Below are 44616 nucleotides of genomic sequence, written 5' to 3' on the forward strand. Positions count from 1 at the left end.
CGATTTCGACAAGGCCATCGACGGCGACGTCCGCCACCGGATCGGCTATGGCCTGGCCTGGCAGCGGCGCAAAGTGGATTTCAGCTCGATCGACACCCGCTGGCGGGCCGACGGCGGCGTGGCGAGTGTCGAGATCGACCCCTCGCAGGTGCCGGAAACCACCGTGGGTTCGTGGAATCTCTATCTGCGCGACCGCATGCGCCTCGCCGATGGCCGCTTCGGCCTGACGCTCGGCGCCCGCTACGACCGCTACGATTACACGCCGAAGACCTCGCCCACCTTCACCGACCCGTTGGGCGCGATGGTGCCGGTGCGCTTCGCCGCCCCCAGTTGGCAGACCGGGCTGGATTGGCGCATCACCGGAAACCAGACGCTGTGGCTACAGGCCGGCAGCGGTTTCCGCGCCCCGACCGTCGCCAACATGTATTCGCCGATCAGCTACAGCAACGCCACCGTGGTCGCCACCGGCGAAACCGTGCGCTACTGGACCAATGCCCCCAACCCCGACCTGAAAGCCGAAACCAGCCTGAATCTTGAACTGGGCTGGCGCTGGCAAGGCGAGATGGCGCGCTGGGGCGTGTCGGTATTCCGCGACCGTTACAGCGATTTCATCGAAGCCGTGGAAACGGTGCGCAATGCCGGCACTCAATACCAAATCTGCGATTTCCGCGGCTGCCGCGTCACCGACGGCAACCGCTATTACCGGCCCGAGAATTTCGGCCAAGTCACGGTCAAGGGCTACGAACTGGATAGCCAGGTGCGGTTCGGCACATCGTGGTCGCTGCGCATGGCCTGGTCGCAGACCCGCGGCGAACAGCGCAACGGCACGCCACTGGACAGCATCAACCCGGCGCGCGGGGTCATCGGCCTGCGCTGGAACAGCGCCGACGCGCGTTGGAGCATCGGCGGCCACCTGACCCATGCATTGGCCAAGAAACGCCGCGACACCACCGTGCGCACCGACCCATTCACCGGCAAAGCGATGGAGCGCTTCGTAAGCCCGGCATGGACGGTGGTGGACCTGATCGCCAGTTTCCAGCCCAGCCCGCAGTGGCGGATCAATGCCGGCGTCTACAACCTGTTCGACCGCGAATACGCCACCTGGCCGCGCATCCGCATGGTCGGCCGCGGTAACTTCGCCCTGTACGGCTACGCCACCGACGAAGGCTTTGGCCGCCTGACCCAACCCGGCCGCAATGCACGGCTGAGCGTGGCCTACACGTTCTGAAACAAACGCCGGAAAACGGAACGGACGCCGAGGCGTCCGTTCCACTTGCCATCGATTGACCTGCCTAAAAGCGGGATCAGCGACCGCCGAGCGCGGTCTTGAGTTGGCCCATCAACGCGGTGGCGGCATCGCCGGTTTCCGGCAGGCCGCGCGGGTCGACCGCCGACACCTGGACGCCCTCGCCGCTCTGGGTCGCACGCACCAGGAAATTGACGCCCTGATAGGCCACGTCGTAGCTGCCGAGCAGTTGGGCGCGGCTGGTGATGGCCAGGCCGGGAACGGCGCCCAACGCCTCGCCGAGGCGGTTGTAGACGGCATCGCGATCGCCGGCAACGTTGAAACTGGAACCGGCCGGCACCGCGGCGGCGGCGCGCGGTGCCGCCTGCGAGGCCATCACGCCCCCCGCCTGCCCGGGCAGCGCCATCGCACCGCTGGTGTCGGGACGATCCATTTCCGGCGGCAATTCCAGCGGGCGGGCTTCGCCACTCAACTTGTAGGCTTCGTTGTCCTTGCGGAACCGGCTGCACCCGGTGGTGAGCACCACGACGACGGCGAGACTGGCAAGGATGGCGGCGCGGCCGGGGGAAGCGATACGCATGGGATTCTCCAGGTGGGATTCGTCAGGCCGCGCGGCGGCATTCGTGTTCGAGGGCAAGGATAGCCGCCGCCGCCGGTTCCAGCCGGCCGGCATTGGCCTCCGAAAGCGGGGTCAACGGCAGGCGCAATCCTTCGCCGATGCCGAAGCGGCGCAGCAACGCCTTCACCGGGATCGGGTTCGGCTCGCAGCTCATGAAGTCGTACAGGGGGCGCAGGGTGGCATCGTGGGCAGTGGCCGCCTCGGCCTCGCCGGCGCGGGCGAGATCGCAAAGCCGGCGAAAGGACGCGGGCAGCACGTTGGAGGCCACCGAGATCACGCCATCGGCGCCGGACAGCAGGGCGCGACAGGCGGTGGGATCGTCGCCGGACAGCACCGCGAAGCCCGGCCCCTTGAGCCGCAACAAAGCCGCCATCCGCTCGGGCGCGGCGACCGCTTCCTTGATGCCGATGATGGCCGCATGGCCGGCCAGTCGCGCCACGGTCTCCGGCCGCATGTCGCTGCCGGTGCGGCCGGGGACGTTGTAGAGCAGCACCGGCAGGCCGCCCTGGTCGGCGACCGCGAGATAATGGGCGAGCAGTCCGGCCTGGGTCGGGCGCACGTAGGGCGGCGTCACCACCAACGCGGCATCGGCGCCAAGCGCGGCGGCGCGGCGGGTCAGGGCGATGGTCTTGGCGGTGTTAGACAGCCCGGTGCCGGCCAGTACCGGCACGCGCCCGCCCACCCGCGCCACGGCTCGCCGCAGCAGTTCTTCGTATTCGGCATCGTCGAGCGCGGCGGCCTCGCCGGTGGAACCGGCCACCACCAGCGCCTCGGTGCCGCCGTCGAGCTGGGTGTCGACCAGCCGCGACCAGGCATCGAAATCGACCTCGCCCCGGGCGTCGAACGGCGTGGCGAGCGCGGTGATGCTGCCGGTGATGCGCGGTGCGGAATCAGCCAAGATCGGAGCCTGCGAATGGGAAACGGCGCGCATGGCGCCAACGAAATGCCCCCGCATGTTACTTGCGGGCTGAAATCACCGGCAAGTATCCTGCACCGAGGCGCCGGCCTTCCGCCGGCCTCTGTTCAGGCCCACCGGCCTTGGAAGCTGTCTTGAACGATCAATCCCCGCGCCCCGCGCAGAACGAAAACCACCTCTTCATCAGCGCCTACAGCACCCACCCGCAGTCGCCGCTGCTCGCCATCACCCGCCGCATCGCCGATTCGGGCTGCAACCTGGTCGATGCCCGTCTCACCACCGTCGGCCGCGACGTCTCGGTCGCGGCGCTGGCCTCCGGCCCCTGGGACGCCGTGGCCAAGCTCGAATCCGCGCTGGAGCGGCTCGCGCGGGACGAATCCTTCCGCATCGTCCATTACCGCACCGGGCCAAAGCCGCTGCAATCCAACCTGATCCCCTACATCGTCGAGGTGGTGGCGGCCGACAAGGCCGGCATCCTCTACCAGTTGGCCGAGTTCTTCAACCAGCAGGGCATCACCGTCGAGACCCTGCACAGTTCGCGCTACAAGGCGATGCAAACCGGCGCCGAGATGTTCACCGCCCAAGTGACCATCGGCGTGCCGGCGGACATGCACATCGCCGCGCTGCGCGACGACTTCCTCGATTTCTGCGACCACCTCAACCTCGACGCCATCATGGACCCGATGAAGTTCTGACCATGACCCAGCAAACCAAGCCCATCGATCGATCCACGCTGCAACTGCCACTCGCGCTCGGCAGCGGTGAAACCACTACGTTGGCCGACCACGCCGGCCATTGGCTGGTGCTGTATTTCTATCCGAAGGACAACACGCCGGGCTGCACCACCGAGGGCCGCGACTTCAACGCCCTGCTGCCAGCGTTCGAGAAACTCGATGCCAGGGTGCTGGGCGTATCGAAGGATTCCGTGCGTACCCATGCCAACTTCGCGACCAAGCAGGGCTTCGGCTTCGACCTGGTCAGCGACCGCGAGGAAACACTCTGCCGCGCCTTCGGCGTGATCCAGATGAAGAAAAACTACGGCCGCGAATACGAAGGCATCGTCCGCAGCACGTTTCTCATCGATCCGCAAAGCCGCATCGCCCAGAGCTGGCAGCCGGTCAAGGTGCCGGGCCATGCCGAGGCGGTGCTCGCGGCGTTGAAGGCGGCCCAATCGAAGTGATCCCCGCGACCGCGCGCCGCCAACGCCGCCACCCGGCCCCGCCGGCGGGCGGCGTTTTCGTTTCCACCCTCGAAAGGAAAACCGCCGCATGACCCACGGCAAGCGCCTGTACGTGCTCGACACCAACGTGCTGATGCACGACCCGACCGCCCTGTTCAAATTCGAGGAACACGACATCTTCCTGCCGATGCAGGTGATCGAGGAACTGGACAACGGCAAGAAAGGCGCCAGCGAGGCCGCCCGCAACGCGCGCCAGGTCAGCCGCTTCATCAACGAACTGATCGAAGACGAGGGCACCGACAAGATCGCCACCGGCCTGACCCTGCGCCCGCCCGGCGGCCTGCAACTGCGCAGTGAAGCCGCGCGCGGCGTACTGCGCTTCCAGACCGCCGGCTTCGGCGGCGGCGAGGCGCTGGGCGCGGCGATGCCTGACAACCACATCCTGGCCGCGATCCTGGCGCTGAAAGCGAACAGCGCGCACGAGGTGGTGTTGGTCTCCAAGGACATCAACCTGCGGATCAAGGCGGCGATCGCCGGCATCGCCAGCGAGGACTACGAGAACGACCGCGCGCTGGACGATTTCAGCCTGCTCTACACCGGCGCGCTGGCCCTGCCGGAGGATTTCTGGCAGCGCTCGGGCAAGGAGCTGAAGTCGTGGACCGACAAGGGCCGCACCTATTACGAGGTGAAGGCGGAAGCCGGCAACGACTGGCATCCCAACCAGTTTCTCTACCTGCCCGGCGACGAGCAAAGCGAGTTCCGCGTGGTCTCGGTCGACGGCGACAAGGCGGTATTGCAGATCGTCGACGACTACCGCGGCCAGCAACACGCGGTCTGGGGCATCACCGCGAAGAACCGCGAACAGAACTTCGCGCTCAACGCGCTGATGGACCCGGAGATCGATTTCGTCACCCTGCTCGGCACCGCCGGCACCGGCAAGACCCTGCTGACGCTGGCCGCCGGCCTCGCCCAGACCATGGACGCGCAGCGCTACCGCGAGATCATCATGACCCGCGCCACGGTGAGCGTGGGCGAGGATATCGGCTTCCTGCCCGGCACCGAGGAAGAGAAGATGACCCCGTGGATGGGCGCGCTGACCGACAACCTGGAAGTACTGATGCCCAATACCAACAAGGGCGCGGCCAGTTGGGAACGGGCGGCGACCAACGACCTCATGGCCAGCCGCATCAAGATCCGCTCGATGAACTTCATGCGCGGGCGCACCTTCCTTTCCCGTTACGTGATCCTCGACGAAGCGCAGAACCTGACGCCCAAGCAGATGAAGACGCTGGTGACGCGCGCCGGCCCCGGTACCAAAATCGTCTGCCTGGGCAACGTCGAGCAGATCGATACGCCGTATCTCACCGAAACCACTTCGGGCCTCACCTACGTGGTCGACCGCTTCAAGGGTTGGGCGCATTCGGCGCACGTCACCCTGCGTCGCGGCGAACGCTCGCGGCTGGCCGATCACGCTTCGGAAGTGCTGTGATGGCCGCGCGCGCCACCACCGCCGATAAAGCATTCCTCGGGCTTTTCATCCTCTTCGCCGTGATCCGCGGCGCCGAATTCTTCACTGGCGGACACCCCCTCCACGCCGCGCTCGGCGCACTTGGCTTCGGCCTGATGGCCTTCGGCACCTGGAACCGCGCCTTCGCGCCACTGACCGAGGCCAACCTGCCGACGCGACGGCGGCATGCGCAGATCGGCACCTACGGCGGCATGGCGATGGTGCTGGCCTCGCTGGCGATGAAGTGGATGGGATGAGCGCAAGGGTGCCATGAAGCAACGCGCCGGCCTGCCCGCCTGGGTCATCCTCGGCGCCTGCGCGCTGGCCTGCATCGCCGGCATGGTCAACGTGACCGGCTACATGGGCTTCGAGCACCAGGGCATCACCCACCTCACCGGGACCACCACGCTGCTCGGCGAAGCGCTCTCGGGCGGAAACTGGCACGCCAGCCTGCAACTGCTGGCGATGATCCTGGCCTTCGTACTTGGCGCGGTGGTCAGCGGAGCGATCATCCAGGACGTGCAACTGCGCCTGCGCCGCCGCTACGGCGTGGCGCTGGCGCTGGAATCGGCGCTGCTGTTCGCCGCCGCCGCGCTGTTCAAGGACGGCAGCCTGGCCGGGCCGCTGCTGGCGGCGGCGGCCTGCGGCCTGCAAAACGCCATCGCCACCACCTACAGCGGCGCACTGGTGCGCACCACGCACCTGTCCGGGCTGTTCACCGATCTCGGCATCGCCATCGGCCACGCCCTACGCGGGCGGCCGTGGGAATTCTCCCGCATCCAGCTCTCGATACTGACCATCGGTGCATTCGCCTTCGGCTGCATCGTCGGCGCCCTCCTGTTCCGCCGTTTCTCCTACGATGCGCTCTACGTCCCGGCCACCTGGACCGGCGTGGTCGGCATCGGCTACGCGCTCTACCACCACCATCGTTTCAGCCGCCATGAATCCCGATCCCAGCGCCGATAAACGCCCCGTTTCCGCCATGACCATCGCCGGCTCCGATTCCGGCGGCGGCGCCGGCATCCAGGCCGACCTGCGCACGTTCGCCGCGCACGGCGTGCACGGGCTCTGCGTGCTGGCGGCGCTGACGGCGCAGAACACGCAAGGCGTGAGCGCCGTGCACGTACCGCCGGCCACCTTCCTGCGCGCCCAGATCGACGCCTGCTTCGCCGATTTCAACGTCGCCGCGGTCAAGCTGGGCATGCTGGCGAACGCGGAAACGGTGGCGGCCGTCGCCGACGCGCTGGAAACGCACCGCCCACGCTTCGTGGTGCTGGACCCGGTGATGGTCGCCACCTCGGGCGCGAAACTACTCGACGACGACGCCCATCGCCTCCTGCGCGAACGCCTGTTGCCGCTGGCGACCGTGCTGACGCCCAACATCCCCGAAGCCGGATGGCTGCTGGGGCGGGAAATCGTCGATGCCGCTTCGGCCCGATCCGCGCTGACCGACCTGCGCGCGCTCGGGCCGCGCGTGGTACTGCTGAAGGGCGGCCACCTCGACGAAGGCGCGCTGGTACGCGACCGCTGGCTGGACGACGCGGGCGAAACCGAATTCGTCCATGCACGGCTCCACCTCGAATCGCACGGCACCGGCTGCACGCTGGCCTCGGCGATCGCCGCCCACCTCGCTCTCGGCCTGCTGCCACGCGAAGCCGCGCGCGCGGCCAGCGACTACATCGCCCGCGCCCTGGCGCTGGGCTACCCGCCCGGCCTTGGTGGCCTGCACGTGCTCGATCACTTCGGCGCGGCGCAGCGGCCTTGAACATCGACACGCGCGAAACCCCACTCGACAGCGCCGATGGCCACCGTTGGATACTGCGCGCGCGCATTCCGCCAGCCCCTCGCGCGGCGCTCCTCTGGTCGCCCGCGCTCGGGGTCGCCGCCCGCCACTACCCCCCCTTCGCCGACGCGCTGGCCGCACGCGGCATCGCCACGTTCCTGCACGAATGGCGCGGCCACGGCAGCAGTTCCGTGCGCGCCGGCCACGATATGGACTGGGCCTACCGCGAACTGCTGGAACAAGACCTGCCGGTGAGCCAGGCATCCGTGCGCGCGACCCTGCCCGGGCTGCCGCTGATCCTTGGCGGCCACAGCCTGGGCGGCCAGATCTCGGCCTGCCGGCTGGCACTGGCGCCGGACAGCGCCAGCCGCCTCTGGCTGATCGGCAGCGGCGCACCGTTTCCGGCCGCCTTCGGCTTGCGGCTGCGCCTGCTGCTGCCGCTGGCCTTCCGCCTCACCCCCTGGCTGGCCAAGCGCTTCGGCGCCCTGCCGGGAAGACGGATCGGCTTCGGCGGCCGCGAGGCCCACGGCGTGATGCGCGACTGGGCCGGCACCGGCCGCGCCAGCGCTTATCGCATCGCAAGCCTCGGCCGCGATCTCACCCCCGTGATGCCGCGCGTGCAAGCGCCAATCGACGCCGTGGTGCTGGAACACGACTGGTACGCGCCGGAAAACTCTCTGCGCGCCCTCACCGGCCACCTCGGCGGCCGGCTGCGCGTTCACCACCTGGGCGATGCCGAACTGCCCGGCCATGCCGACCATTTCCGCTGGATGCGGACCCCGGAGGCCGTCGCGAAAGCGCTGGCCGAGAGCTTGCCGTATTGATGCCGGCCCTCGCCCACGCATGCGATAATCGGCCGGCTTGCCCCCGTAGCTCAGCTGGATAGAGCGTCCCCCTCCTAAGGGGAAGGTCGTGCGTTCGAATCGCGCCGGGGGCGCCATCTCTTTCGTATCCCCCCAGGAGCCCCCGCATGACGCACCCCGTCCTCGATCAGCTTGGTCTTTCCGCCATTGAATCCGGCACCTATCTCGGCAACGGCGAATGGTCGAAAACCACCAGCGCGGGCGTGCTGGAGCCGATCAACCCGACCACTGGCGAGGTACTGGGCCAGGTGCATGCCACCGCGAAGGCCGATTACGACATCCTGATGGAACGCGCCGCGGCCGCGTTCAAAATCTGGCGCAAGACCCCGGCGCCCAAGCGCGGCGAGGCGATCCGCCTATGCGCCGACGCGCTGCGCACGCACAAGGACGCGCTCGGTTCGCTGGTGGCCCTGGAGATGGGTAAGTCCAAACCGGAAGGCGACGGCGAAGTGCAGGAAATGATCGACATCGGCGAGTTCGCCGTCGGTCTGTCACGCCAGCTCTACGGCCTGACCATGCACAGCGAACGCCCCGGCCACCGCATGTACGAGCAGTGGCACCCGATCGGCGTCGTCGGCGTGATCTCCGCCTTCAACTTCCCGGTCGCGGTCTGGGCGTGGAACAGCTTCATCGCCGCCATCTGCGGCGACATCACCGTGTGGAAACCCTCACCGAAGACCCCGCTTTCGGCCATCGCCAGCATGAAGATCTGCAACGAAGCACTGCGCGCCGGCGGTTTCCCCGACATCTTCTTCCTGTTCAACGATGCCGGCACCGACCTGGCGCAGGCATTCGTCGACGACAGACGCGTGGCGCTGGTCAGCTTCACCGGCAGCACCAAGGTGGGCCGCGCGGTGGGCGAGCGCGTGGCGCGGCGCATGGGCCGCTCGCTGCTGGAACTGGGCGGCAACAACGCGATCATCGTGGATGAAACCGCCGACCTGAAGCTGGCCATCCCCGCCATCGTGTTCGGCGCGGTGGGCACCTGCGGCCAGCGCTGCACCACCACCCGCCGCCTGATCGTCCATGAATCGCGCTACGACGAAGTACTGGCCGCGCTGGTCAAGGCCTACGGCCAGGTCGAAGGCAAGATCGGCGACCCGACCGACGCGAAGAACCTGGTCGGCCCGCTGAATTCCTCCGATGCGGTCGATGCCTTCCTCGCCGCCATCGCCAAGGCCAAGGCCAGCGGCGGCAAGATAGAGATTGGCGGCGAAAAGCTGGATGGCCAGGGGTTCTTCGTCAAGCCGGCGATCGTCACCGGCCTGACCAACGAGGCCGAAGTGGTGCAGCACGAAACCTTCGCGCCGATCCTCTACGTGATGAAGTACTCGGACATCGACGAAGCCATCGAGATGCAGAACGCGGTGCCGCAGGGACTGTCCTCGGCCATCTTCACCACCGACCTCAAGCGCGCCGAAGCCTTCCTGGCCGCCAGCGGCTCGGATTGCGGCATCGCCAACATCAACATCGGCACCTCGGGCGCCGAAATCGGTGGCGCCTTCGGCGGCGAGAAGGAGACCGGCGGCGGCCGCGAATCCGGCTCGGACGCCTGGAAAGCCTACATGCGCCGCCAGACCAACACCATCAACTATTCCGACGCGCTGCCGCTAGCCCAGGGCATCAAGTTCGACCTCTGACGGAAGCGCGATGAACGCAGCCCCCCCGCAATCGCCCACGCCGATCCGCCAGAACAACCCGCTGGCCATCGTCAGTCTGGTCAGCGGCATCCTGGCCTGGGTGCTATTGCCGTTCATCGGCTCCATCGTCGCAGTGGTGACGGGTTACATGGCGCGCAAGGAAATCCGCCTGGCGCCGGAACGTTACGACGGCGATGCGATGGCCTTGATCGGGCTGCTGCTGGGCTGGCTGCAAATCGTGCTGACGGTCATCGGCGTCCTGTTCGTGATCGTGATCGTGCTGTTCTTCGGCGGGCTGGCCTGGTTCGCCGCCGGCGGCAGTTGAGTCGAGCCGGCATGTACACCACACTGCGCCCCTTGTTGTTCAACATGGAGGCCGAGCGCTCGCATGCGCTCGCCCTGCGCCTGGGCGGCGTGGCCGCCGCCAGCGGCATCGGCCGGTGGCTGCTACCCAAACCGCCCACGCCTCTCCCAACCCGCGTGCTCGGGCTCGATTTCCCCAATCCGGTCGGGCTGGCCGCCGGCCTCGACAAGAACGGCGAACACATCGAGGCGCTATTCGCGCTCGGTTTCGGCTTCATTGAAATCGGCACGGTCACACCCCGGCCGCAGAAGGGCAACCCGCGACCACGGCTGTTCCGGCTGCCGGAGCACCGCGCCATCATCAACCGGATGGGCTTCAACAACGCGGGCGTCGATGCGCTCGTACACAACGTGGCCTCGTTGAAGGAGCGCCCGGGCATCCTCGGCATCAACATCGGCAAGAACAAGGACACCCCCAACGAGAACGCCGTGGACGACTACCTGCACTGCCTGGAGCGCGTCTATCCACTGGCCGACTACGTCACCGTCAATATTTCCTCGCCCAACACCGCCGGCCTGCGCGAGTTGCAGGAAGAGCAGCATCTGCGCGTGCTGATCGGCCGTCTGCGCGAGGCGCAGGAACGGCTGGCCGCCTGGCATGGCCGGCGCGTGCCGCTGGTGGTGAAAGTCTCACCCGACCTCACCGACGAGGACGTCGATGCCGCTGGCCGCGTACTGGGCAACCTGGAGGTGGATGGCGTGATCGCTACCAACACCACGGTTTCGCGGATCGCCGTGCGGCACCACCCGCTGGCGCAGCAGGCCGGCGGGCTCTCGGGCGAACCGTTGCTTGGGCGCTCGACCGCCACGCTGCGCCGCTTGCGCACGCGCTTGCCGGATTCCATGCCGCTGGTCGGCGTCGGCGGCATCCTTTCCGGCGCCGACGCGGTGGCCAAGACCGCCGCCGGCGCGCAACTGGTGCAGCTCTACAGCGGCCTGATCTATCGCGGCCCGAAACTGGTCGGTGAATGCGTCGAAGCCATCCGCCGCCGCAAGGAAGCTCCCAGCAGTGGACTTCACGTCAAACGATGAGCCACGCTCCGTTGCGCGAATCCCGCGACGCGCCGCTCGTCAACACCTTCGGCATCGCCGCGCGGGCGCGCCGGCTCATGGAAGTGGACGATGCCGATGCCCTGCCCGATGCCCTGCGCGCCGCCGGCCGCGACGCACTGATCCTCGGCGCCGGCAGCAATCTGCTGCCCGTGGCCGAGGAGATCGATTGCGTGGTACGGGTGCGCGATGCGCGCATCGAGGTGGTCGATGACGATGGCGAACACCTGCGGGTACGCGCCGCCGCCGGAAGCCGCTGGCACGATTTCGTCATGCATACCCTGGTCGCGGGCTGGAACGGGCTGGAAAACCTCGCCTTGATTCCCGGCACCGTCGGCGCCTCGCCGATCCAGAACATCGGCGCCTATGGCATGGAGGTGATGGATCGCATCGCCGCGGTCGAAGTACACGACCGCGCCAGCGGCGAAACCCGCTGGCGGCGGCACCAGGATTGCGGCTTCTCCTACCGCGACAGCGCTTTCAAGGCCGACCCGCAACGTTACGCGGTGCTGCGGGTCGATTATCGGCTCGCGCGCACGCCGCGCCTCGCGCTGGGCTATGCCGGCATCGGCGAGGAACTGGCGACGATGGGCATCGAAGCGCCCGCCCCGCGCGACGTCGCCGAGGCGGTGATCCGCATCCGCCGCCGCAAGCTGCCCGACCCGGCGATCATCGGCAACGCCGGCAGCTTCTTCAAGAACCCGATCATCGGGGCCGACATCGCGCGGGTGCTGGCCGAGACGCACCCCGACCTACCCATGTTCCGTGGCCCCGACGACACTACCCGCAAGCTGTCCGCGGCCTGGCTGATCGACCAGTGCGGCTGGAAAGGCGCGCGCGAAGGCGATGCCGGCGTCTCGCCCGGGCACGCGCTGGTACTGGTCAACCACGGTCAGGCGCGCGGCGAGGAACTGCTGGCGCTGGCACGGCGTATCGCGGCCTCGGTGCACGGGCGTTTCGGCATCGACATCGAGCCGGAGCCACGCTTGATCGGAGCCCGCTGGTGAACCAAGCACTGCGCGCGGCCCTGCTGATGCTGGCCAGCACGCTCAGCTTCGGCCTGATGGCGCTGACCATCCGCCTGGCCTCGAAAACCCTGCCGACCTGGGAAATCGCCTTCTTCCGCAACGCCTTCGGTCTGCTCTTCCTGCTGCCGATGCTGTTCGGTCCGGCGCTTAGCTCGACCAGGCCCGGGCGCGAGATCGCCGCCACGGTGCGCACCGCGCAATTGCCGCGCTATTTCATCCGCTGCCTGATCGGCCTGCTCGGCATGTTCTGCATGTTCTGGTCGCTGGCCCACCTGCCGCTCGGGCAGGCGATCTCGCTGTCGTATTCCTCGCCGATCTTCGTCACCCTGTTCGCGGTATGGATGCTGGGCGAGCAAGTGCGTATCCGCCGCTGGCTGGCGGTGGCGGCGGGTTTCATCGGCGTGCTGGTGATCGTCAGGCCGTGGTCGGACGCGTTCTCGCCAGCCCTGCTGGTGGCCGTCGGCGGCGCGGTGGGCAGCGCGCTGGTAGCGATCCAGATCAAACAACTGGCGAAGATCGACGGTGCCAACACCATCGTGTTCTGGACTTACATGTTCTGGGTGCCGATGTCGCTGCTGCCGGCGCTGCTGGTATGGCGGATGCCCGAAGGCGAAGCCTGGAGGTGGCTGCTGCTGACCGGGCTGTTCGGCACGCTCGGCCAAGTGTTGTGGACGCGCGCGCTGAAGATCGGCGATGTCTCGGCGTTGACCCCGATCAGCTTCGTGCAACTGCCCTTCGTCAGCATCGCCGGCTGGCTGCTGTTCGACGAGCGCATCGACCGCTGGACGATGATCGGCGCCGCGGTGATCCTGGCCGCCACCGGCTACATCGCCCACCGCGAGGCCAGACTGGCCCGCCGCCACGCCAGCAACGCACCTTCGGAAGGGGTGGAACCGGGCAGTTGACCGGCACCGCGCCGGCGCATGCGTTCAACCGCGCCAGGGCCGCGCGCCACCACGGAAGATCACCGCGTAGACACCCGCCGTCCAGGCCAAGGCCGCGCTCCAGCCGGCCAGGATATCGCTCGGGTAATGCACGCCCAGGTAAACCCGCGAGGCCCCGACCAACGGGACGAAAACCGTCACCGCCGCCAGCATCGGCCAGCGCCAGCGCGTGCGCCAGGCCAGCATCAGTAACACCGCCGCCAGCGTCATCGAACCCATCGCATGGCCACTGGGAAAGCTCAGCGTGGTTTCCGGCGCGACCGATTCCCACAGGCTGGGACGCGCCCGGCCAAAGTAGTTTTTCGCCGCCATGTTGAGCAGACCGGAGCCGGCCAGCGCCACCCCGGCGAACAGGCCCTCGCGCATCCGCCGCCCGAACGCCAGCACCAAGACCAGCAGCACGTCGAGCGGCACCACGCCCCATTCGTAGCCCAGCTTCGAAACCAGAACGAAGAAAGCATCGCGCACCGGCGAGGACCAGGTCCTCGCCCATTCCAACAGTGGGCGGTCGAAGAAGAATACCTCGCCTTCGCGCACGTCCTCGGCCAATTCGCCGAAGCCCCACAACGGCAGCAGGATCAACGCGAACAGCAACCCCATGCGCGGGCCGTGCCGGCGCAGGGCTTGCAGTCCGTAACGCGCCTCGTCGCGCAGCAGGCCGCGCAAATCAATCCCGATGCGACAAGGTGTAGCGCCGCTCGACATAATCGTCGATCAACGCGATGAACTCGCTGGCGATGTGCTCGCCGCGCAGGGTGACGGTCTTCTCGCCATCGACGAACACCGGCGCCGCCGGCGTTTCGCCCGTGCCCGGCAGCGAAATACCGATATCGGCATGACGCGATTCGCCAGGCCCGTTCACGATGCATCCCATCACCGCCAGGGTCAGGTTCTCGGCGCCGGGATGCTTGATCTTCCATTCCGGCATCCTTTCACGGACGTGCTTCTGCACCACGCCGGCCAATTCCTGGAAGAACTCGCTGGTGGTGCGGCCGCAGCCGGGGCAGGCCGTCACCATCGGCGTGAAGGCGCGCAGGCCGAGGGTCTGCAACAGCTCCTGCGCCACCACCACTTCCTGCGTGCGCGAGGTGCCCGGCTCGGGCGTGAGCGAGACGCGGATGGTGTCGCCGATCCCCTCCTGCAACAACACCGCCAGCGCCGCACTGGACGCCACCACCCCTTTGCTGCCGATACCCGCTTCGGTCAGGCCCAGATGCAGGGCGAAATCGCTGCGCCGGGCCAGGTCGCGATAGACCGCGATCAGCTCCTGCACACCGCTGACCTTGGCGCTCAGGATGATCTTCTCGGCCGGCAAGCCCAATTCGACCGCGCGATGCGCCGAATCCAGCGCCGAACGGATCAGCGCCTCGCGCAGCACGCGCCCGGCATCCCACGGCTCGGCGCGACCGGCGTTCTCGTCCATCAAGGTGGCCGCCAGCGATTGATCGAGCGAGCCCCAGTTGGCGCCGATCCGCACCGGCTTGTCGTGGCGGATGGCGAACTCGATCAACTGGGCGAACTGGCTGTCCTTCTTCTTGCCAAAGCCGACGTTGCCGGGATTGACACGGTATTTCGCCAGCGCCTCGGCACAGGCCGGTTCGTTTGCCAGCAGGGTATGGCCGTTGTAGTGGAAGTCGCCGATGATCGGCACCTCGATCCCCATCATCGCCAGCTTCTCGACGATACGCGGCACCGCCGCCGCCGATTCGGCATTGTTCACCGTCAACCGCACCAGCTCGGAACCGGCACGCCAAAGCTCGCCGACCTGCTTCACCGTCGAAGCGACATCCGCGGTGTCGGTATTGGTCATCGATTGCACCGCCACCGGCGCGTCGCCGCCCACCCTCACTTTGCCGATGGCGACGGCGCGGGTGCGATGGCGGGCCTGCGGTCCGAAGCCGTGCGGTTCAGGAAGCGGGAATTCGGCATTCATGGCGGAATTGTAACGAGCGCAAGTTTGCGTGGTGTTTTCAAGCGACATCGGGAGCGCCGCGCACCAGGCCACGCCGACGGATGCGCGGTGGCATTGAGGCCATCACCTTGCACCATCGCGCCGCCCCCCAGATGCGAGCAGTACGCCACGCCCAGGCCACCCATCCCGTCACCCATCCCGTCACCCATCCCGTCACCCATCCATCCACCCATCCACCCATCCACCCATCCACCCATCCACCCATCCACCCATCCACCCATCCATCCAGCCATCCAGCCATCCAGCCATCCAGCCATCCAGCCAGCCATCCAGCCAGCCAGCCACCCAGCCACCTAGCCAGCCACCCAGCCCGTCACCCAACCCGTCGCACAGCCCGTCACGATTTCGGCAGCGATGCCGCCGTCGATCCCCAGCCGGCATGCCGGCCACCGTTCGTTCACACCGCGATTCGCGGATGACAGCGCGCCCGGCATGCGCAACCGCCTGCCCCGACCGGCGGCCGCCCCCGTCATCTTCGCGCGGCCGGTGGCGCGGGTATCCTTTCCCGATGCCGCACAAAGCCCCCGCCGACGACATCTTCAGCCCCAGCCAGCTCAACACGCTGGCACGCAACCTGCTAGAGGACACCTTCCCGCTGATCTGGGTGGAGGGCGAGCTGGGCAATGTCGCGCGGCCCGCCTCCGGCCACCTCTACCTCACGCTGAAGGACGCGCGCGCGCAGGTGCGCGCGGCGATGTTCAAGCCCAAATCGACTTGGCTGAAGTTCGCCCCGCGCGAGGGGCTGCGCGTGCTGGCCCGGGGCCGGGTGACGCTGTACGAGGCGCGCGGCGAGTACCAACTGGTACTCGACCACATGGAGGAAGCCGGGGAAGGCGCGCTGCGCCGGGCCTTCGAGGCGCTGAAAGCGAAGTTGCAGGCCGAGGGCCTGTTCGACACCAGCCGCAAGCGGCCGCTGCCGCCGTTCGCGCGCCGCATCGGCGTGCTCACCTCGCCCACCGGCGCCGCCGTGCGCGACGTGCTCTCGGTACTGGCGCGGCGCTTCCCCCTGCTGGAAGTGGAAGTACTGCCGGTGCCGGTGCAGGGCGAAACGGCGGCGGCGCAGATTCGCGGCATGCTTTCGCGCGCCATCGCCAGCGAACGTTACGACGTGCTGCTGCTAGCCCGCGGCGGTGGTTCGCTGGAGGACCTCTGGGCCTTCAACGATGAACAACTGGCGCGCGCCATCGCCGCCTCGCCAGTGCCGGTGGTCAGCGCAATCGGCCACGAAACCGATTTCAGCCTGAGCGATTTCGCCGCCGACCTGCGCGCGCCGACGCCCTCGGTCGCCGCCGAACTCATCGCCCCCGACCGCTTCGCGCTGGCGCAACGGCTGCAACGGCTCGGCCAGCGCGCGCAAACCGACCGGCAGCACCGCCTGCGCGCGGCAATGCAGCGGCTCGACCGCGCCAGGCTGCGGCTCGACACCCAACGCCCACAGGCTCGCCTCGCCCTCTACGCCGCCCGCGAGCGCGAAGCCCGGCGCCGGCTGGACGCCGCCCTCTCCCGCCACCTGCAACACGCCCTCACGCGCACGCGCCAGGCGGGCGGCGGCCTGCGCGCGCAAGCACCGGGACGCCGCCTTGACCAACTGGCACGGCGCCTGGACAGCCTACGCGCCCGCCCTGGCGCGGCCTTGCGGGCGCGGCTGCAACTCGACCGGCAACGGCTGCTTGGGCTTGCCCGCGCCCTGGCCGCCGTCAGCCCACTGGCCACGGTGGCGCGCGGCTACGCCATCCTCCACCACGAGGACGGCCATCTCGTGCGTGGCGTCGGCGACGCCCGGGCCGGCGACGCCATCCGCGCCCAACTGGCCGATGGCGAACTGCGGATGCGGGTGGAGGATGGCGCCGGGTGAATACCTTCGCCCCCAGCCAACCCGCACCGCGCTAGGCTGGCCGCCGATCACCACGAGCGCGCACGATGAAACTGAAATCCGCCTATCCGCTCTATCTCGCCAACCACGCGCAAAAAGCCGCACAAGCGATCGACGTGTTCGACAAATACAGCGGCGAGCGCGCCACCCAGGTGGCTTTCGGCGACCACGCGCTGGTCGAACGGGCGATCGCCGCCGGCCACGCCGCCCGTGCCGAGATGGCGGCCTTTCCGCCCGATGCCCGCCGCGACGTGCTGATGCATTGCGTCGCGCGTTTCGGCCAGCGCCACGAAGAGCTGGCCGCCGCCCTGTGCATCGAGGCCGGCAAGCCGATCCGCGATGCCCGCGGCGAAGTCACCCGCCTCATCGACACCTTCCGCATCGCCGCCGAGGAAGCCACGCGCATCCACGGCGAAACTCTCGAACTGGCGATCTCACCGCGCACCCGTGGCTATCGCGGCATTACCCGGCGCGTCCCGGTCGGGCTGTGCAGCTTCATCACCCCGTTCAACTTCCCGCTCAACCTGGTGGCGCACAAGGTCGCGCCGGCGATCGCCGCGGGCTGCCCTTTCGTGCTGAAGCCAGCGGCGAAAACCCCGGTCGGCGCGCTCATCATCGGCGAGGTGCTGGCCGAGACCGACCTGCCCGAAGGCGCGTTCTCGATCATCCCGTGCTCGAACGAGGACGCCGCGCCGCTGGTCGAAGACCCGCGCATCGCGCTGTTCTCCTTCACCGGCGGCCTCACCGGCTGGGCACTGAAGGCGCGGGCCGGCAGGAAGAAGGTGACGCTGGAGCTGGGCGGCAACGCCGCCTGCATCGTCGATGCCGACCCGGGCGCGCCGCTCGATCACATCGTCGATCGGCTGGTATTCGGCGCCTACTACCAAAGCGGCCAGAGCTGCATCAGCGTGCAGCGGATCATCGTCCACCGCGACCTTCACGAAACGCTGGCAAAGAAACTGAAGACAAAAGTGGAATCGCTGCCGGCAGGCGACCCGCGCGATGAATCCACCTTCATCGGCCCGCTGGTCGACCAAGCCGCCGCCGAACGCATCGAAGGCTGGATCGCCGAGGCGCTCAAACGCGGCGCCCGGCGCCTGGCCGGCGGCGAGCGCGCGGGCAACCGGCTGCCCGCGCAATTGCTGGAGAACGTACCGCGCGAGTGCGACCTGTACCGCAAGGAAGTCTTCGGGCCAGTGGCGATCATCGAGACCGTGGACGATTTCGACCAAGCGCTCGCCCGCGCCAACGACAGCGATTTCGGCCTGCAAGCCGGCGTCTTCACCGCCCGCCTCGATCACGCGATGCGGGCCTGGGACAGCCTGGAGGTGGGCGGGGTGATCGTCGGCGACGTGCCCAGTCTGCGCGTGGACAACATGCCCTACGGCGGCATCAAAGATTCCGGCTGCGGCCGCGAGGGGGTGCGCTGGGCGATGGCCGACATGAGCGAGGAGCGCCTGCTGGTACTGCGTGCCTGAACGTCACCCCGGCCATGCAACCCCGGTGGCGGGCAGCACGCGTTATCGACCAGCGTGAACGCCCGACCCGCCACGTCCCACTTTTCCCGTCACACGGCAACACGTAGTCTGCACGGCATGGAGCAGCCCCGCGCCCACGGTAGCGACGAACCCAGCGACGAATCGCTGATGCTGGCCTATGCCGCCGGCCAGGAAGCCGCCTTTGCCGAACTGTATGCGCGCCACCGCACGCCGCTCTACCGCTTCATGCTGCGCCATTTGAAAAACGCCGCCCTGACCGACGAATGCTTCCAGGACGTCTGGCAGCGGGTGATCGCCGCACGCATGCAATGGAAGCCCGAAGCCGCCTTCGGCGCCTGGCTGTATCGTATCGCCCACAACCGCCTCAACGACCACTGGCGCGCGCAGAAACACCGGCCGATGGCGCCGGCCGACGCCGACGAACGCATCGCCCGCATCTCCGACCACGCCACCCCGGAGCGCGCCCTGTCGGAATTCGAACAACGCCGCCGCCTGCAACTGGCGCTTGACGAGTTGCCGGACGAGCAACGCACCGTACTGCTGCTGCGACTGGAACAGGAACTGACACTGGAGGAAATCGGCGAAGCGACCGGCGTCGGCCGGGAAACGGTGAAATCGCGGCTGCGCTACGCGATGGACAAACTGCGCGCGAGGTTGAACGAATGACGATGCCCCACCGCCCACCGCTCGATGCCGAGGAACGCCAACTGGCCGCCCAACTGGCGCGGATCGCACCGCGCGGTGAGCCCTCGGCCGAGCTGGACGCCCGCATCCTGGCGCTCGCCGGACGCACAGCGGACGAAAACCACGCCACGGCGCAACCGCCACGGCGCAAGCACTGGCCCGTCTGGCTAGGAATGGCGGCTTCGCTGAGCGCGGTCGCCGGCTTCCTGTGGCAAGTACACCCGATCCTCTCACCGGCGCCCGAAATAGGCTCGCCCATGGCGGTTGCCAGCGCCGATGCGAGCGGCGACGCCACCGAAGACGATCGTCAACCGATTGCCTACGTCCGCGCCCCCGCCAATGTGGCCGTCACCGAACCCGCGCCGCCAGCGCCGCCGCCATCCGTCAGCGCGCCGGCACCGAAGCCGCGCCCGGCCCGCCCGTCCTCCCGCCGGAACCCAACGCCCGCCAGCCCCCACGCCCAGACGGAAGCAGCCGCGCCATCCGGCCTTGCCTCCGCCAACCGGCCGAAACGCGCGCCGCCGATCAGCGCCGACCTCGAAGGCCCACCCGAGATCGTCATCGACCCCGCCCCGCATGCCTATGCGCCGCTCCATGCCGAACACTCCGGGACCACGAACGCGGCAGCCCAGGCACGACCCCGCGAAGTGTCGATCGACCGCGCGCAGGCGGGCGACAGCCGCATCGCCCCCCCGCCACCCGCAGCACTGCCCGCAGCCGCAGCCGCCAGACATTCGCCCCCCCTCGACCGCGCGAGCGCCGGCGACTTCGACGAACGCCCGCCAGTCAGCGCCGCCACGCCGCAGATGCAAAAGGCGTGGCTGGAACGCATCCGCGCGCTGAAGGCCGATGGCCGGCTGGAGGAAGCCCGCGCCAGCCTGAAGGAATTCATCCTGCGCAATCCAAAAGCGGATATCCCCGCCGACCTCAAACCGCTGCTGCCGGCACCACCCGTCTCACCGTAGCGAATACCCGCCGGCACGGATTGAAATCCACGCCTCGCGACACCATTCCGCAGCGATGGCCCAGTTCAAACCTTCCGACGCCGCCACCGAATCCACGCATTCCGCCAAGGCCCCGGTCGGCACGTTGCGCGCGCTCTGGCCCTACGTGATGCGTCAACGCGTCCTGTTCATGGCCTGGCTGCTGGCATTGGGCTGCTCGTCCGCCGCCACGCTCACGCTGCCGGTGGCGTTCCGGCAGATGATCGATCACGGCTTCGCCAGCGGCGGCAACATCGACCGCACCTTCAGCCTGGTGTTCGCGGTGGTGCTGATACTGGCCCTGGCGACCGCCGCGCGCTTCTTCTTCGTCAGCCTACTGGGCGAACGGGTGGTGGCCGACCTGCGCCAGCGCCTGTACGCGCATCTCATCGGGCTGGACGCGGCCTTCCACGACGACAACCGCAGCGGCGAGCTGATCTCACGCCTGACCGCCGACGCGGAACTGCTGCGCAGCGTGGTCGGCTCGGCGATGTCGGTCGCGCTGCGCAGCACGGTCACGGTGCTCGGCTCGCTGACGATGCTCTTCTTCACCGCGCCGAAACTCGCCGCCTGGGCGGTACTGGGCATCCCGCTGGCGGTACTGCCCATCGTGCTGGGCGGCCGCCGGCTGCGGAAGATTTCGCGCGAAAGCCAGGACCGCATCGCCGATGCCAACACCCATGCCGCCGAGGCCATCGGCGCGGTGCGCACGGTGCAGGCCCATGCGCGCGAAGCATTCGAGCGCCAGCGCTTCGGCGAAGCCCTCGCCATCGCCGTGCAGACCGCGCAGAAGCGCATCGGCGCCCAGTCCATCGTCACCGCCCTCGCCATCGTGCTGATCTTCGGCGCGGTGACGCTGGTGCTATGGAGCGGCGCGCACGATGTCATCGCCGGGCGAATGAGCGCCGGCGCCCTCGGCCAGTTCGTGTTCTACGCGTTGATCGGCGGCGGCTCGGTCGGCGCGCTGGCCGAAGTCTGGAACGAACTGCAACGCGCCGCCGGCGGAATGGGCCGTATCAACGACCTGATGAACGAGATTCCCCGCATCGCCGCCCCGGCCCAGCCGCAGGCATTGCCACAACCGCTGCGTGGCGACGTGCGCTTCGAAAACGTCACCTTCCACTACCCGGCGCGGCCGGACTCCGCCGCGCTGGTCGATTTCGATCTGCGCGTCGCGCCCGGCGAGACCGTCGCGCTGGTCGGGCCATCCGGCGCCGGCAAGAGCACGGTGTTCTCGCTGCTGCTGCGTTTCCACGACCCCGAGCACGGGCGGGTGGAAATCGACGGCATCGACATCCGCCGGCTCGATCCGGCCACGCTGCGTGGCGAGATCGCGCTGGTGCCACAAGCGCCGACGATCTTCGCCACCAGCGCCGCCGACAACATCCGCTACGGCCGGCTGGAAGCGCGCGAGGCCGAGATCGAAGCCGCCGCCGAGGCCGCCGAGGCACTGGATTTCCTCCGCGCACTGCCCGCCGGTCTCGACGAACCGCTAGGCGAACGCGGTGCACGCCTGTCCGGCGGCCAACAGCAACGCATCGCCATCGCCCGCGCCCTGTTGAAGGACGCCCCCATCCTATTGCTGGACGAAGCCACCTCGGCACTGGACGCGCAGAGCGAGCGCGCGGTGCAGACCGCGCTGGAACACCTCATGGCCGGCCGGACCACCCTGGTGATCGCGCACCGCCTCGCCACCATCCTCAAGGCCGACCGCATCGTGGTGATGGATCATGGTCGCATCGTCGCCGAAGGCACCCACCAAGCGTTGCTGGCGCAAGGCGGCTTGTACGCGGAACTGGCGAAACTGCAATTCCTCGATTGAAGCGCGGCCGCCAATCCCGTAACGGCGTCACGACCGCCACCGGGCAATGAACGGCCCATGCGCGAAGCCGGACCGCCCCAATCGCTCGACCGAGACGCCAGTCCAGCGGCGCGGCGCCATCGAAACCGCCCTACCGCCAACGGGCCGGGCGCCCCCCGCAAGCCCAGGCAAAAAAGAAGGCGCGGACATCCAAGCCCGCGCCTTCCACCTCACGAACACCGCTATACGTTTCAGTCGCCGCCGGTGCGGATCGCCACGAAGCGCGGCGCACTGCGATTGGGAATGCCGGCCAGGCGCAGAGTCACCGTATCGCCGGCCTTGACCGAAGCCAGCGCACCACGCAATGCCGCGGCACTGCCAACCGGCGTGCGGCCGACCGACAAAATCACGTCGCCGGGGAGCACTTGCGCCTCGCGGGCGGCACGCGACTCCACGCCGACGACCCCCACGCCCTCGTCCGCTTTCAGCCCCAACTGGCGACGGTCATCCGCATCCAGCTCGACGATACGCAGGCCAAGCAGGCCCGCCGCCGAGGGCGAGGGCGCGCCCGTGGCGGGCGCATCGTCGCGCCGGCCGAAGCCCGGGGCGCGGTCCGGCCCGGCCTCGCCCAGCACGACCTCGATGCCGCGCTCGCGACCATCGCGCCAGATGCCCAGTTTCACCTTGCTGCCCGGCGGCAACGCGCCGACCATCGGCGGCAGGTCGCTATACACCTCGATGGGCGTACCGTTGAAGCTGCGAACCACATCGCCCGGCTGAATGCCCGCCTTGGCGGCCGCCCCCCCGGGCTGGACATCGGCGACCAACGCCCCCCGGGTGTCCGGCAACCCCATGCTGCGAGCCAGGCCGCTGGAAATCTCCGGGTTCATGTTGACTCCGAGCATCCCGCGCCGTACCTGGCCGGACTTCTTGAGCTGCTCGACCGCGTTCATCGCGGTATCGATCGGGATGGCGAAACTGATGCCCTGAAAGCCGCCCGACACACTGAATATCTGCGAATTGATCCCGACCACCTCGCCACGGGTGTTGAGCAGCGGGCCGCCGGAATTGCCGCGGTTGATGGCCACGTCGGTCTGGATGAAGGGCACGTAGCGCTGGTTGCCGGTGGAGCGTCCGATGGCGCTGACGATACCGGCGGTCACCGAATGATCGAGACCGTAGGGCGAGCCGATCGCCACCACCCACTGCCCCGGTTTGACCCGCGCCGAATCGCCCAGGCTCAGCGCCGGCAGATTCTTGGCCTCCACCTTGAGCAAGGCCACATCGGACTGTTCGTCGCTGCCCACCAGCTTGGCCTTGAGCTCGCGGCGATCGCTGAGGCGGATGCTGATTTCGTCGGCGTTGTCGACCACGTGGTGATTGGTCAACACGTAACCATCGGCGGAAATCAAGAAGCCCGTGCCCAGCGACACGCCGCGCGGCTGCTGCGGCATCGATCCGCGCGGGCCCTGCATGCCCGGCGGCATCGGCATGCCGAAGCGGCGGAAGATTTCGGCCATCGGGTCACGCCCCATCGCGTTGCCACGCGGCGCGGTCCTGACCTCCACGCTCACCACCGCCGGCCCGACTTTATCCACCAGCCGGGTGAAGTCCGGCAGGCCGCTGACCAATTCCGGGCCCGGCGTGGCCGGTACCGTCGCGACTGGCGCGGGCGGGCCAGCCTGCTGCGCGCAGGCACTGGGTAGGACGACCACGCCGGCGGTGGCAATCACGGTGAGCGGGGCAAGCAAACATGGATGCAGGATTTTTTTCATGTCGATATCGGTGATGAGAAATGGAATCGGGTAATGCATGCCATTCAGCCGGCATGCAACGGTCGTCGCGGATCTGGCGGCGCTTCTTTCTAATATCTAATACCTGAGCATGAACACGGTATCGACGGGTGGCGTGGGCGAATCATCGATGCGCATCGTAAGGCAGATCGTCCGGGTCCACGCCGACATAATCCGGCGCCGGGAGTCGGGGCAGCCGGCATGCGCGAATGAAGCGACGCCCTTCCAAAACGGCCTTTACCACTCTGTGCATGCCATCCATGAGCCTTCCATCCGGGCAGATGATGATTGGGTAAGCCAAATCGGCCGCCCTCACCAGACGCATATGATCCGCAATCGAGCGGCAGGTCGGCAAATCGTCTTCCGAGTCGTACCAATAAGGCTCGTCCAGCTCACGCAATGCTTCGAGCGGCAGGTTTTCGGCTTCGACGCCTTTCGCGAGCGCGATCAGTTTATCGACGTCCCAGGCCAGAAGCCCTTTGTCGCCATCACGAAAATGATATTGCTTTCTCATTCGGCCCCGCCTCCGAGTCCAGCCGCATTACACGGCAGGCCGCCCCACGCGCCGGCGGGGCGGCAACGTACCCGAACCGCGGCGAAGCGAAACCAGCCCGAACGGTGAATCGACATGGATACAACGGACATCAAATCTCTTTCTCCATGATGATGTCCGCCCGCTCATAGGATGGATGCGGCCCCAGGTGAGTGGTGACGAAACCGTGCTTTTCATAAAGGGAAATCGCCGGCGCCAGCTTGACGTTGGAAATGAGATAAAGCGATGACGCACCCTTGGCGCGGGCCAGCGCGGTGGCGGCCTCGATCAACTCGCTTCCGAATCCACGTCCCCGGCAACCGGGATCGACCGCCATCTTGGCCAGTTCGTAGCGCCCATCGGGGTCTTTCAGCAGCGCGCAGACACCGACGACTCGCCCGTTGTCGGTAAGGCTCACCATATGGCCGCCGTTACGGATAATCGTCAGCGGATCGGCGAGCAGGGCATGATCCGAATCCTCCATACGAAAATGCTCGCGAATCCATTGCTCGTTCAGCCGGGCAAAGTCGTTCGCATGCGCTTCTTTGTCGATATGAATATGCATGGGTCGCGCTTGTCGGTCTCCAGGTTCGGCCATGCCACCGTGAGGCGGCCTTGACCGGAACGGATCAGCAGGTTTACTCGGAAGCGGAAATCATCCAGGTGCATCCCGCTATTGTTCGTCGCCCACCCGTGGGCGGGGCTGGAACGGCGCATAGGCCGCCGCCGAATCCAAGCTGGCGTTGAAGGTGCCTGCGCCGGCGCCGGGCAGCACCGCGCGCGGCCAGGCGGGTTTGGCTTCGGGCTGACGGAACGGGTCCTGGCTGGTCTCGGCCTCATTGATGGCGAAGCGATTCCCGCCAGCCACCTCGGGTGACGCCGGCAAGGTAATTTTCGGGGCGCTGGCCGGGCGCGTGGACTGGCCATGCGCGCTAGCACGGGCAAGTCGCGCCGGCGCTTCCCGGCGCGGATTGGCGACGATGGCGCGTGGACGCACCGGCGCATCTTCGGTCAACGCCTGCGCGGCGGTGACATCCGCCACCGCGATCCGGGGCGTGGATTCGGCCACCCGCCCTGGTTGCACGGCAGCCGGCGCCCCCTGCGCGGCCACGGCGGGCGCGGGCGATGCCACCGGCTCCACCAGTGTGGCGGGGCGAATCAGCAGCAGGCTGGCAAACGCCAGTGAGGCCGCCAACGCGCCGCCGCCAAACCAGCGCCAGCGCGCATGGCGGGGCGCCGGACGGGCAGTAACCGTCGGCATCGCGGCCGCTCCCGCACGGCGGGCCGCCACGGCGGGCGGCGCATCGGCGGGCATCGCCGGCGAGGCTTCCGCCGCGATACGCGCGGCCACGGCCTCGGCGAAACCGATCGGCGCCGGCGCTTCGGCTCGGCCGCGCAGGGCATCGCCGGCAATCTGCCAGCGCGCCAAGTCGCCGGCCAGTTCGCCATCGTGCTGCAAGCGGCGCAGCAGGAAACGGGCCTGCTCGGCCTCCAGCTCGCCATCGAGCAGCGCGGACAGTTGTTCGCGAGGGGTTTCGTTCGGATTCATGGGCGTCCTCGTTCACGGGATGTGGCGCTGCTCTCCACCAACGGACGCAACGCGCGATCGATCGCCTCGCGGGCACGGAAAATGCGCGAACGCACCGTACCAATCGGACAATCGAGCCGTTGCGCGATGTCGTCATAAGCCAGGCCGTCCATCTCACGCAGGGTGATGGCCTGCCTCAATTCCTTCGGCAATGCGTCGACCGCCCGCATCACCGCTTGCTCGACCTCGTGACGCAGTAGCTCGCGCTCCGGGGTATCGGCATCGCGCATCCGCAAGCTGGCGTCGAACTGCTCGGCATCGGTGGCGTCGATGTCCTCGGTCGGCGGTCGCCGCTTCATCGCCGCCAGATGATTCTTGGCCGTGTTGATGGCGATCCGGTGCAGCCAGGTGTAGAACTGCGCATCGCCACGGAAACCACCGATCGCCCGGTAGGCGCGGATGAAAACGTCCTGCGCCACGTCCTCGGCCTCGGCCCAGTCGCCGACGTAGCGCCCGACCAGCGCCACGATGCGATGCTGGTAGCGGCGCACCAGCAGGTCGAAAGCGCCGCGTTCGCCCTGCTGCACACGACGCACCAGTTCGGCATCGAGCGCCTCGCCGTGGATATTGCCCTTATCGATGTGGGGATCGGCCGTCAAAGCCGCGACTCCTCGAAACATGGGTCTCCCGCCCCGGTTGATTGTCGTGTCTGACCGGGGCGGTATGGAAAAGTTCCGGCGGCATCCGCTCGCTGCCGCCATCCGCATCATCGCGGATAACGGCGCGATTTGACGGCCAACGAACGCACCGCCGATGATAAAGGGCTTCCATACCGTTTCGGATGTACACCATGACGCCCCATTTCGACGGCCTCGCCCTGCGCAACTGGCGCCTGAAGCAACGCGACGACGGCGTGCTGGTGTTGCTATTCGACCGCGATGACCAATCGATCAATGCTTTTTCACAAGAAGTACTGGTGGAGCTGGAAACCGCGCTCGAACGCATCGCGCTGGAGCCGCCGAAAGCGCTGGTGATCGCCTCGGCCAAGGCGAGCGGCTTCATCGCCGGCGCCGACATCAAGGAATTCGCCGAGTTCGACCGCAAAGGCACCGTGGCCGACGCCATCCGCCGCGGCCAGATGACTTTCGAAAAACTGGCCAGATTGCGCTGCCCGACCGTCGCCGCCATCCACGGCTTCTGCATGGGCGGCGGTACCGAGATCGCGCTGGCCTGCGACTACCGCGTGGCCTCGACCGACGCTTCCACCCGCATCGGCCTACCCGAGATCAAGCTCGGCATCTTTCCCGGCTGGGGCGGCAGCGTGCGGCTGCCGCGCCTGATCGGCGCGCCGGCGGCCTTCGACCTGATGCTGACCGGCCGCAGCGTCTCGGCCAGCGCCGCCAAGGCCATGGGGCTGGTGGACAAGACCGCCTCGCCCGCCACGCTGGAAGACACCGCCGCACAACTGGCGCTCCGTGGCGCGGCGCGGCCATTCAAGCAGCGCGCCCTGGCCTGGGCCAGCAACCTCTGGCCGGTGCGCCGGGCGCTTGCGCCGATGCTGGTGAAACAAGTCGCGCGCAAGGCGCCGAAAGCGCACTATCCCGCACCTTACGCGCTGATCGGCACCTGGCGGAACGCCGGGGGTGGCACGCTGAAACTGCTCGAAGCCGAGCGGCGCGGCGTGGTCAAACTGGCCTCGACACCGACCGCGCGCAACCTGATCCGGGTGTTCTTCCTCCAGGAACGGATGAAATCGCTCGGCTCGGGCGATGCCGGCATCCGCCGTGTGCACGTGGTCGGCGCCGGCGTGATGGGCGGCGACATCGCCGCGTGGAGCGCCTACAAGGGCTTCGAGGTCACGCTGCAAGACCGCGAACAGAAGTTCATCGACGGCGCATTGAGCCGCGCCGGCGAGCTGTTCGCCAAACGCGTCAAGGACGAAACCAAGCGCACGGAAGTCGCCACGCGGCTCAAGGGCGACTTGAATGGCGACGGCATCGCCGAGGCCGACTTGGTCATCGAAGCCATCATCGAGAAGCCGGAAGCCAAGCGTGCGCTGTACGCGGCGGTGGAGCCGAAGATGAAGGCGGATGCGCTGCTCACGACGAACACTTCGTCGATCCCGCTGACCGAGCTGCGCGGGCACATCGCCCGCCCCGCGCAATTCGCCGGACTGCACTATTTCAACCCGGTGGCGCTGATGCCGCTGGTCGAGATCATCCACCACGACACGATGGCCCCGGAGACGCAGCAACGCCTCGCCGCGTTCTGCAAGAAGCTGGACAAGCTGCCGGTGCCGGTGGCCGGCACGCCCGGCTTCCTGGTCAACCGCGTGCTGTTCCCGTACATGCTGGAAGCGATGAGCGCTTACGCCGAAGGCATCCCCGGCCCGGTGATCGACAAGGCCGCGGTGAAGTTCGGCATGCCGATGGGGCCGGTGGAACTGGTCGACACCGTGGGTCTGGATGTCGCCGCCGGCGTGGGCGCCGAGCTGGCGCCGTTTCTCGGCCTCGCCATCCCCGAGGCGCTCTCGGCCCCCCCCGAGCCGGGCAAGCGCGGCAAGAAGGACGGCCAAGGCATCTACCATTGGGAAGGCGGCAAGGCGCGGAAGCCGGAAGTCCCCGCCGGCTACAAAGCGCCGGACGACCTGGAAGACCGCCTGGTCCTGCCGATGATCAACGAGGCGGTGGCCTGTCTGCACGATGGCGTGGTCGCCGATGCCGAGCTGCTCGATGGCGGCGTGATCTTCGGCACCGGCTTCGCGCCTTTCCGTGGCGGCCCGATCCAGTACGTGCGCGAAACCGGCGTCGATGCCCTGCTCGCCCGCCTGAAAGCCCTGGAAGCGAAACACGGCGCCCGCTTCGCCCCGCGCCCGGGCTGGGACAACCCCGCACTGCGCGGCTGAAATCCACCCGCGGACAGGCACACGGAAACGCCGGGCCGACGCCCGGCGTTTTTCGATCCACACGGCCACTTCAATCCCGCGAACGCGGTACCGGCGTCTTGTCGCGACTTGCGGAATCGGCGATCCGCCAGAGGTAGAAGCTGGCTTGGGTACGGAACGGCGCCCAGCGCTCGCCACGGGCCAGCATGGCCTTCGCCGTCGGCGGCGCGTCAAGGCCATCCAGCACCTGCATGCCCTTGCGGACGCCGAGATCGTCCACCGGCAGCACGTCGGCGCGGCCGAGACGGAACATCAACATCATCTCCACCGTCCAGCGGCCGATGCCACGCACCCGTACCAGCGCATCGACGATCGCCCGCTCGTCCATCCACGCCAGCCGTCGCATCGAGGGAATCCCACCCTCCGCCTCACGCCGGGACAAATCGCGCAGGGCCAGGCATTTATTGCCGGACACGCCACAGGCGCGCAGCGTGGCGTCATCGACCCGGCCCAACGTATCGGCATGCAGACGGCACGACCCGATCGCCGTCTCGACCCGGCCGACAATCGCCGCCGCCGCCTTCCCGGAGAGCTGCTGATAGAGGATGGCGCGGGCCAGCGCGTCGGCTGGATCGAAGCGTCCACGCCACTGCGGCTGCGGCCCGATCACCCCGACGCGCGCGATCCAGCGCCCCAGTTCACGGTCGTGGCGGCTCAGCCACGCGTCGGCTTCGCGCGTGTCGAAGCCGCGCGGATACCTCATTTACGCCACTGTCCCAGCGCGTGCAACAGCCAGCCGAGCATCATCAACGTACCGCCAAACGGCGCGGTCCTGGTCGGCAGACCAGCCAGCGCCGCCAGCACCAGCGTGCCTGAAAACAGCAGCACGCCCAGCACGATACAGCCCAGGCCGGCGAAAGCCAGCCGACGCACCGCCAACGGCGCCAGCGCGGCCAAGGCCACCCCATGGCCGAAACCGAACAATGCCGCCTGTTGCAGCCAGTACTTCGGCTGTTCGGCCAGCCCGGCATGGGCCGCATAAGCCGAGAGGCCGACGGATACGCCCGCCAGCAACGACCCCAGCGCACCGAACCAGAAGCGCTGGCGCATCTGCGCCTCGCTCAAGTTGCCACGGATGAAGGACCCCATTTTTCATTCTCCTCATGCCCAAAAGACGAACGCCGCGATAGGCGCGGCGTTCGTGACGAATCGATCCAGCAGACGATGCTTATTTAAGCGGCCAATAGACTTCGAACTGGCCGCTCCCGGTAAAGGCGGCATCGACGCCACCGGTGTAGATCTCGAACGGCCGGCCGGCGACTTCCTTGCCGCGCACCATCGACCAGGCGCGCACCGCGCTGCGCATCGCCTCAAGTTCCGGGAAATAGCCGGTGAACTTGCCGCGCGCGGCATTGAACTCAGGTTGCAGTTCGTACTTCACCGGGCCTTGCAGGGTGACGGTCATGTCGCCGGCGGCCTCACCTTCCTGGCCGGTCTTGCGCACACTCTGCACCACGTCGAAGTTGTAGTTTTCGCGCGAAAGCTCGTTGGTGACGATGCGTACCGGGCCGGCGGCTTCGAGTCCGTTGGCATCCATCACGCGCTTGATCCATTCCTGATTGGACTTGATCGCGGCCTGGATGCTCTCATCGTTGCGCTTGATCGCGCCGGAGTTGACCATCAACACGTGTTGGGCCGGAACGGTGACGACCTCGAGCCCTTCCAGCCGGTTGCCGGCCTGGGCATAGTCCTGGTTGGGGATGCCGGCCAGCATGTGGGTCAGGCGCGCCAGACCGATCTTGATGTCCTCGCCGGTGAAGCTGCCGACGTAGAGGCCCGAGTAGCGCCCGATCAGGTTCCAGCCGTAATCGACGTCGTAAGTCTGGGTGATCTTGACGTTGCGGTTGTTGCGGCCGGTCGGTTCGAGAATGATGGAGGAGCGTTTGTTGTTGCCCCAGCCCTTGCTCTCGATGGTGTAATCGACCCGACTCTTCGGCTTACTGTCGGCGATGACCCAGTGACCACTGCCGATGCCCTTTTCCTTCGACACGTAATCCACGCGCGCGCCCTTGCCGCTTTCGGGGCCGGAGAGCTTCAGCTCGATGGCGGGGTCGCGGGCGGAAACGGCGTTCCAATCGCGGAAGCGCTGGAAACTGTTGACCACATCGAACACGATGGTCTGGCGGCGGTTGGTTTCCACGCTCTGCGTGACCTGACGGCGGTCCGGCAATACCACGCCAACGATCACGAACAAGACGGCGACGATCGCCAGCGAAATGAGGAACTCGTACAAACGGGTCATGCGGGAGGTCTCCAGGGACGGCAGCCGGCCGCCGCGGGTCACGGATTCGCCATCCTATCAAACCGCTCGTTGGCGAGTGAAGGGAAATCTTGGCGGTGGCACCCCGCCGCGAGATGCGCGTTACCCTTGCCGCCACGGCCGCCGCCGCCGAACGCAGCGTTCAGACCAGTTGCAGTTCGAATGCCTTCAATACCGCGCGGGTGCGGTCGCGCACGCCCAGTTTGGACAGAATGCTGGAGACGTGATTCTTGATCGTGCCTTCGGCCACCCCCAACGAATTGGCGATCTCTTTATTGGAAAAGCCGCCGGCCATCAGCCGCAGGATTTCGGTCTCGCGGTCGGTCAGCGGATCGGGCTGCTCCAGGCTGACGAAGGCGTTCTGCATGTGTTCGAGACCGGAAAGCAGGCGCTGGGTCACGGCCGGCTGCACCAGCGAGCCGCCGGCGGCGACCGTCTCGATCGCGCCGACCAACTGGTCCAGCGAGACATCCTTGAGCAGATAGCCGCGCGCGCCGGCCTTGATCCCGGCCAACACCAGTTGGTCGTCGTCGAAGGTGGTGAGGATGATGGTCGGCGGCAGATGGTTGGCGCCGGCCAGCGCCTGCAACGCCTCCAGGCCGGACATCACCGGCATCCGCATGTCCATCAGCACCACGTCCGGGGCGCAGGCGGGAATGCGCTCGACCGCCTCGCGGCCATCGGCGGCCTCGCCAGCCACTTCGATATTGTCGGCCAGCGCCAGCAGCGAACGCACCCCCTGGCGGACCAGCGTCTGGTCATCGACCAGGAAGACCTTGATGACGGTACTCATGCCGCTACACCTCGTGCTTGCAATGAGGGACGAATATCGCCGCAGGCGTCTTCCAGCGGCAGGCGCAAGGTCAGCGCGAAACCTGCCCCCGGCGCGGTGTCCACGCTGGCCTCGCCGCCGTACTGGCGCAGTCGCTCGGACAGGCCGCGCAATCCGTTGCCGGGGCGCAGGCTGTCGGTGCCACGGCCATCGTCGCGGGCGACGATGTGAATGGCATCGCCCTCGCGCCGCAGCGTTATCGCCAGCCGCGAAGCGCCGGAATGGCGCACCGCGTTGGTGATGATCTCCTGCACCGAACGCAGCAGAACGTGGGCGCGCTCGGCATCATCGACCACCAGTTCGTCCGGCACGTCCATCTCGATCGCCAGCCCCGGCACGTTCTCGGCCAGCGGCCGCAACGCGCCCGCCACGTGGAGGGCCGAGGCATCCTCGTGCATCTGGCTGACCGCCTCGCGCACATCGGTCAACAACAGCTTGGCCAGGGCATGCGACTGGCGCACGTGGCCGGCGGCCTGGCCTTCGACCAGATGCCCGGCCACTTCAAGGTTGAGGCTGAGCGCGGTCAGGTGATGGCCGAGCAAGTCGTGCAACTCGCGGGCGATGCGAGTGCGTTCGTTGACCCGCACGCTTTCAGCCAGCAGGGCGCGGGTGGCGCGCAGTTCGGCGTTCAGTCGACGCTGCTGCTCGCGGGCCTCGGTCTGCTGCCTGGCGACCAGTCCGGCGACGAAACTGAACGCGCTGAAACCGGCATAGACCATCGATTGAAGGATGGCGGACGCCCAGTCGAACCCCCACCACCACACGAACAACGGCGCGATCGCCATCTGGCTGACCACCAGCAGGGCCATGCCCAGCGGCACCGAAAGGAACCACGGCAGGGTCGTGGCCGCCACCACCATCAGGATGCCGCCGAGTCCGGTTCCACTGAAATGGCTGACGGCCACCGCACAGGCCAGCAAGCTGACCAGTACCAGCAAGTTGGCGGAATTGCGCCGCTGCACGCGTCCGAGCCGGGTGGTCAGCCAGAAGTAGAGCCCGCCGTAGATGAGGTAGGCCATCCAGCCCAACAGCCCCATCACCGGCGGCTGGGATTCGCCCCCCTGCCCGCGTAGCACCAACGCGCTGAACACCAGCGGCGCGCCCACCATCGCCCAGGTGAACAGGCCGGCGTAGCGCAACAGGCGGACATGGGGAATGCTGGCGGGCATGCCGCATCTTAGCCGTCACCCGGCGCGGCGCGCGCCAGCCGGAAGTCATGCACGGCCCGCGACCGGCAGTTACGATGGGCATGCGATAATGCCGCCTTGGCCGCGCCCAGAGCGGCTCGCTTCAACGAACGGAGTCATTGAATGTCCATCGTCATCCGCGACGTGCTTGAGCACGAGCTGGATTCCGTCCTTGCCCTCAACAACGCCGCCGGGCCCGGCATCCTGCCGATCGACGCCGCGCGCATGCGCCGCTTCCACGACCAGGCGGAATATTTCCGTGTCGCCAAACGCGACGGCCACATCGCCGGCGTGTTGATCGCGTTCGGCTCGGGCAGCCAGCACGATAGCCGCAATTTCCGCTGGTTCGCCGAGCGCCACGCCGCTTTCCTTTACATCGACCGCATCGTGGTCGCCAGCCGCCGTCGCGGCGGCGGCGTCGGCCGCGCCCTGTACGCCGATGTCCACGGTTATGCCGAAGCGCGCTATCCCGAGTTGTGCTGCGAAGTGTTCCTGCAAGAGGGCACCGACCCGGCCCTGCTGTTCCACGGCAGTTTCGGCTTCCGCGAGGAAGGCCAGAATCCACAGGCCGACGGCACCCGCGCCTGCATGTTGGTCAAGCCGATGTGCAGCCACGAATGGATCCATCGAACCTACGGCGAGACGCTGCCCAACGAGCCCTGGGTGACGCGTTCGCGCACCCCGTCCGCCGAGCGACGCCCGACCGGAACCTGCCCGTGACGGTGATCAGTTACGAACAGGCCGGCGAGTTGAAGATCGGCCAGGTCGGCATCGCCAATCTCCGCGTACGCGACCTGGACATCGCGGCGCTGGCCGAGGAAATGCGCCAGCGCGTCGTGCGCGCGCCGAAGATGTTTGCCCGCGCCCCGGTCATCCTCGATTTCGGCGGCCTGGCCAGGCTGCCAAGTTCGGCCGAGGCCTTCGAGTTGATCGCCGCCCTGCGCGAAGCCGGCGTGCTGCCGATCGGCCTGGCCTACGGCAGCCGCGAGAACGATGCGCTGGCCATCGAACTCGGCCTGCCGCTCCTGGCCAAGTTCCGTGCCCAGTACGAACGCGACATTCTGGCCGATGCCCCGCCACCGGCGCCGCCGCCCGCGCCGGCAACGAAATCCACCATGCCGACGCCCGCCCCGGCCGCCAGCGCCGATGGCGAGCCCGGCCTGATGCAGGTCGCCTCGGTCCGTTCCGGCCAGCAGGTCTATGCCGAGCAGCGCGACCTGACCGTGGTGGGCGCGGTCGGCGCCGCCGCAGAGGTGATGGCCGATGGCTCCATCCACGTCTACGGCCCGCTGCGCGGACGCGCGCTGGCCGGCGCTCGCGGCATGGAGACCGCACGGATCTTCTGCCGCGAATTCCATGCCGAACTGGTGGCGATCGCCGGCCAATACCGCGTCGCCGAGGATTTCCCGCGCGAAGCCCTCGGACGCGCCGTTCAGGTCTACCTGGATGGCGGCGAATTGCAGATAAAGTCGCTCGAATGACCGCAAACCGATATCCCCCGACAGCCCAAAGCCTGAATATCTAAGGAGAACCCCATTGGCTGAAATCATCGTCATCACCTCCGGCAAGGGCGGCGTGGGCAAGACCACCACCAGCGCCAGCATCGCCACCGGCCTCGCCAAGCGCGGCAAGAAAACCGCTGTCATCGATTTCGACGTCGGCCTGCGCAACCTCGACCTGATCATGGGCTGCGAGCGCCGGGTGGTGTACGACTTCGTGAACGTGGTCAACGGCGAGGCTTCGATCAAGCAGGCGCTCATCAAGGACAAGCGCTTCGAGAACCTGTTCGTGCTGGCCGCCTCGCAGACCCGCGACAAGGACGCATTGACCAAGGAAGGCGTGGAAAAGGTGCTGAAGGCGCTTGAGGCCGACGGCTTCGACGTGATCGTCTGCGACTCTCCCGCCGGCATCGAGAAGGGCGCCTTCCTCGCCATGTATTTCGCCGACAAGGCGGTGGTGGTGGTGAACCCGGAAGTGTCCTCGGTTCGCGACTCCGACCGCATCCTCGGCCTGCTGTCCTCCAAGACCAAGAAAGCCGAAGAGGGCGGCCGCGTGCAGGAATACCTGCTGCTGACCCGCTACAGCCCGGCGCGCGTCGAGAGAGGCGAAATGCTCTCGGTGAAGGACGTCGAGGATGTGCTGGGGCTGAAGGCGATCGGCGTGATCCCCGAATCCACCGACGTGTTGAATGCCTCCAACAAGGGCGAGCCGGTGATCCTGGAAGCCAACTCCGATGCGGCCCAGGCCTATGAGGACTCGGTAGCGCGCCTGCTCGGCGAGGAGCGCCCGCTGCGCTTCATCCAGGCCGAGAAGAAGGGCTTCTTCAGCAAGATCTTCGGGGGTTGACGATGGGTCTGTTCGATTTCCTGAAGCCGAAGAAGGACTCCGCGCAGGAGGCCAAGAGCCGCTTGCAATTTATCATCGCCCAGCAACGCGACGAGCGCGATCCGCAGCACGACATCCCGATTCCGCCCGAGTTCAAGGTGGAGCTGATGGCGTTGATCCAGAAACATTTCCACATCCCCGACAGCGCGATCTCGGTGACCAAGGAAAAGCACGGCGAATACGACGTGCTCGACATCTCCATCGAGTTGCCCGACCAGAAACCGCAAACCTGACCCGCGCGCCGTCGCGACCGGGGCGTTGCCGCGCCGGTCGCGGCCGCCCCATCGCGCCCTCGCCCTCCCCTCTCACCGTCTCCATGCCCAACGTCCTCACACTCCGCGACATCGCCTTCGATGACGCCGCCCGCCTGCTGGCCCGCTACGGCCTCTGCCTGCATCGTGTCGATGACGGCATGGACATTCCCGGCAGCTACTGGGGCGACAGCGAGGCCGGGATCATCGGCCATGACGTCTACGTGCGCGACGACACGCCGGTGCATTCCATGCTGCACGAAGCCGGCCACCTGATCGTTCTGCCGGCGGACAAGCGCGCCGCCGTGCATACCGACGCCACCGATTGCATCGCCGAGGAAAACGCGGTCTGCGTGCTGCAATCGCTGCTGGCCGAGCATATCCCCGGCTGCGGCCGCGAGCGCCTACTCGCCGACATGGATGCCTGGGGCTACACCTTCCGCCTCGGCAGCGCCCGCGCCTACGTCGAGCAGGACGCCGAGGACGCCTGGCAGTGGCTGGTCGCGCACGATCTACTGGACGACTCGAGGGCGTTGCGCTTCCCGTGACCGCGGCCCGGCACCCGATCGCTGGCCGGCCCCATTCCACGACGCCTTGCGCCTGCCCCGCGCGAATTCGGGCAACCGGGCGGAATGAACGCCGCATCCGCGCGTTCCGCCTTACGGTGACAGCATCCGCATCCGGCGCCACCAGCCGGTGACGTGTTCCTCGCCGATCAACGTGAACAGGCCGGCCCCGACGATGATCGCGATGCCGAGCCAGGTCAGCGCATCCACCCGGTCGCGGAACAACAGCGCGCCCAACAGCACCGCCCACAGCATCTGGCTGTACTGGGTGGGCGCGACGTGATTCACCGGCGTCGCCAGCGTGGCGTACATCAGCAATACCGTGCCCAGCGCCGAAAGCAGGCCAAAGCCGAGGGCATGCAGCCACTGGGTGGCGTCGGGCATCCGCAGCGCGGGCCACATCAGCACGCCCGCGATCAACAAGTTGCCCACCAGTTGGGTGCCATACAAGGTGAGGCGATGCTCGCGCCCGCCGGCCAAGCGCACCAGGATCACCCCGGTGGCGCCGGCCAGACCGCAGACCACCGCGCCTGCATGGCCCGCATGCAGCTCGCGGAAGCCGGGTCGCAACACCACCAGCACCCCGGCAAAGCCCAGCACCACCGCCAGCCAGCGCCGCCACCCCACTTGCTCGCGCAGCACCAGCACCGACAACAGGGTGACGAAAAGGGGCATCAGGAAAATCAAGGCGAATGCTTCCGCCATCGGCAAGCGGGTGAAGGCGACCAGCGCGCCGAGAGTATTGACCGCCCCGCAAACCACCCGCGCCCACCAGATCGCCGGTAGCTTCGGCCTGACCAGATCACGCCAGCGCTCGCCGGGCCGACGCACGAACGGCAATGCCAGCAAGCCCAGCGCCGCCCCCATGAACATCAGCTGGAACAGCGGCACGCCCCCTTTCAACAGCTTGATGAAGGCATCGCTGAACGAGAACGCGGCATAGGCGGCGAGCCCGAGCAACACGCCGCGACGCACATCCGACATGCGCAATCCGGTGATGGGAACCGGCGCAGTCTAGCGCGCCGCCGCATGCGTCAGCGCCCGGCGCGGCCTTACACTGGCGCCATCACCTTCACCGCAGAACCGCACCCGCCATGACACTCCGCCATGCCCTGCTTTCGCTGGCCATCGCCACCAGCCTCGTCCCCGCCGCCAGTTTCGCCGCGCCCCCCGCGCCTCGGGAAACCGCCGACCAGTTCGTCACCCGCATCAACACCGAACTGAAAGCGATGTACCCCGAGATCACCGTGCCGCAATGGCTGGCCGCCACCTACATCAGCGACGACACCCAGATGCTCGCCGCCAAGAGCGACGAACGCTGGCTGACCCTGCTGAACCAGTGGATCGAGCAGGCCAAGCAGTACGAAGGCCAGAAGATGTCCGCCGAAAGCGCACGCACGCTGCGGCTGTTGAAACTCTCGGCCTCGATGCCGCCGCCGAAGAACCCGGCGCACCTGGCCGAGCTCACCCGCATCGCCAGCAAGATGGGCGGCATGTACGGCGCGGGCACTTACTGCAAAGGCGAAGGCGAGACGAAGAGCTGCCGCCAGTTGGGCGAGCTGGAAGACGTGCTGCGCACCAGCCGCGACTACGACGCCCAGCTCGACGCCTGGGCCGGCTGGCACACCATCGCCCAGCCGATGCGCAAGGACTACCAACGCTTCGTCGAGCTTTCCAACGAAGGGGCGCAGGGGCTCGGCTTCGCCAACACCGGCGAACTGTGGCGTTCGGGCTACGACATGACGCCGGCCGAGATCGCCGCCGAGACCGACCGCCTATGGGAACAGGTCAAACCGCTGTACGAGGAACTGCACTGCTACACCCGTGACAAACTGGAGCGGAAATACCCCGGCAAGGGTTCGGTGGACGGCTTACTGCCGGCGCACCTGATGGGCAATATGTGGCAGCAGGACTGGGGCAACCTGTGGGACATGCTGGCGCCCTACCCCGATGCCGGCAGCCTCGACATCACCGGCGCGCTGGAGAAGCAATACCAGGACGCCCTCGCCGCTGAAAAGGCCAAGCCCGCCGGCCGTGGCGCGGAAGAAATCGAACGTGCCGCGCAAAAGGACATCGCCGTCAAGATGACCCGCCGCGCCGAGGATTTCTACACCTCGCTCGGCATGCCGAAACTACCTGAGAGCTACTGGAGGAACACCCAGTTCATCAAGCCGCGCGACCGTGACGTGGTCTGCCACGCCAGCGCCTGGGACATGGACATGAAGGGCGACGTGCGCACCAAGATGTGCATCAAGCCGAACGAGGAGGAATTCACCACCATCTATCACGAGCTGGGCCACATTTATTACGACTTGGCCTACAACGTGCAGCCGGCGATGTTCCAGGCCGGCGCGCACGATGGCTTCCACGAGGCGATCGGCGATGTCATCGTGCTGGCGATGACGCCGGAATACCTGCAATCCATCGGGCTGGTGGAGAAACAGAAGCAATCCGACGAAGCGCTCATCAACTCGCAGATGCGGATGGCCCTGGCCAAAGTCGCCTTCATGCCGTTCGGCCTCATGATCGACCGCTGGCGCTGGGGCGTGTTCGACGGCTCGATCAAGCCCGGCGAATACAACCGAGCATGGTGGGACCTGAAGGCCAGGTATCAGGGCGTGGCTCCGGCCATGCCGCGTGGCGAGGAATTCTTCGACCCGGGCGCGAAGTACCACGTGCCGGGCAACACCCCATACACCCGCTACTTCCTCTCGCACGTGCTGCAATTCCAGTTCTACAAATCACTGTGCGATGCCGCCGGCCACAAAGGCCCGCTCTACCAGTGCAGCTTCTACGGCAACAAGGAAGCCGGCAAGCGCTACTGGGCGATGCTCTCGAAAGGCGCCAGCCAACCCTGGCAGCGGACCATGAAAGAACTCACCGGCGGCGAAAAGATGGACGCCGGCGCCGTGCTGGAATACTTCGCGCCACTGCGAGGCTGGCTCAAGCAGCAAAACGCCGGCAAGCAATGCGGCTGGAATGCGCCACAGGGCTGAATCTCCTCCGCCACAAGGCGGCCATGCCCGGCACGGAAAGGCGGCGAACAGGCCGCCTTTCCCACGGCGTTCAGCGCACCGGCTGAAACCCGAGACAACAGGCCATCCCCGCCGGGCAAACGCCGGCCGGCGAGCCGGACAAACCCATTGACGCCGGTCGCTTCAGAGCTTGTCGATCGGCTCCAGCGCCACCGCCTCCTCCAGGCAACCCGGCGCGCGCGGCCGGCGATTGTGCTCCCAGCGCCAGAACAACCAGCCGAGAACGGTCAGCACGGCGGCCCCCATCGACAATTGCAACAGGTCGTGGCTCAGCCACGGCGATACCAGTCCGGCAATCACCGAATTGCAGACCAGATTGCAAAAAGCCTGTAGCGAGGAGGCCGCGCCACGCGCACCCGGATACATGTCAAGCAACGCCAGACTGAGCACCGGGAACACCAGGGCGATGCCGAAGGCATTGAGCGCGATGGGCGACACCGTAGGCAGCACGCCCGGCAGCTCGACGCCGGCGTGATAAGCGATATTGACGATGGCGGCCAGCAGACAGCAGGCGAAGCCAAGGCGAATCTGCCGCACCCCCGCCACCCGTCCCACCATCCGCCCGGAGGCGAATGCGCCGAGCATCATCCCGCCGATCATCGGAATGAAGAACCAACCAAACCCCTTCTGGCCCAGCCTCAAATGATCGATCACCAGCGCCGGCGCCGAAGCGATGTAGAGGAACAATGCGGCAAAGTTCAAACTGCCGGCCATCGCCAGCCGCATCAGCCGGGCATTGCGCAGCATGCCCAGATAACCGCGCAGCACCGCGCCCATCCGCAGGGGATGGCGCTGCGCCGGCGGCAGGGTTTCCGGCAACCGCCAGAGCACCATGAGGATCATCGCCAAAGCGAACAACACCAGGAACCAGAAGATCGATGGCCAAGCCGACCAACCCAAGAGCCACGCGCCGACCAGCGGCGCCACCGCCGGCGCCACACCGAAGATCATCGATACCCTGCTCATCAGCCGCTGCGCGTCGTCGCCATGAAAGACATCGCGGATCACCGCACGGCCGATGATCAGCCCGACGCCGGCCGAAAGCCCCTGCAACACACGGAACGCCAGCAGCATCGGCAGCGAGGTGGACAGCGCGCAACCAGCCGAGGCGATGGCGAACACCACCAACCCTCCGATGATCACCCCGCGCCGCCCCAGCGCATCGGACAACGGGCCGTGCACGATGCTCATCATTGCATAGGCCAGCAGATAGGCACTGATGGTCTGCTGCATCGCCAGCTTGTCGGCGCCGAACTGCCTGCCAATGTCGGGGAAAGCAGGGAAAAGGGTATCGATCGAGAACGGGCCGAACATCGCCAACGCCCCCAGCACGGGCGCCAGCCGGCGCATATCGGCGCTGGCCCGACTCACTTCGCCACGGCCGACAGTCGCCGCGGCAATCGTTCGATACGGGCGATCGCGGCGGCCGAAACCGCCTCGGTACGGCCATTGGCCGGCCAATAGAAGGTGAGCGGCGCAACCGCCCGCCTCGCCACGGGCGCGGGCTTCGCGGCGGCGGGCGTGGCGGCCGGTTGGCGGCGCTTGCGGGCGTTGCGGGACATGGACGAAGCGCCGCTCGAGAGAGGCCGCATCATAACGATACCGATGGCTATAATCGCCGGGCAGTGGGAGAGGCGGCCGCGAGCCGCTGCCGAAGGCGCAACCGCCCGAAATCGCTCAGGTCAGTGACCGCTGCAAGCATCGAGACTCTGGAGAGACCGGCCCCGCGCCGGCGCCGAAGGGGCAAGACGGCAGCCGCCGTTCAAACTCTCAGGCAAAAGGACAGAGGGGCGTTCATTGCCTGCGGCATCGCGCCGCGCCACCGGATGCCTGCCACCATGCCCCACGTCCCCACGCTTGCCGTACTCGAAGACCGCGACGCCTTCATCGCCCGCCACATCGGCCCCAACGACGCCGAGATCGCCCACATGTTGAAGGTGATCGGCCACGACTCGCTGGACGCGATGACCGAAGCCATCGTCCCCGGCAAAATCCGCTTGAGCGAACCGCTGAACCTGCCCGGCGCGATGACCGAAGTCGAGGCATTGGCGGACATCCGCGCCATCGCCGATAAGAACGTGGTGTTCAGGAGCTTCATCGGCCAGGGTTATTACGGCACCCATACGCCGAACGTCATCCTGCGCAATCTGCTGGAAAACCCGGCCTGGTACACCGCCTACACGCCCTATCAAGCGGAAATCTCGCAAGGCCGCATGGAAGCGCTGATCAACTTCCAGACCCTGTGCGCCGACCTCACCGGCATGGAGATCGCCAACGCCTCGCTGCTGGACGAAGGCACCGCCGCCGCCGAGGCAATGACCCTCGCCAAGCGTTCGGCCAAATCGAAATCGAATACCTTCCTGGTCTCCGGCGACACCCATCCGCAGACGCTCGACGTACTGGCGACGCGCGCCCGGCCACTCGGCATCACCATCGAGGTGGCAGGTTCGACCGACGCCTTCCACGCCGCGCTCGCCCAAGGCGACTACTTCGGCGTGCTGGTGTCGTATCCGGCCTCCAGCGGCTGGATCGCCGATTGGAGCAAGGATGCCGAAGTCATCCACGCGCACAACGCACTGTTCGTCGTCGCCACCGACCTGCTGGCGCTGACACTCCTGAAACCACCGGGAGAAATGGGCGCCGACATCGTGATCGGCAACGCCCAGCGCTTCGGCGTGCCGTTCGGCTTCGGCGGCCCGCACGCCGCTTTCATGGCCTGCCGCGATGCCTACAAGCGCAACATGCCCGGCCGCCTGATCGGCGTCTCCATCGACGCCGAAGGCAACAAGGCCTACCGCCTAACCCTACAAACCCGCGAGCAGCACATCCGCCGCGAGAAAGCCACCTCCAACATCTGCACCGCGCAGGTGCTGCTGGCGGTGATGGCCTCGATGTACGCCGTCTACCACGGCCCCGAGGGCCTGAAGCGAATCGCCGGACGCGTGGCCCGCTACACCGCTCTCCTCGCCACCGGGCTGAAACAACTCGGCTTGAAGGCCGTGCACGCGACCGCCTTCGACACGCTCTGCCTGGAAGCCGGCGACCAGAGCGAAGCCGTCCTCGCCCGCGCGCAGGCGCTTGGCGTCAACCTGCGGGTGCGCGGAAACGGCTCGATCTGCGTCTCGCTGGACGAAACCACCACGCGCGACGACCTGGCGCTGCTGTTGCGCATCTTCGGCGACGATGACGCGCGCCTCGACATCGACCAGCTCGATGCCGAGGCGCCCGCGCTAATTCCCGCGGAACTCCGCCGCACAAGCACCTTCCTCACCCACCCGGTATTCAACACCCACCACAGCGAGCACGAAATGCTGCGCTACATGCGCGGGCTGGCCGACAAGGATCTGGCGATGGATCGCACCATGATCCCGCTCGGCTCCTGCACCATGAAGCTCAACGCCACCGCCGAGATGGTCCCGGTGACCTGGCCGCAATTCGCCAACATCCACCCGCTCGCCCCCGCCGGGCAGGCCGAAGGCTACCGGGCACTGATCGCCGGGCTGGAAGCGATGCTGGTCGAATGCACCGGCTACGACGCGGTCAGCCTGCAACCCAACTCCGGCGCGCAGGGCGAATACGCCGGCCTGCTGGCGATCCGCGCGTATCACGCCAGCCGTGGCGACCACCAGCGCAACATCTGCCTGATTCCCGAATCCGCCCACGGCACCAACCCGGCCTCGGCGCAGTTGTGCGGCATGAAGGTGGTGGTGGTCGCCTGCGACCGCGACGGCAACGTCGATGTCGAAGACCTGCGCGCCAAGGCCGAAAAGCACAAGCACGATCTCGCCGCGATCATGATCACCTACCCCTCCACCCACGGCGTGTTCGAGGAGGCGATCGTCGAAATCTGCGAGATCGTCCACGCCAACGGCGGACAGGTCTATACCGATGGCGCCAACATGAACGCGCTGGTCGGTGTGGCCAAGCCGGGCAAATGGGGATCGGACGTCTCCCACCTCAACCTGCACAAAACCTTCTGCATCCCGCATGGCGGCGGCGGTCCCGGCGTCGGCCCGTGCGCGGTCAAGTCGCACCTCGCGCCATTCCTGCCCAAACCGGCGGCCGGCGGCGCGTTCGAGACCGAAGGCGTGGGCGAAGGCGGCCCGGTCAGCGCCGCCACCTACGGCAGCGCCAGCATCCTGCCGATCTCGTGGATGTACATCGCGATGATGGGCGCTGCCGGGCTGCGCCGCGCGACGCAAGTAGCGCTGCTTAACGCCAATTACATCGCCAAGCGCCTCGCCCCGCATTACCCCACGCTCTACACCGGCCGCAACGGCATGGTCGCGCACGAGTGCATCCTCGACCTGCGCCCGATCAAGGACGCCACCGGCATCAGTGCCGAGGATGTCGCCAAACGCCTGGTCGATTTCGGCTTCCACGCACCGACGCTCTCCTTCCCCGTTGCCGGCACCCTGATGGTGGAACCCACCGAGAGCGAATCGCAGCACGAACTCGACCGCTTCATCGACGCCATGATCCAGATCCGCGACGAAATCCGCATGGTCGAGGAAGGCCGGCTCGACCGTGAGGACAACCCGCTCAAACACGCCCCGCACACCGCCACCCAGGCAATGGCCGCCGACTGGAAACACGCCTACGGCCGAGAGCTGGCGGTGTTCCCGCTCGAATCGCTGAAACGGCAGAAATATTGGCCGCCGGTGGCGCGGGTGGACAACGTCTACGGCGACAAAAACATATTCTGCGCCTGCATCCCGATGAGCGCCTTCGCCGATCTCGGCCACGAACCGGAAGCATTCAGCGAACCGATGGCGAGCTGACCGGCAACCTCTCATACCCGCAAAAGGCCACGGGAACCCGTGGCCTGCGCTGTTACCGATAGCCCCCGATCCAGTCACCCCGACAGGGGGCTTTCGAATGACTGCGAGACTTCATGAATCGACCAGAAGCTCGGAAGCTCGCTGGCGGGCGACAGGTTGGCGTTCATGCCTACCGCATTACCGGCTGCCGTAGAACTCGACCCTGATAGCATCGAGCGCTTCGAGCCTTGGATGGCTCAGCCGAGCGACAACGCCCTGGCCTGCGTCTGTTGCTGCGCCTGCTGCTGGTTCTGCGCCGCCAGTCGCTCCTCGCGTTGCTGGTTGGCTTGCAGCGTCTGTTGAATGCTCTCTTGCAGCGGCGGCGCTTCGGCGGTCACGTTCAGCCAGATGCATTGGCCCGGCGTCGTGCCGATGACATGTAATTGGTTGCCCAGCATCGTCACCCCGGCCACGCGCTCGGCATCGTGGATGCCGCTTCGCTTGGCTTCCAGCAACGCCTGCGCGACCACTGCGTCGCCAACGTGGGCGGGCGTTTGGCCGCGCAGTGCGCTGAACATCGCCCGGTCGTCGG

Annotated in this window: 43 protein-coding genes, 1 tRNA gene, 1 pseudogene and 1 riboswitch (1 of these 46 cut by a window edge); of the genes and pseudogenes, 27 read left to right on the forward strand and 18 right to left on the reverse strand. The window is 67.3% G+C overall.

Translation table 11 applies throughout. The features are described 5' to 3' along the window. Positions 1 to 1228, forward strand: the 3' portion of a protein-coding gene (locus EBB59_RS07295; RefSeq protein WP_245979138.1) for a TonB-dependent hemoglobin/transferrin/lactoferrin family receptor. Its footprint begins 1091 nt before the window's first position; the window shows 1228 of its 2319 coding nt (coding positions 1092-2319); the start codon falls outside the window, past its left edge; its stop codon occupies positions 1226 to 1228. A gap of 76 nt (positions 1229 to 1304) precedes the next feature. Here EBB59_RS07295 and EBB59_RS07300 read toward each other — a convergent pair whose 3' ends face one another. Both EBB59_RS07300 and dapA read right to left on the reverse strand, forming a co-directional pair. After that, complete coding sequence (locus EBB59_RS07300) at positions 1305 to 1826, reverse strand: hypothetical protein (protein ID WP_122101490.1); 522 nt, start codon at positions 1824 to 1826, stop codon at positions 1305 to 1307. A 22-nt stretch (positions 1827 to 1848) separates the two neighbouring features. After that, a complete protein-coding gene (gene dapA, locus EBB59_RS07305) occupies positions 1849 to 2796 on the reverse strand; it encodes a 4-hydroxy-tetrahydrodipicolinate synthase (protein ID WP_122101534.1) in 948 nt (315 codons plus the stop codon). A gap of 119 nt (positions 2797 to 2915) precedes the next feature. On the opposite strand from dapA, the gene EBB59_RS07310 reads away from it, so the two are divergent. From EBB59_RS07310 to EBB59_RS07370, 13 genes are all read left to right on the forward strand, one after another. Then, complete coding sequence (locus EBB59_RS07310) at positions 2916 to 3476, forward strand: glycine cleavage system transcriptional repressor (RefSeq protein ID WP_122101535.1); 561 nt, start codon at positions 2916 to 2918, stop codon at positions 3474 to 3476. Between the two features lie 2 nt (positions 3477 to 3478). Further along, complete coding sequence (locus tag EBB59_RS07315) at positions 3479 to 3961, forward strand: peroxiredoxin (protein ID WP_122101491.1); 483 nt, start codon at positions 3479 to 3481, stop codon at positions 3959 to 3961. Positions 3962 to 4049: 88 nt separating this feature from the next. After that, positions 4050 to 5450: a PhoH family protein gene (locus EBB59_RS07320; RefSeq protein WP_122101492.1), complete on the forward strand. Its 1401-nt coding sequence runs from the start codon at positions 4050 to 4052 to the stop codon at positions 5448 to 5450. Beyond that, positions 5450 to 5725, forward strand: coding sequence for a hypothetical protein (locus EBB59_RS07325; RefSeq protein WP_122101493.1), 276 nt, complete (start codon positions 5450 to 5452; stop codon positions 5723 to 5725). The genes EBB59_RS07320 and EBB59_RS07325 overlap by 1 nt, the downstream gene beginning before the upstream one ends. Before the next feature lie 13 nt (positions 5726 to 5738). Then, the gene (locus tag EBB59_RS07330) at positions 5739 to 6434 is read left to right on the forward strand and encodes a YoaK family protein (protein ID WP_122101494.1); all 696 of its coding nucleotides are present in this window, start codon (positions 5739 to 5741) and stop codon (positions 6432 to 6434) included. Continuing rightward, complete coding sequence (thiD, locus tag EBB59_RS07335) at positions 6409 to 7233, forward strand: bifunctional hydroxymethylpyrimidine kinase/phosphomethylpyrimidine kinase (protein WP_122101495.1); 825 nt, start codon at positions 6409 to 6411, stop codon at positions 7231 to 7233. The genes EBB59_RS07330 and thiD overlap by 26 nt, the downstream gene beginning before the upstream one ends. Further along, positions 7230 to 8075, forward strand: coding sequence for an alpha/beta hydrolase family protein (locus EBB59_RS07340; protein ID WP_122101496.1), 846 nt, complete (start codon positions 7230 to 7232; stop codon positions 8073 to 8075). The genes thiD and EBB59_RS07340 overlap by 4 nt, the downstream gene beginning before the upstream one ends. A 39-nt stretch (positions 8076 to 8114) precedes the next feature. Then, positions 8115 to 8191 (forward strand) — tRNA-Arg (locus tag EBB59_RS07345). 30 nt (positions 8192 to 8221) lie between these two features. Continuing rightward, positions 8222 to 9754 (forward strand): L-piperidine-6-carboxylate dehydrogenase, encoded by a 1533-nt coding sequence (gene amaB / locus EBB59_RS07350; protein WP_122101497.1) that lies wholly within the window; start codon positions 8222 to 8224, stop codon positions 9752 to 9754. Positions 9755 to 9764: 10 nt separating this feature from the next. Beyond that, positions 9765 to 10079, forward strand: a complete 315-nt coding sequence (locus tag EBB59_RS07355) for a DUF4190 domain-containing protein (protein ID WP_122101498.1) — start codon at positions 9765 to 9767, stop codon at positions 10077 to 10079. A gap of 11 nt (positions 10080 to 10090) precedes the next feature. Continuing rightward, a complete protein-coding gene (locus tag EBB59_RS07360) occupies positions 10091 to 11149 on the forward strand; it encodes a quinone-dependent dihydroorotate dehydrogenase (protein ID WP_122101499.1) in 1059 nt (352 codons plus the stop codon). Next, positions 11146 to 12174: a UDP-N-acetylmuramate dehydrogenase gene (murB, locus tag EBB59_RS07365; RefSeq protein ID WP_122101500.1), complete on the forward strand. Its 1029-nt coding sequence runs from the start codon at positions 11146 to 11148 to the stop codon at positions 12172 to 12174. Before EBB59_RS07360 ends, murB begins: the two co-directional genes overlap by 4 nt. Positions 12175 to 12182: 8 nt before the next feature. After that, positions 12183 to 13100, forward strand: a complete 918-nt coding sequence (locus EBB59_RS07370) for a DMT family transporter (RefSeq protein ID WP_281273223.1) — start codon at positions 12183 to 12185, stop codon at positions 13098 to 13100. A gap of 24 nt (positions 13101 to 13124) precedes the next feature. Here EBB59_RS07370 and EBB59_RS07375 read toward each other — a convergent pair whose 3' ends face one another. Both EBB59_RS07375 and ispG read right to left on the reverse strand, forming a co-directional pair. Next, complete coding sequence (locus tag EBB59_RS07375) at positions 13125 to 13739, reverse strand: phosphatase PAP2 family protein (protein ID WP_245979152.1); 615 nt, start codon at positions 13737 to 13739, stop codon at positions 13125 to 13127. A gap of 67 nt (positions 13740 to 13806) precedes the next feature. Then, positions 13807 to 15072 (reverse strand): flavodoxin-dependent (E)-4-hydroxy-3-methylbut-2-enyl-diphosphate synthase, encoded by a 1266-nt coding sequence (gene ispG / locus EBB59_RS07380; protein WP_122101502.1) that lies wholly within the window; start codon positions 15070 to 15072, stop codon positions 13807 to 13809. Positions 15073 to 15619: 547 nt separating this feature from the next. Here ispG and xseA point away from each other — a divergent pair. The 5 genes from xseA (at position 15620) to EBB59_RS07415 (ending at position 21972) form a co-directional block, all read left to right on the forward strand. Next, positions 15620 to 16966 (forward strand): exodeoxyribonuclease VII large subunit, encoded by a 1347-nt coding sequence (xseA, locus tag EBB59_RS07395; protein WP_122101505.1) that lies wholly within the window; start codon positions 15620 to 15622, stop codon positions 16964 to 16966. Between the two features lie 65 nt (positions 16967 to 17031). Then, entirely contained in the window at positions 17032 to 18462 is a 1431-nt protein-coding gene (locus tag EBB59_RS07400) for an aldehyde dehydrogenase family protein (RefSeq protein WP_122101506.1), read from the forward strand. Between the two features lie 117 nt (positions 18463 to 18579). Further along, a complete protein-coding gene (locus tag EBB59_RS07405; protein WP_122101507.1) occupies positions 18580 to 19149 on the forward strand; it encodes an RNA polymerase sigma factor in 570 nt (189 codons plus the stop codon). Beyond that, the gene (locus EBB59_RS07410) at positions 19146 to 20132 is read left to right on the forward strand and encodes a hypothetical protein (protein ID WP_147455532.1); all 987 of its coding nucleotides are present in this window, start codon (positions 19146 to 19148) and stop codon (positions 20130 to 20132) included. Before EBB59_RS07405 ends, EBB59_RS07410 begins: the two co-directional genes overlap by 4 nt. A 55-nt stretch (positions 20133 to 20187) precedes the next feature. Beyond that, positions 20188 to 21972 (forward strand): ABC transporter transmembrane domain-containing protein, encoded by a 1785-nt coding sequence (locus tag EBB59_RS07415; protein WP_122101509.1) that lies wholly within the window; start codon positions 20188 to 20190, stop codon positions 21970 to 21972. 230 nt (positions 21973 to 22202) lie between these two features. On the opposite strand, the gene EBB59_RS07420 is transcribed toward EBB59_RS07415, so the two are convergent. From EBB59_RS07420 to rpoE, 5 genes are all read right to left on the reverse strand, one after another. Beyond that, on the reverse strand, positions 22203 to 23726 hold the full coding sequence (locus tag EBB59_RS07420; protein WP_122101537.1) for a DegQ family serine endoprotease: 1524 nt from the start codon (positions 23724 to 23726) through the stop codon (positions 22203 to 22205). 142 nt (positions 23727 to 23868) lie between these two features. Beyond that, positions 23869 to 24258: a hypothetical protein gene (locus tag EBB59_RS07425; protein WP_122101510.1), complete on the reverse strand. Its 390-nt coding sequence runs from the start codon at positions 24256 to 24258 to the stop codon at positions 23869 to 23871. A 130-nt stretch (positions 24259 to 24388) separates the two neighbouring features. Next, positions 24389 to 24841 carry a GNAT family N-acetyltransferase gene (locus EBB59_RS07430; protein WP_158601744.1) on the reverse strand — a complete coding sequence of 151 codons (453 nt, stop codon included), beginning with the start codon at positions 24839 to 24841 and terminating at the stop codon, positions 24389 to 24391. A gap of 108 nt (positions 24842 to 24949) precedes the next feature. Beyond that, complete coding sequence (locus tag EBB59_RS07435) at positions 24950 to 25825, reverse strand: sigma-E factor negative regulatory protein (protein WP_122101512.1); 876 nt, start codon at positions 25823 to 25825, stop codon at positions 24950 to 24952. Beyond that, positions 25822 to 26430 carry an RNA polymerase sigma factor RpoE gene (gene rpoE, locus EBB59_RS07440; RefSeq protein WP_245979156.1) on the reverse strand — a complete coding sequence of 203 codons (609 nt, stop codon included), beginning with the start codon at positions 26428 to 26430 and terminating at the stop codon, positions 25822 to 25824. The genes EBB59_RS07435 and rpoE overlap by 4 nt, the downstream gene beginning before the upstream one ends. A gap of 224 nt (positions 26431 to 26654) precedes the next feature. On the opposite strand from rpoE, the gene EBB59_RS07445 reads away from it, so the two are divergent. Continuing rightward, the gene (locus EBB59_RS07445; RefSeq protein WP_122101538.1) at positions 26655 to 28709 is read left to right on the forward strand and encodes a 3-hydroxyacyl-CoA dehydrogenase NAD-binding domain-containing protein; all 2055 of its coding nucleotides are present in this window, start codon (positions 26655 to 26657) and stop codon (positions 28707 to 28709) included. A 70-nt stretch (positions 28710 to 28779) separates the two neighbouring features. Here EBB59_RS07445 and EBB59_RS07450 read toward each other — a convergent pair whose 3' ends face one another. From EBB59_RS07450 to EBB59_RS07470, 5 genes are all read right to left on the reverse strand, one after another. After that, positions 28780 to 29451, reverse strand: a complete 672-nt coding sequence (locus tag EBB59_RS07450; protein ID WP_122101514.1) for a DNA-3-methyladenine glycosylase family protein — start codon at positions 29449 to 29451, stop codon at positions 28780 to 28782. Continuing rightward, on the reverse strand, positions 29448 to 29837 hold the full coding sequence (locus EBB59_RS07455; RefSeq protein WP_245979140.1) for a DUF423 domain-containing protein: 390 nt from the start codon (positions 29835 to 29837) through the stop codon (positions 29448 to 29450). The genes EBB59_RS07450 and EBB59_RS07455 overlap by 4 nt, the downstream gene beginning before the upstream one ends. 79 nt (positions 29838 to 29916) lie before the next feature. After that, complete coding sequence (locus EBB59_RS07460) at positions 29917 to 30990, reverse strand: polyketide cyclase (RefSeq protein WP_122101540.1); 1074 nt, start codon at positions 30988 to 30990, stop codon at positions 29917 to 29919. A gap of 160 nt (positions 30991 to 31150) precedes the next feature. Next, positions 31151 to 31801 carry a response regulator gene (locus EBB59_RS07465; RefSeq protein ID WP_122101515.1) on the reverse strand — a complete coding sequence of 217 codons (651 nt, stop codon included), beginning with the start codon at positions 31799 to 31801 and terminating at the stop codon, positions 31151 to 31153. Beyond that, positions 31798 to 33009, reverse strand: coding sequence for a sensor histidine kinase (locus EBB59_RS07470; RefSeq protein ID WP_122101516.1), 1212 nt, complete (start codon positions 33007 to 33009; stop codon positions 31798 to 31800). The genes EBB59_RS07465 and EBB59_RS07470 overlap by 4 nt, the downstream gene beginning before the upstream one ends. 141 nt (positions 33010 to 33150) lie before the next feature. Here EBB59_RS07470 and EBB59_RS07475 point away from each other — a divergent pair, with 141 nt between their 5' ends. From EBB59_RS07475 to EBB59_RS07495, 5 genes are all read left to right on the forward strand, one after another. Further along, the gene (locus tag EBB59_RS07475; protein ID WP_122101541.1) at positions 33151 to 33747 is read left to right on the forward strand and encodes a GNAT family N-acetyltransferase; all 597 of its coding nucleotides are present in this window, start codon (positions 33151 to 33153) and stop codon (positions 33745 to 33747) included. Then, the gene (gene minC, locus EBB59_RS07480; RefSeq protein WP_245979142.1) at positions 33744 to 34508 is read left to right on the forward strand and encodes a septum site-determining protein MinC; all 765 of its coding nucleotides are present in this window, start codon (positions 33744 to 33746) and stop codon (positions 34506 to 34508) included. Before EBB59_RS07475 ends, minC begins: the two co-directional genes overlap by 4 nt. A 55-nt stretch (positions 34509 to 34563) precedes the next feature. Then, positions 34564 to 35373 (forward strand): septum site-determining protein MinD, encoded by an 810-nt coding sequence (minD, locus tag EBB59_RS07485; protein ID WP_122101518.1) that lies wholly within the window; start codon positions 34564 to 34566, stop codon positions 35371 to 35373. A gap of 2 nt (positions 35374 to 35375) precedes the next feature. Next, positions 35376 to 35645 carry a cell division topological specificity factor MinE gene (gene minE / locus EBB59_RS07490; protein WP_122101519.1) on the forward strand — a complete coding sequence of 90 codons (270 nt, stop codon included), beginning with the start codon at positions 35376 to 35378 and terminating at the stop codon, positions 35643 to 35645. A gap of 83 nt (positions 35646 to 35728) precedes the next feature. Next, entirely contained in the window at positions 35729 to 36211 is a 483-nt protein-coding gene (locus EBB59_RS07495) for a hypothetical protein (RefSeq protein ID WP_122101520.1), read from the forward strand. Between the two features lie 111 nt (positions 36212 to 36322). Here the strand turns inward: EBB59_RS07495 and EBB59_RS07500 are convergent, their stop codons facing one another. Then, positions 36323 to 37204 (reverse strand): DMT family transporter, encoded by an 882-nt coding sequence (locus EBB59_RS07500; RefSeq protein WP_122101542.1) that lies wholly within the window; start codon positions 37202 to 37204, stop codon positions 36323 to 36325. Between the two features lie 119 nt (positions 37205 to 37323). Between EBB59_RS07500 and EBB59_RS07505 the strand changes: the two genes are divergently transcribed. Continuing rightward, complete coding sequence (locus tag EBB59_RS07505) at positions 37324 to 39225, forward strand: M2 family metallopeptidase (RefSeq protein ID WP_122101521.1); 1902 nt, start codon at positions 37324 to 37326, stop codon at positions 39223 to 39225. Between the two features lie 162 nt (positions 39226 to 39387). Here EBB59_RS07505 and EBB59_RS07510 read toward each other — a convergent pair whose 3' ends face one another. Both EBB59_RS07510 and EBB59_RS07515 read right to left on the reverse strand, forming a co-directional pair. After that, complete coding sequence (locus tag EBB59_RS07510) at positions 39388 to 40635, reverse strand: multidrug effflux MFS transporter (protein WP_245979145.1); 1248 nt, start codon at positions 40633 to 40635, stop codon at positions 39388 to 39390. After that, on the reverse strand, positions 40632 to 40826 hold the full coding sequence (locus EBB59_RS07515; RefSeq protein ID WP_122101522.1) for a hypothetical protein: 195 nt from the start codon (positions 40824 to 40826) through the stop codon (positions 40632 to 40634). Before EBB59_RS07515 ends, EBB59_RS07510 begins: the two co-directional genes overlap by 4 nt. Positions 40827 to 40963: 137 nt before the next feature. Continuing rightward, positions 40964 to 41060, forward strand: a riboswitch (glycine riboswitch). Positions 41061 to 41090: 30 nt separating this feature from the next. Here EBB59_RS07515 and gcvP point away from each other — a divergent pair. Beyond that, positions 41091 to 44045, forward strand: coding sequence for an aminomethyl-transferring glycine dehydrogenase (gcvP, locus tag EBB59_RS07520; protein WP_425451813.1), 2955 nt, complete (start codon positions 41091 to 41093; stop codon positions 44043 to 44045). Between the two features lie 236 nt (positions 44046 to 44281). Here gcvP and EBB59_RS07525 read toward each other — a convergent pair. Continuing rightward, a pseudogene (locus EBB59_RS07525) lies at positions 44282 to 44616 on the reverse strand (hypothetical protein); the annotation flags it as partial.

This window comes from Solilutibacter pythonis (assembly GCF_003697345.1).
Classification (GTDB): Bacteria; Pseudomonadota; Gammaproteobacteria; order Xanthomonadales; family Xanthomonadaceae; genus Solilutibacter; species Solilutibacter pythonis.

What these genes read in the sequence shown, in the direction of transcription:
- EBB59_RS07475 (WP_122101541.1), top strand. Translation starts at nt 33,151, where the DNA reads ATGTCCATCGTCATCCGCGACGTGCTTGAGCACGAGCTGGATTCCGTC.
- gcvP (WP_425451813.1), top strand. Translation starts at nt 41,091, where the DNA reads ATGCCTGCCACCATGCCCCACGTCCCCACGCTTGCCGTACTCGAAGAC.
- EBB59_RS07445 (WP_122101538.1), top strand. Translation starts at nt 26,655, where the DNA reads ATGACGCCCCATTTCGACGGCCTCGCCCTGCGCAACTGGCGCCTGAAG.
- EBB59_RS07320 (WP_122101492.1), top strand. Translation starts at nt 4,050, where the DNA reads ATGACCCACGGCAAGCGCCTGTACGTGCTCGACACCAACGTGCTGATG.
- EBB59_RS07470 (WP_122101516.1), bottom strand. Translation starts at nt 33,009, where the DNA reads ATGCCCGCCAGCATTCCCCATGTCCGCCTGTTGCGCTACGCCGGCCTG.
- EBB59_RS07300 (WP_122101490.1), bottom strand. Translation starts at nt 1,826, where the DNA reads ATGCGTATCGCTTCCCCCGGCCGCGCCGCCATCCTTGCCAGTCTCGCC.
- EBB59_RS07355 (WP_122101498.1), top strand. Translation starts at nt 9,765, where the DNA reads ATGAACGCAGCCCCCCCGCAATCGCCCACGCCGATCCGCCAGAACAAC.
- minE (WP_122101519.1), top strand. Translation starts at nt 35,376, where the DNA reads ATGGGTCTGTTCGATTTCCTGAAGCCGAAGAAGGACTCCGCGCAGGAG.
- EBB59_RS07360 (WP_122101499.1), top strand. Translation starts at nt 10,091, where the DNA reads ATGTACACCACACTGCGCCCCTTGTTGTTCAACATGGAGGCCGAGCGC.
- EBB59_RS07450 (WP_122101514.1), bottom strand. Translation starts at nt 29,451, where the DNA reads ATGAGGTATCCGCGCGGCTTCGACACGCGCGAAGCCGACGCGTGGCTG.
- EBB59_RS07400 (WP_122101506.1), top strand. Translation starts at nt 17,032, where the DNA reads ATGAAACTGAAATCCGCCTATCCGCTCTATCTCGCCAACCACGCGCAA.
- EBB59_RS07455 (WP_245979140.1), bottom strand. Translation starts at nt 29,837, where the DNA reads ATGGGGTCCTTCATCCGTGGCAACTTGAGCGAGGCGCAGATGCGCCAG.
- EBB59_RS07460 (WP_122101540.1), bottom strand. Translation starts at nt 30,990, where the DNA reads ATGACCCGTTTGTACGAGTTCCTCATTTCGCTGGCGATCGTCGCCGTC.
- EBB59_RS07465 (WP_122101515.1), bottom strand. Translation starts at nt 31,801, where the DNA reads ATGAGTACCGTCATCAAGGTCTTCCTGGTCGATGACCAGACGCTGGTC.
- thiD (WP_122101495.1), top strand. Translation starts at nt 6,409, where the DNA reads ATGAATCCCGATCCCAGCGCCGATAAACGCCCCGTTTCCGCCATGACC.
- EBB59_RS07515 (WP_122101522.1), bottom strand. Translation starts at nt 40,826, where the DNA reads ATGTCCCGCAACGCCCGCAAGCGCCGCCAACCGGCCGCCACGCCCGCC.
- amaB (WP_122101497.1), top strand. Translation starts at nt 8,222, where the DNA reads ATGACGCACCCCGTCCTCGATCAGCTTGGTCTTTCCGCCATTGAATCC.
- murB (WP_122101500.1), top strand. Translation starts at nt 11,146, where the DNA reads ATGAGCCACGCTCCGTTGCGCGAATCCCGCGACGCGCCGCTCGTCAAC.
- EBB59_RS07315 (WP_122101491.1), top strand. Translation starts at nt 3,479, where the DNA reads ATGACCCAGCAAACCAAGCCCATCGATCGATCCACGCTGCAACTGCCA.
- EBB59_RS07375 (WP_245979152.1), bottom strand. Translation starts at nt 13,739, where the DNA reads ATGGGGTTGCTGTTCGCGTTGATCCTGCTGCCGTTGTGGGGCTTCGGC.
- EBB59_RS07495 (WP_122101520.1), top strand. Translation starts at nt 35,729, where the DNA reads ATGCCCAACGTCCTCACACTCCGCGACATCGCCTTCGATGACGCCGCC.
- ispG (WP_122101502.1), bottom strand. Translation starts at nt 15,072, where the DNA reads ATGAATGCCGAATTCCCGCTTCCTGAACCGCACGGCTTCGGACCGCAG.
- EBB59_RS07505 (WP_122101521.1), top strand. Translation starts at nt 37,324, where the DNA reads ATGACACTCCGCCATGCCCTGCTTTCGCTGGCCATCGCCACCAGCCTC.
- EBB59_RS07330 (WP_122101494.1), top strand. Translation starts at nt 5,739, where the DNA reads ATGAAGCAACGCGCCGGCCTGCCCGCCTGGGTCATCCTCGGCGCCTGC.
- EBB59_RS07405 (WP_122101507.1), top strand. Translation starts at nt 18,580, where the DNA reads ATGGAGCAGCCCCGCGCCCACGGTAGCGACGAACCCAGCGACGAATCG.
- xseA (WP_122101505.1), top strand. Translation starts at nt 15,620, where the DNA reads ATGCCGCACAAAGCCCCCGCCGACGACATCTTCAGCCCCAGCCAGCTC.
- EBB59_RS07410 (WP_147455532.1), top strand. Translation starts at nt 19,146, where the DNA reads ATGACGATGCCCCACCGCCCACCGCTCGATGCCGAGGAACGCCAACTG.
- EBB59_RS07420 (WP_122101537.1), bottom strand. Translation starts at nt 23,726, where the DNA reads ATGAAAAAAATCCTGCATCCATGTTTGCTTGCCCCGCTCACCGTGATT.
- EBB59_RS07425 (WP_122101510.1), bottom strand. Translation starts at nt 24,258, where the DNA reads ATGAGAAAGCAATATCATTTTCGTGATGGCGACAAAGGGCTTCTGGCC.
- EBB59_RS07435 (WP_122101512.1), bottom strand. Translation starts at nt 25,825, where the DNA reads ATGAATCCGAACGAAACCCCTCGCGAACAACTGTCCGCGCTGCTCGAT.
- dapA (WP_122101534.1), bottom strand. Translation starts at nt 2,796, where the DNA reads ATGCGCGCCGTTTCCCATTCGCAGGCTCCGATCTTGGCTGATTCCGCA.
- EBB59_RS07415 (WP_122101509.1), top strand. Translation starts at nt 20,188, where the DNA reads ATGGCCCAGTTCAAACCTTCCGACGCCGCCACCGAATCCACGCATTCC.
- EBB59_RS07430 (WP_158601744.1), bottom strand. Translation starts at nt 24,841, where the DNA reads ATGCATATTCATATCGACAAAGAAGCGCATGCGAACGACTTTGCCCGG.
- EBB59_RS07325 (WP_122101493.1), top strand. Translation starts at nt 5,450, where the DNA reads ATGGCCGCGCGCGCCACCACCGCCGATAAAGCATTCCTCGGGCTTTTC.